The sequence below is a fragment of the Myxococcus qinghaiensis genome, assembly GCF_024198215.1.
Lineage (GTDB): Bacteria > Myxococcota > Myxococcia > Myxococcales > Myxococcaceae > Myxococcus > Myxococcus qinghaiensis.
Genome location: NZ_JAKCFA010000038.1, coordinates 1 through 57,671 on the forward strand (window position 1 = coordinate 1; position 57,671 = coordinate 57,671).

36 protein-coding genes, 1 tRNA gene and 1 pseudogene (1 of these 38 running past the window's edge) are annotated in these 57,671 nt (G+C 69.2%); 25 read left to right on the forward strand and 13 right to left on the reverse strand.

Going from position 1 to position 57,671, the window contains the following annotated elements:
* The first annotated feature begins 588 nt into the window (after positions 1 to 588).
* Entirely contained in the window at positions 589 to 939 is a 351-nt protein-coding gene (locus LZ199_RS42695; RefSeq protein WP_253999575.1) for a hypothetical protein, read from the forward strand.
* 988 nt (positions 940 to 1,927) lie between these two features.
* Here LZ199_RS42695 and LZ199_RS42700 read toward each other — a convergent pair.
* From LZ199_RS42700 to LZ199_RS42710, 3 genes are all read right to left on the reverse strand, one after another.
* Positions 1,928 to 2,001, reverse strand: a tRNA-Arg gene (locus LZ199_RS42700).
* A gap of 118 nt (positions 2,002 to 2,119) precedes the next feature.
* Entirely contained in the window at positions 2,120 to 7,258 is a 5,139-nt protein-coding gene (agmC, locus tag LZ199_RS42705) for an adventurous gliding motility protein AgmC (protein ID WP_253999576.1), read from the reverse strand.
* On the reverse strand, positions 7,255 to 9,150 hold the full coding sequence (locus LZ199_RS42710; RefSeq protein ID WP_253999577.1) for an OmpA family protein: 1,896 nt from the start codon (positions 9,148 to 9,150) through the stop codon (positions 7,255 to 7,257). The genes agmC and LZ199_RS42710 overlap by 4 nt, the downstream gene beginning before the upstream one ends.
* A gap of 258 nt (positions 9,151 to 9,408) precedes the next feature.
* On the opposite strand from LZ199_RS42710, the gene LZ199_RS42715 reads away from it, so the two are divergent.
* The 17 genes from LZ199_RS42715 to LZ199_RS42795 all read left to right on the forward strand — a co-directional run bounded on the left by LZ199_RS42715 (position 9,409) and on the right by LZ199_RS42795 (position 32,040).
* The gene (locus LZ199_RS42715) at positions 9,409 to 11,673 is read left to right on the forward strand and encodes a type VI secretion system Vgr family protein (RefSeq protein WP_253999578.1); all 2,265 of its coding nucleotides are present in this window, start codon (positions 9,409 to 9,411) and stop codon (positions 11,671 to 11,673) included.
* Positions 11,674 to 11,873: 200 nt separating this feature from the next.
* Positions 11,874 to 12,434: a type VI secretion system lipoprotein TssJ gene (gene tssJ / locus LZ199_RS42720; protein ID WP_255203841.1), complete on the forward strand. Its 561-nt coding sequence runs from the start codon at positions 11,874 to 11,876 to the stop codon at positions 12,432 to 12,434.
* Positions 12,431 to 13,798 carry a type VI secretion system baseplate subunit TssK gene (gene tssK, locus LZ199_RS42725; protein ID WP_253999579.1) on the forward strand — a complete coding sequence of 456 codons (1,368 nt, stop codon included), beginning with the start codon at positions 12,431 to 12,433 and terminating at the stop codon, positions 13,796 to 13,798. Before tssJ ends, tssK begins: the two co-directional genes overlap by 4 nt.
* 16 nt (positions 13,799 to 13,814) lie before the next feature.
* Complete coding sequence (locus LZ199_RS42730; protein WP_253999580.1) at positions 13,815 to 14,552, forward strand: DotU family type IV/VI secretion system protein; 738 nt, start codon at positions 13,815 to 13,817, stop codon at positions 14,550 to 14,552.
* Positions 14,549 to 18,262, forward strand: coding sequence for a type VI secretion system membrane subunit TssM (gene tssM / locus LZ199_RS42735; RefSeq protein WP_253999581.1), 3,714 nt, complete (start codon positions 14,549 to 14,551; stop codon positions 18,260 to 18,262). Before LZ199_RS42730 ends, tssM begins: the two co-directional genes overlap by 4 nt.
* Positions 18,262 to 19,197: a type VI secretion system-associated protein TagF gene (tagF, locus tag LZ199_RS42740; RefSeq protein WP_253999582.1), complete on the forward strand. Its 936-nt coding sequence runs from the start codon at positions 18,262 to 18,264 to the stop codon at positions 19,195 to 19,197. The genes tssM and tagF overlap by 1 nt, the downstream gene beginning before the upstream one ends.
* 21 nt (positions 19,198 to 19,218) lie before the next feature.
* On the forward strand, positions 19,219 to 21,084 hold the full coding sequence (tssA, locus tag LZ199_RS42745; RefSeq protein ID WP_253999583.1) for a type VI secretion system protein TssA: 1,866 nt from the start codon (positions 19,219 to 19,221) through the stop codon (positions 21,082 to 21,084).
* Between the two features lie 83 nt (positions 21,085 to 21,167).
* Positions 21,168 to 21,662 (forward strand): type VI secretion system contractile sheath small subunit, encoded by a 495-nt coding sequence (tssB, locus tag LZ199_RS42750; RefSeq protein WP_253999584.1) that lies wholly within the window; start codon positions 21,168 to 21,170, stop codon positions 21,660 to 21,662.
* Between the two features lie 25 nt (positions 21,663 to 21,687).
* A complete protein-coding gene (gene tssC / locus LZ199_RS42755; protein WP_253999585.1) occupies positions 21,688 to 23,172 on the forward strand; it encodes a type VI secretion system contractile sheath large subunit in 1,485 nt (494 codons plus the stop codon).
* A 114-nt stretch (positions 23,173 to 23,286) separates the two neighbouring features.
* Complete coding sequence (gene tssD / locus LZ199_RS42760; protein WP_253999586.1) at positions 23,287 to 23,778, forward strand: type VI secretion system tube protein TssD; 492 nt, start codon at positions 23,287 to 23,289, stop codon at positions 23,776 to 23,778.
* A gap of 80 nt (positions 23,779 to 23,858) precedes the next feature.
* A complete protein-coding gene (gene tssE, locus LZ199_RS42765; protein WP_253999587.1) occupies positions 23,859 to 24,254 on the forward strand; it encodes a type VI secretion system baseplate subunit TssE in 396 nt (131 codons plus the stop codon).
* Between the two features lie 28 nt (positions 24,255 to 24,282).
* Entirely contained in the window at positions 24,283 to 26,037 is a 1,755-nt protein-coding gene (tssF, locus tag LZ199_RS42770) for a type VI secretion system baseplate subunit TssF (protein ID WP_253999588.1), read from the forward strand.
* Complete coding sequence (tssG, locus tag LZ199_RS42775) at positions 26,001 to 27,044, forward strand: type VI secretion system baseplate subunit TssG (protein WP_253999589.1); 1,044 nt, start codon at positions 26,001 to 26,003, stop codon at positions 27,042 to 27,044. The genes tssF and tssG overlap by 37 nt, the downstream gene beginning before the upstream one ends.
* An 85-nt stretch (positions 27,045 to 27,129) precedes the next feature.
* Positions 27,130 to 29,787, forward strand: coding sequence for a type VI secretion system ATPase TssH (gene tssH / locus LZ199_RS42780; protein ID WP_253999590.1), 2,658 nt, complete (start codon positions 27,130 to 27,132; stop codon positions 29,785 to 29,787).
* A 6-nt stretch (positions 29,788 to 29,793) separates the two neighbouring features.
* Complete coding sequence (locus tag LZ199_RS42785; RefSeq protein ID WP_253999591.1) at positions 29,794 to 30,867, forward strand: hypothetical protein; 1,074 nt, start codon at positions 29,794 to 29,796, stop codon at positions 30,865 to 30,867.
* 121 nt (positions 30,868 to 30,988) lie between these two features.
* Positions 30,989 to 31,378 (forward strand): HPF/RaiA family ribosome-associated protein, encoded by a 390-nt coding sequence (locus tag LZ199_RS42790; protein ID WP_253999592.1) that lies wholly within the window; start codon positions 30,989 to 30,991, stop codon positions 31,376 to 31,378.
* A gap of 116 nt (positions 31,379 to 31,494) precedes the next feature.
* On the forward strand, positions 31,495 to 32,040 hold the full coding sequence (locus LZ199_RS42795; RefSeq protein WP_253999593.1) for a TlpA disulfide reductase family protein: 546 nt from the start codon (positions 31,495 to 31,497) through the stop codon (positions 32,038 to 32,040).
* 204 nt (positions 32,041 to 32,244) lie between these two features.
* Here LZ199_RS42795 and LZ199_RS42800 read toward each other — a convergent pair.
* Positions 32,245 to 32,472, reverse strand: a pseudogene (locus LZ199_RS42800) (RCC1 repeat-containing protein); the annotation flags it as partial.
* The gene (locus LZ199_RS47145; protein WP_253999594.1) at positions 32,360 to 33,109 is read right to left on the reverse strand and encodes an RCC1 domain-containing protein; all 750 of its coding nucleotides are present in this window, start codon (positions 33,107 to 33,109) and stop codon (positions 32,360 to 32,362) included. The gene LZ199_RS47145 and the pseudogene LZ199_RS42800, both read right to left, overlap by 113 nt.
* 225 nt (positions 33,110 to 33,334) lie before the next feature.
* On the opposite strand from LZ199_RS47145, the gene LZ199_RS42810 reads away from it, so the two are divergent.
* Together LZ199_RS42810 and LZ199_RS42815 are read left to right on the forward strand one after the other, a co-directional pair.
* On the forward strand, positions 33,335 to 33,865 hold the full coding sequence (locus LZ199_RS42810; protein WP_253999595.1) for a hypothetical protein: 531 nt from the start codon (positions 33,335 to 33,337) through the stop codon (positions 33,863 to 33,865).
* 27 nt (positions 33,866 to 33,892) lie between these two features.
* Positions 33,893 to 35,011 carry a hypothetical protein gene (locus LZ199_RS42815; RefSeq protein ID WP_253999596.1) on the forward strand — a complete coding sequence of 373 codons (1,119 nt, stop codon included), beginning with the start codon at positions 33,893 to 33,895 and terminating at the stop codon, positions 35,009 to 35,011.
* 55 nt (positions 35,012 to 35,066) lie between these two features.
* Here LZ199_RS42815 and LZ199_RS42820 read toward each other — a convergent pair whose 3' ends face one another.
* The 6 genes from LZ199_RS42820 to LZ199_RS42845 form a co-directional block, all read right to left on the reverse strand.
* Positions 35,067 to 36,413, reverse strand: a complete 1,347-nt coding sequence (locus LZ199_RS42820) for a glycoside hydrolase family 16 protein (protein ID WP_253999597.1) — start codon at positions 36,411 to 36,413, stop codon at positions 35,067 to 35,069.
* A gap of 85 nt (positions 36,414 to 36,498) precedes the next feature.
* The gene (locus LZ199_RS42825) at positions 36,499 to 37,563 is read right to left on the reverse strand and encodes a sulfate/molybdate ABC transporter ATP-binding protein (protein ID WP_253999598.1); all 1,065 of its coding nucleotides are present in this window, start codon (positions 37,561 to 37,563) and stop codon (positions 36,499 to 36,501) included.
* A complete protein-coding gene (cysW, locus tag LZ199_RS42830) occupies positions 37,560 to 38,411 on the reverse strand; it encodes a sulfate ABC transporter permease subunit CysW (RefSeq protein ID WP_253999599.1) in 852 nt (283 codons plus the stop codon). Before cysW ends, LZ199_RS42825 begins: the two co-directional genes overlap by 4 nt.
* Before the next feature lie 5 nt (positions 38,412 to 38,416).
* A complete protein-coding gene (cysT, locus tag LZ199_RS42835; protein ID WP_253999600.1) occupies positions 38,417 to 39,259 on the reverse strand; it encodes a sulfate ABC transporter permease subunit CysT in 843 nt (280 codons plus the stop codon).
* Between the two features lie 3 nt (positions 39,260 to 39,262).
* Positions 39,263 to 40,291 carry a sulfate ABC transporter substrate-binding protein gene (locus LZ199_RS42840; RefSeq protein WP_253999601.1) on the reverse strand — a complete coding sequence of 343 codons (1,029 nt, stop codon included), beginning with the start codon at positions 40,289 to 40,291 and terminating at the stop codon, positions 39,263 to 39,265.
* A gap of 11 nt (positions 40,292 to 40,302) precedes the next feature.
* Positions 40,303 to 41,613, reverse strand: a complete 1,311-nt coding sequence (locus LZ199_RS42845; protein WP_253999602.1) for an OprO/OprP family phosphate-selective porin — start codon at positions 41,611 to 41,613, stop codon at positions 40,303 to 40,305.
* A gap of 387 nt (positions 41,614 to 42,000) precedes the next feature.
* Between LZ199_RS42845 and LZ199_RS42850 the strand changes: the two genes are divergently transcribed.
* Entirely contained in the window at positions 42,001 to 44,592 is a 2,592-nt protein-coding gene (locus tag LZ199_RS42850; RefSeq protein WP_253999603.1) for a LamG domain-containing protein, read from the forward strand.
* 6 nt (positions 44,593 to 44,598) lie between these two features.
* Here the strand turns inward: LZ199_RS42850 and LZ199_RS42855 are convergent, their stop codons facing one another.
* Complete coding sequence (locus LZ199_RS42855; protein WP_253999604.1) at positions 44,599 to 46,350, reverse strand: aminotransferase class V-fold PLP-dependent enzyme; 1,752 nt, start codon at positions 46,348 to 46,350, stop codon at positions 44,599 to 44,601.
* A gap of 143 nt (positions 46,351 to 46,493) precedes the next feature.
* On the opposite strand from LZ199_RS42855, the gene LZ199_RS42860 reads away from it, so the two are divergent.
* From LZ199_RS42860 to LZ199_RS42870, 3 genes are read left to right on the forward strand one after another with little or no spacing between them, the layout of a single operon-like run.
* Positions 46,494 to 49,910: an AAA family ATPase gene (locus tag LZ199_RS42860; RefSeq protein WP_253999605.1), complete on the forward strand. Its 3,417-nt coding sequence runs from the start codon at positions 46,494 to 46,496 to the stop codon at positions 49,908 to 49,910.
* Positions 49,911 to 49,912: 2 nt separating this feature from the next.
* The gene (locus LZ199_RS42865; protein WP_253999606.1) at positions 49,913 to 53,296 is read left to right on the forward strand and encodes an AAA family ATPase; all 3,384 of its coding nucleotides are present in this window, start codon (positions 49,913 to 49,915) and stop codon (positions 53,294 to 53,296) included.
* A gap of 1 nt (position 53,297) precedes the next feature.
* The gene (locus LZ199_RS42870) at positions 53,298 to 55,601 is read left to right on the forward strand and encodes an AAA family ATPase (protein ID WP_253999607.1); all 2,304 of its coding nucleotides are present in this window, start codon (positions 53,298 to 53,300) and stop codon (positions 55,599 to 55,601) included.
* Between the two features lies 1 nt (position 55,602).
* Here LZ199_RS42870 and LZ199_RS42875 read toward each other — a convergent pair whose 3' ends face one another.
* Positions 55,603 to 56,553 (reverse strand): D-2-hydroxyacid dehydrogenase family protein, encoded by a 951-nt coding sequence (locus LZ199_RS42875; RefSeq protein ID WP_253999608.1) that lies wholly within the window; start codon positions 56,551 to 56,553, stop codon positions 55,603 to 55,605.
* Positions 56,554 to 56,838: 285 nt separating this feature from the next.
* Here LZ199_RS42875 and LZ199_RS42880 point away from each other — a divergent pair, with 285 nt between their 5' ends.
* Positions 56,839 to 57,671, forward strand: the 5' end (the start) of a protein-coding gene (locus LZ199_RS42880) for a tetratricopeptide repeat protein (RefSeq protein ID WP_253999609.1). 2,167 nt of this gene lie beyond the right edge of the window; 833 of the gene's 3,000 nt are visible here — the first part of the coding sequence; the start codon lies at positions 56,839 to 56,841; its stop codon lies off the right edge, out of view.

The following is a 57,671-nucleotide window of genomic DNA, read 5'->3' on the forward strand; positions in this document are numbered from 1 at the left end:
CTCCGAAGCCCCAGGCCCTTCCGAACGCCGTCTGGATAAACAACCCCGCGCAGCTCCCCAGCTCACAGACAGCTGCGCACTAATCTCTCAGTTTCACTGTCTCATTCACGTTGACAGGTTCCGCTGCGGCCTGAGAGGCTCTGTGCGCACGTCAACACTAGTACGGACAGGATTGACTGCCCTTCTCAACCTCATACATTCTGCCACTTCTCTCCAACGCGAGTCGAGGGGAACATGAGCATCGCGGGTGCTGGCAGAAGAGCTGGAGCAGGCTTCGCGGCGGGTGTACTCCCAAGGGCGACCCATGCGCCCGAGAGAACTGGCTCCCCCGCCAACGCGCGAGTGGCAAGGGAGGCGGCTGAACAACCTCAATCACCGAATAGAGCCGCTCGCTTCTTCCGAGACGTCTTCGAAGCTCCTCGCCCCCCCACATCAAGGCCCCGTCCGCAGGCCACTCACGGTACAGACAGCAACGGAGGCTTCGCACATGCGGCGCTTGTCACGGGCCGCGATGAAAAAACTGGCTTTGAGGCCGATCTCTTTAGCGCTGGCGGCCGTATCGGCTGGCAGAATGAGGTTCAGGGAGGGATGGCACGCACTGGCTTCGCCACTGCGGATGGCGTCAACGCGCTTCGAGGCGAGATATTCACTGCTCGTGCCAATCTCGGAATCCGAAACTCTGATGGCTCAGTCGGTATCAACGCCGGAGCCACCGCGACAATCGTTGGAGGCGAAGTCAATCTGGGCCACGGAGGAAACAGCCTGACTCTTGGCGCAGCGTTTGGGCTTGGCGCAGAAGGCTCGGCTGGCATTCGCGACGTCGATCATGACGGTCGCATTGAGCAGTGCGCACGCGGCAGCATCGGAGCATTCACGGTAGGAGGCTGTATCGAGCAGCCCTACAAGTCTTACAACCCTGACTCCTCCGGCGAGCCGTGAATTTAAGGAGTCCCGAATGCGAACGGCAATCATCACCTGGCTCCGCTCACGTGACCAGTGTCGAGTGGTGCATCGATGAGGCGATCTTTGCGTGCGCTTCAACCCCTGACGGCACTGGCAGGTATAGGTGGAACGGCCACCGCGGCACTGTCATGGGGGCTTCTGACTGATGATACCTTGCTCCAGGTCCTGTCCATACGGACCGTCACGGGGCACAGGATCTACCAGGGCCATCCCAGGCAAGGTCCAGACGATGCTGTTGCGCGCTCCATCCGGGGGGCGGTCCTCCGGGAGGAGCTTTCAATCCGAACCTGGGGGTAACCCAATGAAGAACAGCTTGGTCGTGATGGCGGCATGCGTGGGTTTTTCATTGATGGCCTGCGGGGGTCCTCCCCCTGAAAAAGAAGTCGCAGGCGAGCCCCTCACCGAAGGCACCTCCGAACTCGCCTCCTGTACCGCGATCTGCTCGAACGGCAGCCTGTCTTGTCCATCCGGCACCGCGACGTGCTCTTCGACGGACTACTCAGGAGTGACGTGCGATGGGACCTTCTACGCCTGCCCCAGTACCCCTACCTGCGCCTCGGGACTTCCTGCCTGCTCCAACTACGAATTCCGCTCCTGTGGGCCAGCGGGTGCCCGGGTGAATTGCTGCGACGCGGGCACTCCATCCTGGTGCCAGTGCTCATCCACCTCTCCCAATCGGTGGTTCTGCGTCTGAGTTGGAAGCTCCACTGTAGACGCCTGACATCGCGCCGAGGCCACGGTCGCACCCGTTCGGATTGGCAGCAACGTGGGGCCTTTGGCCTCCGGAGCCAACGGCCGGACGTTCACCGATGCCGACCCAACGCGGGAACACTCCTCAGAAGAGCGAGGGAGGCGTCGTCAGGGGATTGAAGAGGGGGAGCAGGTCCGAAGGGCAACCCGGGAGGAGCTGTTCACCGCCCTCCCGGGCACCACGTTCCGGAGTCGCATCAACCGCTTGCGACGACGCGCGATACAGGATTCGAACCTGTGGCCTTTGGCTCCGGAGGCCAACGCTCTATCCAGCTGAGCTAATCGCGCAGAACCGCTGCTACGAGGGGACAAGTAGCCGAACTCCCCGGCCGACGCAAGCCCGCATTCCACCCAGGGCTGACGGGAGAACACCCCACCCAGGGGCTCCCCCGCCCGCCCAGGAGCTTCAGCTCACCCGACGGCGCCTGCCCACCCACAGGGCCAGGCCCCCCAGGGCCAGGAGGACGAGCGACGTGCTCCCTCCCCCGCCCGCCGAGGCACAGCTCAAGCCTCCGCCTCGGGCGTCAATCTCCAGCGACGGGTCCAGCACGAAGTTGACGAGGGAGGACTGCACCGACGAGTTCCCCGCGGCATCCTTCGCGACCAGCGTCACCGTATGGCTGCCGTAGTCCAGCTCGTTGCGCGGAACGAAGCGCCAATCACCGCTCGCGTCCGCCTGCACGGTGCCGATCTCCGCCCCATCCACCTGGATGGAGACCGTAGACCCCTCCTCCGCGTCGCCCTGGAAGGTGGGCGTCCGCACCGACAGGATGTCGTTCGCCCTGGGAACCGACAGCACGGGCGCCACGGGGGCCTTCAGGTCCACCTTCCAGGTGAACTTCTCGGGCGTCGAGTCCTCGTTGCCCGCCTGATCCTTCGCCCGCACCTCCAGCGTGTACTCCTCGACCTCCCTGTCCGCGTTGCCCAACCCCGTCCTGCGGTAGCCCGTCGCATTGCAGCTCTCGAAGGGCGACCCGTTGAAGCTGCAGGAATAGGTCACGTTGCTCTCATTCGACCTGAACGTGAAGGCGGCTTCCGGGGAGTTCGTCAGACTGGCCACCTCGGTTTCGATGGTGGTGTTCGGCATCGTGGTGTCGACCTTCCACGCCCACGACAGCACCGTGGAGAAGTTGCCCGCGATGTCCTTCGCGCGAATCAACATCGTGTGATTCTCGTTGGTGCTGTCCACGGTCCCCGTGTGCGGCGACACGCACGGCACGTACTCCGGCAGGCCGTCGAGTGCGCACTCGAAGCGCTCCAGCGGCTCGGAGGCCTCGAAGGTGAAGGTGAAGCTGGCGGTGGTGAGCCACCCCTCGGGCCCCGTCAGGATGGTCGCCACGGGAGGCACTGCATCCACGGTGATGGTGTAGGGCGGCGAGGAGTCGCTGACGTTGCCTGCCCTGTCGGACACCGTGGCCCGGATGTCGTGCGAGCCGTTGCTCAGCTCCACCGTGGGCGTGAAGAGCCACGTCAGTCCTTCGATTTCCACCGTCCCCACCTGGATGTCGTTGATGAAGACGGTGACGAGTCCCGGCTCCAACGTCTCACCCTGGATGGTGGGCTTGCGCAGGCTGGTGGGTCGGTCCGCGCGAGGCCCGCTGACGACCGGCGGCTGCGGCGCCACGGTATCCACCGTCCACGAGCGGCTCTTCGGAGTGGTGTCCGGCTCCTCCGCGAAGACCGCGCGAACCGAGAGCGTGTGATTGCCTTCCGCCAGGTTCTCGTAACGAGCCGTGTCCGGTGGCTCCTCCAGGTTCTTGGGGCACGGAGTGAACACGGCGGCCGAGTCCAGCTTGCACTCGAACGGGACCAGGCCCTTGTTGGACCACAGCCGGAAGACCGCTGTCTTGGTGCTGATGGGCCCACCCACGCCATCCGGCCCGGAGAGAATGTCCGTATCCACGGGTCCGGTGCTGATGCTCCACGTGTGGGACGCTGGCGAGTCGTCCCGGTTGCCCGCCAGGTCCACGGCGCGAATCAACAGCGTCTGCGTGCCGTCACTCAGGTTGGACTTCTGGATGTAGCTCGCATCCACCCCTGGCCCCGGAGGAGGCAGCTCGCACGGGGTGAATTCCAGTTCGTCGTCCTCGGGCTGGCCCGGCTCCTCGTCTTCTGTCTCGAAGATGTGTCGGCACTCATAGGTCAGGGCTTCCGGACGCGCGAGCCGGAAGGGCACCGTGGTGGCACCATCACGAAGCGGCGGAGCCTCGATGATGGTCGTCTCCGGCTTCGTCACATCCACGATGAACGACACCGAAGCGGAATCCGTGACTCGCGCCGCCGCGTCCGTCGAGCGGACGAACACCGCGGTGTAGGGGCCCTCGTTCAGCGGCGTGGTGCGCAGGTAGGTCCATCGTCCATTCGGGCCCACGCTCACCGTGACGGGTTCCGGCGACGGTCCGAAAAAGACCTGCAGCGAGGTCCCCACCTCCGCGGTGCCACTCAGGGTCGGATAGCGCGTGGTGAGGTAGGCCCCCGGGTTGTCGATGGTGGGCACCGCTGGATCACTCAGGTCCACATGGAACGTGAGCGTGGCGGAGAACGCGCTGACGTTGTCCGCGGGGTCCGTCGTCATGGCCCGGACCCAGTGGAAACCATCCTGCAGGGGCGACGGGGTGAACGACACGCTCCACCCACCCTGGGCATCCACGGGGGTGGGCCCCAACACCACGGAGTCATCCACGTAGACAGTGACCTCGGTGCCGGGCGCGAGCCCCACCGTCGACTCCAGCGTGCCACTCAAGCTGATGGGCATCGACGTGAAGTACCTGCCCTGGATGCTGGGCGCGAGCACGGGCCGCGAAGGCGGCAGCGTGTCCACCGTGATGATGACGTCCGAGGACTGTCGCGTGTTCTCGGCCGCATCGGTGGCCACCGCGCGGAGCGTGTAGCTCCCGTCGGAGAGCACGGCGGGAACCACGCTCCAGGCACCAGAAGGTCCCGCCACGGCGTTCAAGGTCTGGGTCGGCCCTGGATCCGAGGGCGTCACGGTGACCGCCACGCGAGCTCCCGGTTCCGTCGTTCCGACAATCGTGGGGCGGGACGTGTTCACAAACCCCGCGCCGGGAGCGGTGATGACAATGGACGCGGGTGCATCGAGGTCCACGACCCACGTGTGGCTGACGGGCGAGGGGTCGATGTTCCCCGCCGGGTCCACGGCGCGGACGTGGAACTGCCGCGTTCCAGAGGTCAGCCCGCTGAAGGTGCGCGAGCCCGTCCCTGTTCCGTCACAAGGTATCGACGTGAAATCAATCCCGTTGAGGGAGCACTGGAAGGTCGCCGTGGCGTCCGGACTTCGGTACTCGATGGTCACCGTCGTCGCATTGTTCGGCGACTCGGGCGGGTTGAAGAACGACGTGTCGGGCGCCACGGTGTCGACGACCCACGTGCGTGTCGCGGGAGTTGGATCAGCGACTCCCGACTCGCTGTAGGCCGTCACGGTCAGCGTGTGTGTGCCCTCGGCCAGCCCCGTGTACGTCTGACTCGGACCGCAGGCCACGGCCGAGACTCCGTCCAGCGAGCACTGATACGTGGTGCCGCCCGAGAACGTGAAGTGAGCCACCTTCGAGTTCGTGGGAGCGTTGGGGGGACTCGCCACGGGCCCCGCCGTGATGACCGTGTTGGGCTGGGTGGTGTCCACCCTCCACGTGTAGCTCTTCGGGTACGGGTCCTGGTTGCCGGCGCGATCCACCGCGTAGGCCGTCACCCGGTAGTCACCCGTCGTGAGGCTGTTGAAGGTCTTCGAGGCAGTGCACAACTCGAACGCGCCATCGCCCGCGACCCCCAGATTGTCCAACGCGCACTGGAAGGTGCCGTTGGGCTCCGACGAGGTCATGTCGAACTTGGCGCTCGTGAAGCGAGACACCAGGGGAACATTGTCCGGAGCGAGCGTCGTCGACGGCGGGACGTTGTCGAAGTTGAACCTCAGCTCGGGAGTCAGTTCGCTATAGGCCCCCATGTATCCGGCTTGAGCCACCAGGCGAAACGGCGTGTTGTTGCTGCTCGCGGGGGCGTACGGATAGACAAACTCCTTCAGGCTGTCCGAAGCGGTCCGGTTGCTCAGGGGCGTATACGTGAAGGGCGCTGTCGCTCCGCTCACCGTATAGAAGAGGACCTCCGAGAAACCGTGCTGCGTCTTCCCCCTGAGCAACGGGTTGTTCGTCCAGGCGTCGAGGCCAGGAGGACTCACGAAGGTCGGCACGGCAATCGCGTCGACGAACCCCGAGTCCAGGACCGTGACGGTGCCCGCGTAATCCACCACGCTGGTGGAGGTAGGTTGGGCGCCGTTGTGGACGGTGGGCTGCAGTCCCCCGAGGGCGGCGGGTGCGACGGGAGAGCAGGTAGCAAGCCCCTGCGCCTGGAAGAACACGCGGCCACCCCCCCCCCCACCACCGGGCCCCGAGTTCGTGTCGCTGTCCGCCCCCTCACCTCCTGCCGCCCTCACCTTGTCCGCACCGCACGTGCCGCTTCCCTTGAAGCGCAGATGCAGGGTGCCTCCGGCGCCACCACCATGCCCCACCAGGGTCGCCGCGGTCGGCACCCCGTCCTCCCCGTTCGCCAGGATGGACCCGCTTCCCGTGAGGGACGCCGCACGAATGAAGACGATGCCTCCGCCTCGTCCGCCTGCGCCACCCGTGGCGGAGCCCCGCGTGTGTCCGCTGCCGCCTCCGCCACCGAACGTGAGCCAGCTCATGGAGGAACCGCTCAGCGCAACGCCCCCTTTACCCCCGGGGATGTCGTCGCCCCCCGACCTTCCACGACCACCCACGCCTCCCGGTCCACCGTTGCCTCCGCCTCCGCCTCCACCGGTGTTGCATGAGCCGCCGCCTCCGCCATTCGCGGAGTTGTCCACGGAGTTCGCCTGCGCGGGCACGACGTCCTCGCCACTGCGCCCCACACTGCCTGCCCCCGCGCCTCCACAATTCGGGCTCGAGTCGGCCGCATAGACGCCCCCGCGCAGCCCCAACCCCGAGGCCTGGATCGTCCCGTTGTTGGTCAGGCTTCCACTGGCCAGGAACGCCAGCACACCCCCCGAGTTCCCATCCCATGGGGCCGCGGTGACGGTGGCGCCAGCCTGGATGACGACATTCTGGTAGCGAGGCACCGTGAGCATCTGCGCGCCAGGCGACTTGTAGCTGTTCGCCAGCGGCCTCGTGAGCGTCACCGAGTTCGCGTCGAAGGACAGGATCTCCGCCAGCTCCCACTGCCCCACGGTCGGCGCCCCATTGCCAAACAGGTCAATGGGAGTCGTCGTCCCCCGCGCGGGCACTGGGCTCAGGCCCGTGGACTGGATGATCATCAGGAGGCCGTTGTTGGCGAGCCCCGTGAAGGTCCCCGTGAACCGCAGGACGGTCCCTCCCTTGTTCGCATCCTGGCTGAGCGCCTTGTGGTTGTTGGGCAGATACGCCGTCGCCGAGGTCGCGAAGGTCATGTCATTGGCCGCGCCGGTGGCTCCACCCAGCCCGAACCTGTCCGGCTCCGCGCTCGCCGCTCCACACACCAACAGCACGCCCCACAGCAGTGCTCTCGTCAGCAGCGCTCTCATGGCCGCACCTCCCCTGGCTTCACGGCTCCGTCCGCTGGAGCCGCCCCTCGCGACTCCAACGGGTCGACGAACTTGAACTCGATGCGGCGGTTCTCTTCGCGGTCCTGATACGTGTTCTCGGGGGTCACCTTCGGCTTGGTCTTCCCGAAGCCCACGGCCATCAGCCGGTCCGCCGGAGCGCCCTTGCTGATGAGGTACTGGCGCACCGCGTCCGCGCGGGCCTGCGACAAGCGCCGGCTGGCATCCAGCGGCGAGCGCAGGTCCGTGTGCGCGCCCACCACCACCATGGGCAGCTCCGGGTGCTCCTTGACGATGCGCGCCACCCAGTTGAGCTGCTCCAGCGAGCGGCTCTGGATGACCACGCCCGAGGCCTCGAAGTAGATCTTCTCGAACAGCTCCAGGTGGCCCGACTTGATCTCCACCAGCGGCGGCACATTCGCGGGGCAGCCCAGGTTGTTCGCCGCGCCCACGTCCTTCACGCAGCTGTCCAGCCGGTTGGGCACGCCGTCCTTGTCCGAGTCCATCTCCGGGCAGCCCTTGCGCTCCGGCGGCCCCGGCTCGTTGGGACACTCGTCGCTGTCGTTCTCGATGCCGTCCTTGTCGAAGTCACGCACGGGGCAGCCGCGGTTGTCCTCGGGTCCCGGGTCATCCGGGCAGCTGTCCTTGCTGTCCTCGACCTCGTCCTTGTCCCGGTCCTCGACAGGGCAGCCATTGCGCGCCGGAGGGCCGTTCCTGTCCGGGCACTCGTCGAGCATGTCCTCGATGCCGTCGCCATCCGAGTCCTTCGCGGAGCAGCCGCCGCGCGCCGCGTCTCCAGGCACCAGCGGACAGCGGTCCACGCTGTTGATGATGCCGTCCCCGTCCTCGTCGGAGTCGGGGCACTCCTGGATGGGGTCCTTCAGCGTCCGCACCAGGCCCGGCTCACACCGCACCGACGACTCACCGGGCCCGCGGGTCGGCACCACCTTGCCGAACGCGCCGCCCACCATCAGCCGGAACAACGGCGTCCCCGGGGCCGAGCCCACGCCCATGCCCGCCAGGGCGAAGAGCTCCAGCGACGGACTCGCCAGGTAGCGCGCGCCCGGCAACAACTCCACCGCGCCGGGCTGATTCGTCAGCGGCAGCATCGCGCGCACGTTCAGCTCCCAGCGCAGCCGCTTCCCCGTCGTGGACAGCGCCGCGCCCAGGCGCACCTCCTGCCCCACCTCGTCCTCCAGGTCGCCCGAGCGCTCGGTCAGCAGCATCTTGTCCCGCTGCACGTAGCCGACCTCCAGGCCCGCGCGGATGCGCCCGAAGTGCCGCCCCACCATCAGCTTCGGAGACAGTCTCACCGAGCCGTCATCCCGCGAGTAGCCCTCCGCGCTGCCCAGCGGTACGCCCACTCCCAGCTCCGCCGCGAGGTCCAGGATGCCCGAGGACTCCTGCGTCAGGAGCCCCACCCGACCGCTCAGCGACGGCGTGGAGAGCGTCTGCGCGCGCGGCTCCGGGATGCCCGCACCCGCCAACCCGGTGCTGTTGCCACCCTGAAACGCCACCAGCGGGACCTGAAGCCCCACCTGCAACCAGCTCAAGGGCGCATAGGCCGCGGCCAGGTGCGCCGTCGCGCGGCTGCCCACGACGGCGAGCTTCTTTCCTGTGTTCATGTAGACCAGCGGCTCGTGGGCGTACTGCATCGCCACCGTCGCTCGGAAATCCCCCATCGGGAGCAGCTCACCCAGGCCCACGAGCAGCGAGCCTTCCGCGCCAGGATTCAGCTCCAGCCGCTCCAGGTCGAAGCCTCGCAGGGGCGACGCATTGGGAGCGGGGGGCGCGTCGTCCTGGGCTCCAGCGCTCGCGGACGCCAGCACGAACGCGAACGCGAGGACGCCTCGCAGCAGCCTGCTTCGTCTCATGATTCTCCCGGATGAATGGGCGTGTGGGTATCCCGGAGCCGCCCCACGTTTCAAGCCGGCCCCCCGCGTTGACTCTACACCAGATGCGCCCCCGCTCTCGCCAGCCCGCACCCGACGGGTCCTCCGGCTCGCGAGCTCCGTGACAACGCTGCCACTGAAATCTCGGGCCAGGGATTCACGCCCGGTCAATTCGTGGCATGCTGGCGCATCACTCACCTCCCCGCGGCTCGCGCGGGGTCTGGCGCCGGGGGCACTCTGATGATCGCGAACGCCGCGTTGCTCGCGAACCAGGCCGAGTTCGAGTTCGAGGCAGGTTCCTTCACGGCCGCGGAGCTGGCGGTGCTCGGCTTCGAGGCCGAAGAGACGCTCTCCCAGCCCTACACCGTCGAGGTCGCCCTCGCCGTCCGGCCCGACCTGGAGGTGGAGGAGAAGCTGCTGCTCGGCAAGGACGCGCGCCTGACGGTGATGCTCGGTGACGGCACCGCCCGCCTCTTCCAGGGCGTCGTCTCGCGAATGACTCGCTGGGACGAAGGCAGTGGCCCCGAGCGCCGCCGCTACCGCGTCACCGTCGTCCCGCGCCTGTGGACGCTGCGCCACCGCCGCAAGAGCCGCATCTTCCAGGAGCTGACCGTTCCGCAGATCGTCCACAAGGTCCTGGACGAGGCCAAGGTGGAGCACCGCCTGGCCCTCACCGGCACCTATCCCGTGCGCGACTACTGCGTGCAGTACCGCGAGTCGGACCTGGACTTCGTCTCGCGGCTGCTCGAGGAGGAAGGCATCTTCTACTTCTTCGAGCACGCCGAGAGCTCACACATGATGGTGCTGGGCGACGGCGCGTCGGCCAATCCCTCCATGCAGGGTGAGCCCACGCTCGTCTTCCGCGAGCGCTCGCAGATGATCGCCGCGCGGGAGTACGTGCACGAACTGGTGGCGCGCACGGAGGTCCAGCCCGGCGTCGTCGCGCTGCGCGACTACAACTTCCTGCGACCGGCGCAGATGCTGGGCGCGGAGGCGGAGTCCGACGACGGCGAGACGGCGCTGGAGATCTACGACTACCCAGGCCGCTACGAAGACCCGGGCCCCGGCCGCAACCTGGCCCAGGTCCGCCTGGAGGAATTGCGCGCGCGCACCCAGACGGTGACGGGCGCCAGCTACTCCCGACGCATCTGCCCCGGCCATGTCTTCGAGCTGGCCGAGCACCCCGATGCGACGGTCAATCGCAAGTACCTGCCCATCTCCGTGCGACACACCGGCCACCAGTCGGAGGCGGTGAGCATCGACCAGTCCACGCTGCGCTCGCGCGAGGGCTACCGCAACGAGTTCCTCTGCCAGCCCGCGGACATCCCCTACCGGCCCGCGCGTGTGACGCCCCGCCCCGTCATCCCCGGCGCGCAGACGGCGCGCGTCGTCGGGCCCGCGGGCGAGGAGATCCACACCGACGAGCATGGCCGCATCAAGGTCCAGTTCCACTGGGACCGCGAGGGCAAGGCCAACGACAAGAGCTCCTGCTGGATTCGCGTCAGCCAGGCCTGGGCCGGCCCGGGCTGGGGCGCGCTGTATCTGCCGCGCATCGGCCATGAAGTGGTGGTGGAGTTTCTGGAGGGAGACCCGGACCGTCCCCTCGTCACCGGCAGCGTCTACAACGGGCAGAATCCGCCGCCCATCGACCTGCCCGGCAGCAAGACGCAGAGCACCCTGCGCTCCAGCTCCAGCCCCGGCGGCGACGGCTCCAACGAGCTGCGCTTCGAGGACGCGGCCGGCTCGGAGCTCGTGTATCTGCACGCGCAGAAGGACTTCAACGTCGTCGTGGAGAACGACAAGACGCAGGAGGTCCGAGGCAACGAGACGTTGCTGGTGAAGAAGGACCGCGCGCGCGTCATCGAGGGGAATCAGTCCCTCGAGGTGAAGAAGGACGACGACAGCACCATCAGCGGCAACCAGTCGCTGGCCGTCACCGGCAACCGCTCCACCACCGTGGCCGGCAACCACACCGAGTCCATCAAGGGTGACCAGTCCATCGGCGTCAGCGGCAGCCAGAGCCTGGCGGTCAGCATGGCGTCGGCGGAGACGGTGGGCCTGGGGAAGATGCTCACCGTGGGCGGAGCGCTCGCCATCAGCGTGGGCGCCGCCTTCAACGAGCTGGTCGGCGGCGTCAAATCCGAGCAGGTGGGCGGCGCCAAGGTGGAGGTCGTCGGCGCCAAGAAGTCCGAGTCCGTCAAGGGCGCCCGCTCCACGCAGGTGGGCGGAGACCTGTCGGAAGAGATTGGCAAGTCCCGCATGTTGAAGGTGGACAAGGACCTCATCGTCAGCGTCGGTGGCAAATCCAACCACGCCACCAAGGACGCCTACGTCCTGCAGGCCAAGGAGATCTCCCTGGTCGCCGAGGAGCAGTTCACCCTCAAGGTCGGCTCCGCCACGTTGCAGGTGAAGAAGAACGGGGACGTCGTCATCAAGGGCGCCAAGATTGAGGTCACCGGCAGCGGCGACGTCATCATCAAGGGCTCCAAAATCTCCGAAAACTAAATCGTTTCAGGCGGACCCGGGGGGGTGGCTTGAAACCGGTCCACTGTGTCTGGCACTTTACGCTTCGCACGGAACCGACGACGGGCCCGTGCACTCAAAAAGGAATGTGGAATTTGGCGCTAGGACACACTGGCGCCGGTGCGGCGGGGGTGGCCGGCCGGTGTCTTCGGTGGGGTGTGGTCGCCGCGCAGGCGCTGGCCTTGAGCGTGGGAGCGGGCTGCGCGAAACGCGTGCCCTTCGCCTGCGAGACACCGCCTCCATTCCAGGTGGTGGTGGACGCGGCCGAGCAGCTCAATCCGGATTCCAAGGGCCGCTCGTTGCCCACCGTGGTGCAGATTGTCCAGCTCAAGGACAGCGTGAAGCTGGAGCGCGCGGGCTTCCGTGACTTGTGGGGCAAGCCCGAGGCGCTGCTGAAGGAAGACTTGCTGCAGGTGGCCGAAGTCGTCGTGGCGCCCGGCAAGCAGGAGAAGCGCTGGATTCAGAGAGACCCGAAGGCGCGCTTCGTGCTCGCCATGGGCCTGTTCCGACAGCCCCTGGGTTACTCCTGGCGCGCGGTGGCGACCTTGCCCGTGGTGCCGGAGTCGCGCTGCGTGGAGCGTCCCGCGGGAGACCAGGGGCCGCCGAAGGAGGACGACGAGGTCTTCCGCTACCGGCTCCAGGGCTATCAAATCGACTTGATGTTCCGGCCCCTCAGCGTGGCGCCGGAGCAACACAACAACCCCGAATCCGGCGACCGAGAGTCGCCCCGGAGAGGCGCATGAAGTCCGCGCAGCGCGTCGTGTGGTCCGAGGGCATGTTCATGAGCCCCCACCACCTCCAGCAACAGGACCTCTACCACGAGCAGCTCCTGGAGAACCGGCTGGGGGCCCTGGAGCCCTATCCCTGGGGCGTGGTGGCCATGGAGCTGGACCTGGAGGGCCTGCGCGCCGGCCAGGTGCAGCTGTCGAACTTCGTCGGCGTGCTGCCGGACGGGCTGACGGTGTCCTTCGAGTCCGGAGACGCCGAGGCCCCCTCCGCGCGCCCCGCCGAGGGCTACTTCCCTCCCGCGCAGCGCACCCTGGACGTGTACCTGGGCGTGCCGCGCGAGCGCAGCGGCGTGGAGAGCTACGGCAGCGGGGAGCGCATTGGCGGCAGCCCGCGCTACACGCCCGTCACGCGGCCCATCAGCGACCTGACCGCGTCCACGTCCATCTCCCAGGTGGGCTTCGGCCAGCGCAACGTGCGCCTGTTGTTCGGCACCGAGCCGCGCGACGACTTCGAGGCCATCAAGCTGTTCGAGTTGACGCGCGACAAGTCCGGCAGCCTGGCCGTGGTGGACGCCTACGTCCCGCCCTGCCTGCGCATCGACGCGTCGCCGTTCATCATGGGCGAATTGCGCACGCTCTTGCGGCTGATGGTCTCCAAGCAGCGCCAGCTCGCCTCGCGCCGCCGCCACCGGGACGCGTCCGCGCTGGAGTTCACCGCGGGCGACGTGACGCTCTTCCTGGAGCTCAACGCCCTCAACGGCACCATCCCCTTCCTCCAGCACGCACTGGACGCGGGCAACCTGCGGCCCCGGGATTTGTATCTGACGCTGGTCCAGTGCGCGGGCCAGCTGTGCACCTTCTCCGCCAGCGCGGACCCCACCACGCTGCCGTCCTTCCAGTTCACCAACCTGCGAGCGACGTTCGAGGAGCTGTTCCGCCGCCTGTCGGAGCTGATGCGCTCGGTGGCGCTGGAGCAGTGCCTCACGGTGGACCTCTCCGCGGGCACCGACGGCATGTTCCGCGGCAAGCTGGAGGACGAGCGGCTGGAGCGCTGCGGCGCCTTCCTGCTGGCGGTGAGGAGCGATTTGCCCGAGCGCGTCGTCGCCGAGCAGTTCCCCAAGCTCACCAAGGTGGCCTGCTGGGACGACATCCCCGGCCTGGTCCGAGCCGCCGCGCCGGGCGTGCCGCTGGCCGTCACGTACCGCCCGCCGCCGGAAGTCCCGGTGCAGCCGGGCACCGTGTACTTCAGCCTCTCGATGACTGACGGCTATTGGAAGAACGTGATGCGCGACCACAACCTCGCGCTCTATCTGCCGCAGCCGTTCGACGCGGCCCGAACGACCGTGGAGCTGCTCGCGGTCCCCACCGCCAATCGCTGACGCGCAGGGATTTTCCATGGACCGAGTGACGGAAGCCACGAAGGACTGTTTCGACGCCGCCATCCACCTGCGCGGCTCGGAGGCGGCGGCCATTCCTCCGCCCGAGACGCTCTACCACCGCCTGCGCGGGGTGGTGGACGAGCTCCTGCGGCGCGCCGCGGTGCTCGGCTTCAGTCACCAGGACTCCCAGGACATGGCCTACGCCATGGTGGCGCTCATCGACGAGGTCGTCCTCAGCCGGCCGGAGGAGTACCGGCAGTTCTGGATGACCAACCCGCTGCAGCTGCACTACTTCAACGAGAACATCGCGGGCGACGGCTTCTTCGCCAGGCTGGACCTGGTGCGCAAGGACCCGCACCGCGCCGAGGTCCTCCAGGTCTACTACCTGTGCATGCTCTTCGGCTTCCAGGGGCGCTACCGCATCCGCGGCGGCGAGCTGGAGCTGATGACGCTCATCGACACGGTGAAGAAGGACCTGGAGCGCGCGCGGCCCTTCGACTTCGACGTGCTGTCGCCGCACGGTGAGCGCCCCACCGACTCGCTGCTCTCCAAGCGCAGGAAGACGCCCGTGTTGGCCCTGTCCGCGGGCTCGCTGGCGGTGGCGGTGCTCTTCTACGGCGTGCTGCAGTTCTTCCTGAAGGACAAGGTGGACGAGCTGTCGAGCCGCGTCGAGCTGCACGCCGCCAAGAACGTCGCCGGCACGCTGGCTCCGCCGCAGGTCGGCGAAGCCGCCAACCCGGGAGGCACGCAATGATGGCCTACCTGCTACCGCTGCTGGGCATCGGCGCGCCCATGTTCGCGCTGATGACCTACCTGGAGTTCACCCCGCCCCAGGCCGCCATCGTCGCCGCGCTCGCGGGCCTGTTGGCCATGGGTGTGGTGTGGATTGTCAAACGCATCCGCGCGCGCCGCGCCGCCAAGAAGCTGGAGGGCGCGCTCGCGGCCCAGGGTGAAGAGCAGGCCGCCACCGTGCGGCCGGACCTGCAGCCCGAAATCAAGGCGATGCAGGACGAGTTCACCAAGGCGGTGGGCGCGCTCAAGGCGTCCAAGCTGGCGCGCGGCGGCAAGGACGCGCTGGCGGTGCTGCCCTGGTACCTCATCGTCGGCCCTCCGGGCGCGGGCAAGAGCACCGCGCTGCGCAACTCCGGCCTGAAGTTCCCCTACCTCTCCGCGCGCGGCGGCGTGCGCGGCGTGGGTGGCACGCGCAACTGCGACTGGTGGCTCACCAACGAGGCCGTCATCCTCGACACGGCGGGCCGCTACACCAGCGCGGAGGAGGACCGTCCGGAGTGGATGGCCTTCCTGGACACGGTGGTGAAGCACCGCCCCAGCCGCCCCATCAACGGCCTCATCGTCGCCATCAGCGTCAGCGAGCTGATGACGGCGGACCCGCAGGCGGTGGGCGAGATGGGTCAGACCATCCGCGAGCGCCTGGACGAAATCACCGGCCGGCTGAAGATGCTGGTGCCCGTCTACGTGATGGTCACCAAGTGTGACTTGCTGCCGGGCTTCGTGGAGATGTTCTCCGACTTGACTCGCGTGGAGCGCGGACAGGTCTGGGGCTTCACCGTGCCGCTGGAGCATCAGAAGGACGCCAGCACGGACCTGTTCCGCGAGCGCTTCGACGAGATGCTCTCCGTGCTGGAGCAGCGCTCGCTCAGGCGGCTGGGCCAGGAGCGCCGGCTGGAGACGCGCGAGAACATCTACGGCTTCCCACAGCGCTTCGACGCGCTCCGGAAGAACCTGGCCGAGTTCCTCCAGCCGCTGTTCCTGGAGAACGTGTTCCAGGACACCCCCGTCTTCCGCGGCCTGTACTTCAACAGCGGCACGCAGGACGTGCGCGCGGTGGACAAGGTGTCCCCGTCCGCGGGCGAGCTGTTCGGCACCACCAACGGCCGGCCGCAGACGGACGGCGCGTCCACCGAGGGGCGCAGCTACTTCCTCTGGGACGTCTTCACGAAGGTGATGTTCCAGGACCAGCAGATGGCGGTGCGCAGCTCGCTGGAGGAAGCGCGCGTGCGCCGGCAGAGCATGGTGCTGGCGGGCGCGGCGCTGGCGGCCACGGCGCTGCTGCTGTCCATGCCCACCCTCTCCTATTTCCAGAACCGCTTCCTGGCGGAGGCGGTCACCAAGGCCATCACCGATGTGAACCTGGACCCGCGCGACGACGTGCGCCGCGTGGAGGACCTGCTGCCGCTCAGCAAGCGCCTGGAGGAGCTGACCCGGCACGAGGAGGAAGGCGCCCCGGTGTGGATGCGCTTCGGCCTCTACCAGGGCCACAAGCTGCTGCCGCAGGCGCGCCAGTTCTACAACACCGCCCTGCGCCGCGTGCTGCTGGGCAAGCAGTTCGAGCTCATCCAGCAGCGGCTGGAGAACTTCGCGCGCAACCCGGACATGCTCGCGCGCAGGGACCCCAAAGAGCATGCGCGGAGCTCCTCCGACTTCAAGCAGTACGTCGACGACCTGAAGATGTACCTGCTGGTGACGACGCCCAGGGACCCGAAGGAGCCGGAGCTGGACGAGACGCAGCGCCGGTGGCTCGTGCGTCAGATTGTCGAGCACTGGGCGGGCGTACGCGGCAGTGCCCTGGATGAGGGGACGGTGGCCACCCACGCCACCACCTTCATCAAGATGCTGGGCGCCGAGCAGTCCCTGCCCGACGAGCAGAAGCCCGCGCGCGCGGAGCGCATCGCCTTCCCCCGGGAGCACGCCATCATCGTGGGCGCGCGCCGTGCGCTCATCAAGGTGCCCCTGGAGAAGCTGGAGCTCGCGCGCATCGTGGAGACCACGCGCGTGCAGTACCAGGATGTCACGCTGGAGCAGCTGATGGGCGCGGTGCCGCAGTTCAGCTCCAACATGGCGGTGCGAGGCGCCTTCACCCGCGACGCCTACGAGAACGAGGTGAAGCAGCAGCTCGAGTCGGCCTTCTCGGACCAGGACGCGTGGGTGCTGGACAGGGACGTCACCACGGACGTGGATGCGTCGCGGCGGGCGCTGCGCACGCTCTACTTCTCCAGCTACATCCAGGAGTGGAAGGACTTCCTCAACGCCATCAAGGTGGCGGCGCCCATGGACAACATCCAGTTGGAGGACCTGCTCACCAACCTGACGCGCGGCACGCCCAAGCCCTACAGCCGGCTGTTCACCTCCATCGTCAACAACGTCCAGCTCGAGCGACGGGCTCCCAAAATCGAAGCCACGAACACGAACAAGCTGACGGAGTCCGTCAAGGGGCTCTTCGGCGCCGGCAACGCCCCCGTCCCCGAGAAGCCCCGGGAGAAGCTCAACCCCCGCGCGCCTTCCGGCGAAGAGGAGATTCTTGCCCGGGACGTGGCGCGCGAGTTCGCGTCCATCATCCGGTTCACCACGGAGCGCTACAAGACGGACGACGGCGAGGAGACGCTGACGGCGCTCGTTGAATACGAGGAGCAGCTCGTCACCGTGCACACGGCGATGCTCGCGTCGAAGGACAAGCCTGCGGAGGGCTCGGAGCTGACGAAGAAGACCTTCGCCGCGCGCAGCTATGTGGAGATGCTCATCCGCAAGCAGACGGACAACATCGCCATCTTCGAGCGCCTGCTGATGCCTCCCTTCAAGGACACCATCATCATCGTCGACCAGGGTCGGGCCCAGCAGAAGAGCAAGCTGTGGTGTGAGCAGGTGGCCGTCCCCTTCAACCGGGCCTTCAAGGACATGTACCCGTTCAGCCCCGGCTCGCAGAAGGATGCGCCGCTGCTCGAGGTCGCGGAGTTCCTGCGGCCCGACAACGGGGTGCTGCGCAAGTTCATCAAGGAGCAGCTCAGCGACCATCTCGTCGCCACGGGCCGCAAGTGGGACTTCACCTCCTCCGCCGGCGCGCACTACCGTCCCGAGCTGCTCTCCTTCCTGGAGAAGACCCAGGCGCTCGCCGCCACCCTGTTCCCGGGCGGCGAGTCGGCGGGCATGGTGGATCCACTGGTGCGCTTCCAGGTGCGCATCCGCCCCGGCGTCTCCCTCGACGGCGCCGCGTCGCGCATCTCCTCCATCGTCTTCACGCTCGACGGCACCGACGAGGTGTACCGCAACGGTCCCGACACGCTGTGGAAGCCGATGATCTGGCCCGGCCAGGCCGGCAAGCTCGGCGCGCGCCTCGTCGTGCAGAGCGTGGATGGCGCCACCGAGTCCGTGCAGGACGAGGAGGGTGACTGGGGTCTGTTCCGGCTGCTCGAGCGCGTGAAGAAGATCGAACCCAGCCCGGACGGGCGCTACTTCACGGCGACGTGGGACATCGATGAAATCGACGGCGCGCAGGTCTCCATCGACTTCCGGCCGGAGCGCACCACCAACCCGTTCTTCGGGCTGGCGGGCAACACGTCCAAGCTGATGGGCATCTTCCGGGACCCCGGCATGAAGGTCCCCATGGGCATCGCGACCAGCGGCAAGGGCTGTGAGCCGGAGGCCGTGGCCGCGGGCGGGGCCCCCTGATGGCGGTGCAGCAACCCCCTCGTATCGGCCTGTTGGGAAAGACGCCGCGCCAGGCGGAGTTCATCCGGTTCAACGCCTCCACGCCGCTGGCCCTCCACCTCTACGCGTGGATGGAGGCCGGCGTGGAGCGCGCGCGCAAGGCGCGGATGGACCTGCCCTCGGAGCCCGCGCACTTCGTCTTCACCGCCCCCGGCCAGAAGCAGGCGCTGGTGGGGCTGATGGCGCCCAGCGTGGACAGCGTGGGCCGCGCGTTTCCGCTGGCCGTCTTCACCGAGGTCCCTTCAGCCAGCACCGCGCCCCGCTTCGCGCTGACGCCCGAGGCCTATCAGCCCTTCCTTCGCGCGGCCGGAGCCCTGGCCCGAGCCGCGGCGGAGCTGGACGTGCCGCAGCTCACCGAGCGCACCACGGCGCTGCCCGTTCCCGGCCCGGGTGACTTCAGCGTGGCCGAGCGGCTGCGCGACAGCATCCTCGCCGAGCACCACCTCGCCGACCTCCTGGGTCCCCTGACGGAGGGCTCGCCCACCGGAGGTCAGTACTACGCGCTGCACACCTTCCTCACCGCATGCATCGGTGAGCGCGGACGAGAGCAGTCCGCCGCGGGCGTGGTGCTGGACTGTCCGTTGACGGCGCGCGTGGGCCCGGTGGCGTGGCTGGAGCTGTCCTCACGCCTCTTGCGCTGGCCGCACCAGCCGCCGTCCTTCTTCTGGTCCGAGGGAGACAAGCCCCGGCTGCTCTTGAGCCTGGGCTCCGCGTCGCCCTCCGTCTTCCTCGCGCTCGCCCAGCCCGGCCGCCCCGGCGCCCAGGTGTGGCCGCTGCGCACCGAACGTCCCGCCGCCATCGACAACGCGCGCAAGGGCCTGACGGCCTCCGCGCGCCAGGTCATCGACTCCCCCTCCACCACCCTCGACCAGCTCCTGCGCGCGCTGTCGCGCTGAAAGCACCCGAAGCCTCGCACCATGCCTCCCACCCTCGAAGAGCTCCGTGAGCGCGCCCGTCCCTGGCTGGAGCCCGTGCCCGGCACCGCGCCCGCCGGCACGCAGGCGAAGCATGAGCCGGCCTACGAGGCCATCACCGCGGAGGTGGCGAAGCTGGAGTCCCCCGCCAGCAACGCCGTGCGCTGGGACGAAGTCGTGCGCGGCGCGGACGAACTGCTCAAGGGCACCACCAAGGACCTCTGGCTCGCCTCGTATCTGGCCTACGGCCTCTATGTCACCCGAGGCATGGACGGCGCCGCTACGGGCGCGGCCCTGCTCGCGGAGGTGACGGAGCGCTTCTGGCCCGACCTCTTTCCGGAGCTGAAGCGACTGCGCGCGCGCGCGAACGCCGTGGGCTGGTTCGTGGAGCGGCTGGGCAGGCTGCTGCCTGGTCTGGACCAGGCCAGCGTGAGCGCCGAGTCGCTCGACGCGTTGGCCTTCGCCATCAAGCGCCTGTCCACCCTGTCGCGTGAGCGCTTCGCGGACCAGGCTCCCGCCTTCGGTCCGATTCAGGAGGCCATCGCACGACTGCGCGCCGGCCTGCCCGAGCCACTCCCCGAGGCACCCGCACCAGACGCCGCCCCCACCGGGCCCGTGGACGACACGCCGACCGCGACGGGCCAGGAGCCGGCCACGAGCCCCGCCTCCGCTCCCGCGAACACCGAAGCTCCGTCGCCGGTGAACACTCACACAGCCCCGAAGACCGAGGCGCCGTCGAGCACGCGGCCCGCATCCCCGAAGGCCGCGCAGCCGTCACGCCCCGCGTCCCCTCACAACGGTGCCCAGCCTTCGGCGGCCCCCCGTGGAGCGAGCCCGCAGGGCCCCGCTTCAAGCAACGTCGTCGTGCCTCCGCTGCCCGCCCTTCCCGCGCAGCCGGACCTCTCCAGCACCGAGGCCGTCACTGACTTCCTGCGCAACGTCGGCGCCGCGCTTCTGAGCGCCGCGAGCGCGCTGCGCCACGCGAGCCACGCCGACCCCGTCTCCTACCGGCTCTTGCGCACCGGGGTGTGGCTGCACCTGGCACGGCCTCCCGTCACGGGAACCAACGGCCGCACGACACTTCAGCCGCCACCGGACTCGCTGCGCACCAAGCTGGAGAAGCTGGAGGCCCACCAGCGCTGGAGCGAGCTGCTCGACGAGTCCGAGTCCGCCGTCGTCCAGCACCGCTTCTGCTTGAGCCCGCACCGCTTCAGCGCCGCCGCGCTCAAGGGACTGGGAGAAACCCACACCGCCGCCCGCGCCGCGCTGGTGCGAGAGCTGCGCGTGCAGCTTCGCCGCATGCCGGGCGTGGAGGACTTGCTCGCGGCTGACGGCTCGCCCCTCACCGACGAGGACACCCGCGTCTGGTTGCGCGCCGAGGTCCTTCAGGCGGCTCCCCGCTCCCCTCAGACCTCCCCGGCCCGCACCCAGGCGACAGGCATCCACCTGCCCCCGCTGTCACCCGACGCGGACTCCACCCAGGCCCAGCCTCTTGGCGAAGAGCAGACGCAAGCGCTGCTGGCGGAGGGCCGCGTTCAGGAGCTGGTCGCCGGACTCCAGGCGGACGTGGCCGCCGCGGGCACGGGCCGCGCGCGCTTCGTCGCCCGGCTCACCCTGGCGCGCTTGTGTGCGCAAGCCGGACAACTTGCGCTGGCGCGCGCTCTTTTCGACACGCTCGACGACGAGGTTTCCGCTCATGCGTTGGACGTGTGGGAGCCTTCGTTGGCGGCGGCTTGTCTCGAGGGTTGGCTCGCCACCCGCACCGTCGAGGAAAAGGAGGGGGGACGGTTGGCAGTGAAAGTTCGAAACCGCTATCGTCGTCTAGCGCGGTTGGATTCTTCCGCCGCGCTCCGCGTCGTCGGCCCCTGACGTCACCAGGTTGTTCCGCGGCGAAGCCTCCCCCCATGCGACGCCCGCGCATTTCTACGTAGGTCTCAAGGAGAGAGCCGCAGATGAGCAAAGAGAGTTCCGTCGCCCCTACCGAGCGCGTCAACATCGTCTACAAGCCCGCCACCGGCAATGCGCAGGAGCAGGTGGAGCTGCCCCTGAAGGTCCTGATGATGGGGGACTTCACGGGCCAGGCGGATGACCGGCCTCTGGAGCAGCGCGCGCCCATCAACGTGGACAAGAGCAACTTCAACGAGGTGATGGCCCAGCAGAACCTCAAGGTCACCCTCACCGCCGCGGACAAGCTGTCCCACGAAGCGGGCGCGACGATGAATGTCTCGCTCCAGTTCAAGAACCTGTCGGACTTCACGCCCGAGAGCGTCGTCAACCAGGTTCCCGAGCTCAAGAAGCTCCTGGAGTTGAGAAGCGCGCTCACCGCCCTCAAGGGGCCCCTGGGCAACCTTCCCGCGTTCCGCAAGAAGCTTCAGGCACTCCTGGCCGACGAAGAGGGCCGCAAGGCGCTCATCAAGGAACTGGGGCTCGAGGAAAAGTCCAAGTAACCGCTGACGGGGAACAGAAGACACCATGCCTACCGAGACCCTGACCCAGAAGTCGCCGGTTGCCGGCGCCGATGCCTCGCTGTCCCTGCTCGACGAAATCCTCTCCGAGGCGAAGCTCAAGCCCAAGGATGAGGGTTACGACGTCGCCAAGCGCGGCGTGCAGGCCTTCATCACGGAGATGCTCGCGCCCAACCGCTCCGAGGAGCGCGTGGACAAGGCGCTCGTCGACGCGATGATCGCCGAAATCGACAAGCGCCTGTCGTCGCAGGTGAATGAAATCCTCCACGCCACCGAGTTCCAGAAGCTGGAGTCGTCCTGGCGCTCGCTGCGGTTCCTGGTGGACCGCGTGGACTTCCGCGAGAACACCCGCGTGGAGATGCTCAACGTCTCCAAGGAAGACCTGCAGAAGGACTTCGAGGACGCGCCCGAAGTCGTGAAGAGCGGCCTGTACAAGCTGGTGTACTCCAACGAGTACGGTGTCTTCGGTGGCAAGCCCTACGGCATCATCTCCGCCAACTACGACTTCGGCGTGGGCCCGCAGGACATCGACCTGCTGCGCAAGTGCGCGTCGGTGGCCGCCATGGCGCACGCGCCGTTCATCGCCAACACCGCGCCGGAGACCTTCGGCGAGCCCAGCTTCGTGAAGCTGCCGGACCTCAAGGACCTCAAGTCCCTGTTCGAGGGGCCGCAGTACGCGCGCTGGCACTCGTTCCGCGAGAGCGAGGACGCGCGCTACGTGGGCCTGGCGCTGCCGCGCTTCCTGCTCCGGCTGCCCTATGGCGAGAAGACGGTGCCCGTGAAGGCCTTCAACTTCACCGAGGACGTCGTCGGCAGCCACGAGAAGTACCTGTGGGGCTATGCCTCCGTCGCGCTGACGTCGCGCGTGGCGGACTCCTTCGCCAAGTTCCGCTGGAGCCCGAACATCATCGGTCCCCAGTCCGGCGGCGCTGTGGAGAACCTGCCCCTGCACCAGTATGAGGCCATGGGGGAGATCCAGACCAAGATTCCCACCGAGGTCATGCTCACCGAGCGGCGCGAGTACGAGCTGTCCGAGGAAGGCTTCATCGGCCTCGTGTTCCGCAAGGACTCCGACAACGCGGCGTTCTTCAGCGCCAACTCCACCCAGAAGCCCAAGTTCTTCGGCAACACCCCGGAGGGCAAGGTCGCGGAGACGAACTACCGTCTGGGTACGCAGCTGCCGTACATGTTCATCATGACGCGCCTCGCGCACTACATCAAAGTGCTCCAGCGCGAACAGATTGGCAGCTGGAAGGAGAAGTCAGACCTGGAGCGTGAGCTGAATCAATGGCTCAGCCAGTACATCTCCGACATGGATGACCCCGCGCCCGCCGTGCGCTCGCGCCGTCCGCTGAAGGCCGCGCGCGTCGTCGTCGAGGACGTGGACGGTCAGCCGGGCTGGTACCGCTGCAGCCTGCAGGTGCGCCCGCACTTCAAGTACATGGGCGCGTCGTTCACCCTGTCCTTGGTTGGCAAGTTGGACAAGGAGTAGCAGGGACCTTCACCTGGTGTCATTCAGTTCAGCTATCCTGCAGGCCGCACCCCCGGGCTCACGGTGAGCCTGGGCTTCCCGCGCGCACGACGCGCATTGCAACGAGGTTGATGCATGGCCGAATCAGTCCACTTGTTCCTGAAGGCAAACGGGCAGGACATCAAGGGCAGTAGCACCCAGACGAGCATGCAGCGCGAAGGCAGCATCGAGTGCCTGACCTATCAGCAGTCGGTCATCACCGCGCGGGAGACGGGCTCTGGCATGGCGACGGGTCGTCGCCAGTACGAGCCGCTGGTCATCCGCAAGCGCATCGACAAGTCGACGCCGCTGCTGATGAAGGCCCTGACGGAGAACACGGTCGTCGAGGGAACCTTCAAGTTCTACCGCCCGGCGCCGGCCGGCGACGGCACCACCGAGCAGTTCTACACGGTGTCCATCAGCAAGGCGCGCATCAGCTCCATCAAGCAGATCAACCCGGATGTGTTTGATCCGGCGAAGGCGAACCAGCCGACCCTCGAGGAGGTCTCGTTCGTCTACCACACCATCAACTGGACCATCACCGACGGCGGCGCGACCCACGAAGACAGCTGGAACGACAACCGCTGATGCGCAGTCAGCCACCGTCCGTCCGGGCCGGCAACGGTCACGGGCGGTCGGGGTGGCTGGCCTGAAGAGACGACACCGCCATGGGCTCCAGAGGTCTGCTCTCCCGCATCGCCGAGGGTCGCGGCACGCTCGCCACGCCAGGCGACGTGGTGGAGTCCATCGCCGAGCACCTGCGCGCCCTGCTCAACACCCGCAAGGGTGAGTCCGTGGCGGCGCCGAACTTCGGCATCCTGGACCTGAACGACGTCATCCACACCTACCCGTCGGCGGTGCCACGGATGTCGCAGTCCATCCGCGGGGCCATCCAGGAGTTCGAGCCACGCCTGAAGAGCGTGGTGGTGCAGCACGCGCCGGACCCGGATGATCCGACGGCGCTGCGCTTCGACATCACCGCCCAGCTCGCGACGCGCTCGCGGCGGGGGACGGTGCGCTTCCATACGCAGGTGAACCCGGGCGGGCGCGTGGACCTGTGGTGAGCCGCGGGGTGTTGGGCGGAGGGCGAGGATGTTCAGCAAGTACTACCTGAGTGAGCTGACGTACCTGCGGGAGATGGGCCGGGCCTTCGGGCTGGCCAACCCGTCGCTCGCGGGCCTGCTGGTGGAGCGCGGCGCGGATCCCGACGTGGAGCGGCTGCTGGAGGGCTTCGCCTTCCTGACGGCCCGCATCCGCGAGCGCGTGGACGACGACGTGCCGGAGTTGGTGCACGGGCTGACGGAGCTGTTGCTGCCGCACTACCTGCGCCCCCTGCCCGCCGCGTCCATCGTCGAGTTCTCCCCGCACCTGCGCTCGCTGCGCGGCCGCTCGAAGCTGGCGGCCGGGGCGGAGGTCGCCTCGCAGCCCATCGACGGCACCCGCTGCGTCTTCCGCACGACGACGGACGTGGACCTGCTGCCGGTGCAGATCACCGACGCGGTGCTGGACCGCTCGTCCATTGCCTCCCCCGTGCTGCGGCTGTCCTTCCAGACGACGGAGCAGGGCCGCGCGGAGGTGTTCCGCCAGCAGGGACTGCGTCTGTTCATCCACGGAGAGTTGTCCGCCTCCGCCGTGGTGCTGCTGAGCCTCTTGCGCTACTGCGGCCAGGTGCGCGTGCGCGGCGCGTCCTCGCAGGGCGACGGAATCAAGCTGCCCGCGGGCGCCATCCAGGCGGTGGGCTTCCAGGGAGACTTCCGGATGCTGCCGTGGCCGCGCGCGAGCGAGGGCTACCGGCTGTTGCAGGAGTACCTGACGCTGCCGGAGAAGTTCCTGTTCTTCGACGTGAAGAACCTGGACGCGGCGGCGGCGCACGTCCGCGAGGACCGGTTCGAGATTGCCTTCCACCTGGAGCGGCCGCCGCCCCTGGACTCGCGCATCCACCGGGAGATGTTCCGGCTGCACTGCACGCCGGTGGTCAACCTCTTCAGCGCCTCGGCCGACCCCGTCCTGCACCACGCGTTGGACCGCGAGCACCTGCTGCGCGCCGCGGACCTGCCGGCGAATCACGCCGAGGTGTACTCGGTGGACTCGGTGACGGGCCTGAAGGCCGGTCGCAACGAGCGGCGCGGCTACCGGCCCTTCTTCGAGTTCAGCCACACGGTGGGCGGCGACGCGGAGCAGTCCTTCTACCGGCTGCGGCGCACGCACTCGCCGCTGGATGAAGCCATCGACATGTACATCACGCTGGAGACTCCGCGGGACGTGGCCCCGGAGCTCGGCGCCGAGGAGGCGCTCTCCATCGACCTGACGTGCACCAACCGCATGTTGCCGTCGCGGCTCCAGGTGGGTGACTTGACGGAGTCCACGTCCGCCAGCCCCACGCAGGCGAAGTTCAAGAACATCTCCCCGGTGAGCCGGCCGGCGCGCGCGCCGCTGGGCGCGGAGCTGCACTGGCGGCTTTTGTCTCACCTGGCCATCAACCAGCACTCGCTGGCGGACGCGGCGGCGCTGCGGCGGCTGATGGACCTGTACAACTTCCACTCGCTCACGGACAACCTGGCCGCGCGCGCCAGCCGCCTGCGCATCAACGCCATCCGCGCGGTGGAGACCAAGCCCGTCACGCGCTTCCTGGAGGGCGCGCCGCTGCGAGGCCACCGCACCCGGGTGGACCTGGACGAGGAGAACTTCATGGGCGTGGGGGACTCGTTCCTCTTCGGCTGCGTGCTGGAGGAATTGCTCGCGTCCCACGTCACCATCAACTCCTTCAACGAGCTGAGCATCCGCCTCCACCCCTCGCAGACGGAGTACATGTGGCTTCCGAGGAACGGCTCCCAGACGCTCTTGTAGAAGCGGCCCGGAAGCTGGCCGAGGCGGCGCCCCGGGTGGGCTTCTTCCCGCTGGTGGCCTTCCTGGAGCGGCTCACCAAGGACGCGGTGCGCGTGGGCGGGCCCGGCCCCGTCAACGAGGAGATGATCCGCTTCCGGCATGACCCGTCGCTGGGTTTTCCCTCCGGCGACGTCAGCGAGGTGACGCTGCGGCAGGTGCCGGTGCGGCCGGAGGACCCATACGCGACCCGTCCGTTGTTCGAGGTGGTGACGCGCTTCCTGGGCCTGACGGGTGCGGTGAGTCCCCTGCCCCACTACATCGCCGAGGAGGTCGCCCAGGAGGACCCGGACGCGCCCGTGCGGCGCGAGTTCCTGGACCTGTTCCACCACCGGCTCCTGTCGCTGCTGTATCGAATCGAGTCGAAGTACCGCATCACCAGCGAGACGGACACGACCTTCACGGACCAGTGGTCCCGCCGGTTGCTCGCCCTGGGCGGCTTCGACACGTACGAGCAGCCCCGCAAGGGCGGCCTGCCGACCTGGCGCCTCTTGCGCATCGCCCCGCTGCTCGCCAGCCGTGCCCGCACGGCGGAGCAGCTGGAGGTGGCGCTCCAGGACGTGTTGAACGAGGACCTGGAGGGCGCGCGGGTGTCGGTGCGGCAGTTCGTCGGCCGCTGGGTGGACATCGACGCCCGGGTGCAGCTCGGGCGGGCCAACCACGTGCTCGGCCGCAACATGCTCCTGGGGGGCAAGGCGTTCGACCGGACGGGGAAGATTCAACTGCACATCAGCCCGCTGCCGCCGCGCGCGTACAAGCGGCTGATGCCGGATGGAGACCTGCTCCCCCTCGTTCGGGAGGTGGTGTCGCTCTTCGTCAGGGATCCGCTGGAATACGATTTGGAGCTGGGGCTCACCGAGGGCGTGCGCCAGCAGTTCCGGCTTTCGCGCAAGGAGCCGAGCCAGCTCGGCCGCGACACCTGGCTGGGCTCCAGCCAGCAGACACACCTGAGTGTTCCCGTCGGGAGATGAGACACTCCGATATGGGCGGCCCCGGGTGCGGGGATTTACGGCGTGAGAGCCGCCCGGTATACCCTTCGACCACCGTTGTCACAGCTTGGGGGCTCCCATTCGCGTCGATCCGAAAGCGCTTGTCCGTCGCCTGACGCCCACCTCCACCCGCCTGTTGGAAGCGGCGGTGGCGCGCGCGAGTGCGGGACGCTTCTACGAAATCGTCCCCGAGCACCTGCTGGCGCAGATGCTGGAGCCGGAGGACTCGGACGCGGCGCGCCTGCTCCACCACTTCGGCGTGGACAAGCGGCACCTGGCCACCAGCATGGAGCGCGCGCTGCAGGGCCTGCGCGCCGGCAACGCCGGGCGGCCCGTCTTCTCCGAGACGCTCTTCCAGTGGTTCGAGGAGGCGTGGCTTCTGGCCTCCGTGGAGCACGGCGCGACGCGGCTGCGCTCGGGCCACCTGTTCGTCCAGTTCATCACCCGCCGCTCGCGCTACACCGCTGAAATCTTCCCGGAGCTGGACGCCATCTCCCGCGACGAGCTGCTCGGCTCGCTGGACGTGTTGCTGCAGCCCTCGCCGGAGAACGTGGAGGTCGTCACCTCCGACGGCGCGGCGAGCGGCACCGGTGGCGGCTCGGCGAGCGCTTCTGGAAGCCGTGGTGACGAGGCGCTCAAGCGCTTCGCCACGTCCTTCACCGGCCGCGTGCGCGAGGGGAAGATCGACCCCATCTTCGGCCGTCACCGCGAAATCCGGCAGATGGTCGACATCCTCTCCCGGCGCCGGAAGAACAACCCCATCCTCGTGGGCGAGCCGGGCGTGGGCAAGACGGCGCTCGTGGAGGGCTTGGCCTGGGCGATTGTGCGGGGCGAGGTGCCGGAGGCGCTGCGCAACGTGGACCTGCTCGGCCTGGACCTGGGCCTGCTGCAAGCGGGCGCGGGCGTGCGCGGCGAGTTCGAGAACCGGCTCAAGGCCGTCATCGCCGAGGTGAAGGCGTCCCCCACGCCCATCATCCTGTTCATCGACGAGGCGCACACCATCATCGGCGCGGGCGGATCACAGGGCGGCAGCGACGCGGCCAACCTGCTCAAGCCCGCGCTGGCGCGGGGCGAGCTGCGCACCATCGCCGCGACGACGTGGGCCGAGTACAAGAAGTACTTCGAGAAGGACGCGGCGCTGGAGCGGCGCTTCCAGCCGGTGAAGGTGGAGGAGCCCAGCGAGGCGGACGCGGAGCTGATGCTGCGCGGCCTGCGCCCCACGTACGAGGCGTCCCACGGCGTCACCATCCGCGACGAGGCCGTCACCGCGGCGGTGCGGCTGTCCAGCCGGTACATCTCCGGCCGGCAGCTCCCGGACAAGGCGGTGGACCTGCTCGACACGTCGGCGGCGCGCGTGAAGATTGAGCTGTCCACGCGGCCCGAGGAGCTGGTGGCGCTGGAGCAGGAGATCTCCGGCCTGGAGCGCGAGCGCGACGCGCTCAAGCGGGATTTGGACGACGGTGAAGGCGGCGAGGACGAGCAGGAGGCCCTGGCCGAAGCGGAGGCGAAGCTGCGCGCCACGCAGGACTCGCGGGCCTCGCTGCACGCAAGATGGGAGACGGAGCGCGCGGCCGTCGTCGCGCTGATGGACGCTCGCAAGGCGCTGCGAGAGCCGGCCCCGGGCGCGGAGCCCGCGGCGCTCAAGGCAGCGGTGGACACGGCGGCGAAGACGCTCGCGGAGTCGCGCGGCGAGGTGCCGCTGGTGCACTCGGACGTGGACGCGGACATCGTCGCGCGCGTCGTAGCGGGTTGGACGGGCGTGCCGGTGGGCAAGATGCGCGGCGACATGCTGGAGGCCGTGCTGAACCTGGAGGACCGGCTGCGCACCCGCGTGCGCGGACAGGAGGCGGCGCTCAAGAAGGTGGGCGAAATCATCCGCATCTCCCAGGCGGGCATCCGCAACCCGGACGCACCCATTGGCGTGATGCTCTTCGTGGGGCCCAGCGGCGTGGGCAAGACGGAGACCGCCCTGGCGCTGGCCGAGTCGCTCTACGGCGGCGAGCGCTTCATGACGACGCTCAACATGAGCGAGTTCCAGGAGAAGCACACGGTGAGCCGGCTCATCGGCTCGCCGCCGGGCTACGTGGGCTACGGCGAGGGCGGCCTGCTCACGGAGGCGGTGCGGCAGCGGCCCTACTCCGTCGTGCTGCTGGACGAGTGCGAGAAGGCAGACCTGGAGGTGATGAACCTCTTCTACCAGGTGTTCGACAAGGGGATGCTGACGGACGGCGAGGGCCGCGCGGTGGACTTCAAGAACACCGTCATCATCCTCACCAGCAACCTGGGCTCGGACCGGGTGATGAAGATGTTCGAGGACGGTCTGGAGCCCTCGTCGGAGCAGGTGCTGACGGCCATCCGCCCCACGCTCAGCCAGCACTTCAAGCCCGCGCTGCTGGCGCGCATGACGGTGGTGCCCTTCGGCCCCGTGCAGCGCGACGTCATGCGGCAAATCGCGGAGATGAAGCTGAACAAGCTGGTGGGCCGGCTGCGCGAGGCCCATGACGTGGAGACGACGCTGGCGCCGGAGCTGCTGGACGAGCTGGCGCGCCGGTGCACGGAGTCGGAGATGGGCGCGCGCAACATGGAGCAGATCCTCCAGGGCTCGCTGATGCCAGTGCTCTCCCGCGAGCTGTTGCAGCACCTGGTGGGCGGCGCGGTGCCCCCCAAGCTCCACGTGGCCCTCACCCCGGAAGGCGACTGGGACCTCCGGTTCGCCGAGGCCTGAGAACCCATGAAACGAACGCTTCAGGTCTGCGGTGTCGCCCTGTCCCTGCTGGCCGGTTGCGCCAGCGCGCCCAAGCCGGCGATGTGCTTCGCCGAGGCGGGCCCCAACGCGCGCTCCTTCCCCACGCCAGACATCTGGTTCGCCCTGCTGCTGCACGGCTATGACAAGGACACCAGCGCGGCGCCCCAGCCCGCGGTGGACTGCGCGGGCGCGCCCGTGTGGTGGCAGGACCCCACCGCCGACGACTGCGTGGAGGCCGGCCCGGACGCCCTGCCCCTGCCTCCGGCGGCGAAGCTCACCGAAGAGGACCTGGTGCTGGAGACGCTGAAGGCCGGCCAGCGCCTGGCGTGGGTGATTACGCGGCGCTTCACCAACGGCGAGGCCCTGGGTCCGGTGGCCCTGGTGGAGACGACGGAGCAGGGCTTCCGCGTGGAGGCGCTGGGCTCGCTGCGCTCCATGCCGAAGAACGCGAAGCTGCGCCTGGAGCGCGTGGGCGGCGCGGACATCCTCGTCGCGGAGGGCGACGCGTGCACCACGGACGGCACCGACGTGTGCCGTCGGTACGCGCGCATCATGCCGCTGCGGCGCAACCGCTTCTTCACGGAGTCGGTGTCCAGCCCGGAGCGCGCGTGCCTGGGCGCCGCGTGGTTCCCGCTGGCGCGCGAGGCGACCTTCAAGCTGCCCAATCAGCTCATCCGCAAGTTCGAGCTCACGTCCACGCTGTCCTTCACCGAGGCGGGCATCGGCGTGCAGGAGCAGGTGCAGGTGAGCGACTCGGACCCGGCGCAGCCGGACGTGGGGCCGCGCATCTACCGCCGGGCCCAGGACACCCGCACGCTGGTGCTGGAGTCCAACGCGGTGGTCAGCACCAAGGCCTCGCTGTGGTCCCGCATGGTGGAGCAGCAGGTGCGAATCGGCGCGAAGATGGACCCGGAGAAGCCGCTGGTGCCCATGCCGCCGAAGAACAAGCCTGGGACGGCCGTGGCCACGCCCGCGACGCCCGAGGCCGGAGAGGCGAGCAAGCCGGTGGCTCCGCCCGCGAAGACGCCTCCGGCCGCGGCGAAGAGCGGCGGCCCGTAAAGGCCGAACAGCGTCTGGCGCCTCCTCATTCCGCCCTGGAACCCTTCGTTTTTTCGAAGAGGTTCCGGGGCTTTTCCTATTGGCGCCGAAACTCCCGCGCCTGCAGATAGGAGATAGGCCCATGGTGGGCCAGAAGGAGCCGAGGATGCGAATCGAAATCCGAGCCCGACACTTCACCCTCACCGACACCCTGCGTCACCACGTGGAGCGCCGCGCGCGCTTCGCGATGGGGAGATTGTCCGACAGGGTTCGCGAGGTCACAGTGCGCTTGGAGGACATCAACGGCCCACGCGGCGGCGTGGACAAGGTGGCCAAGGTGACTGTCCAGCTCGAGCAGGGCGGCCAGCTCGCGGCGGAGGCCGTGGACGCGAGCTTCGCCGGGGCGGTGGACAGGGCCCTGGAGCGCGCGGGCCGCGCGGTGGGCAAGGCCCTGGGACCCTCGCACCGCAGCGCCGGGGAGAGCGTCAGGACCACGCCCTGGGAGCCCGAGGAGCAGCACAGCCCCTCCTGACGTGAGGTGAGCCGCGTCAGGGCCCCTCCACCCCCGGAAGGGCCCTGACGGTGGCAGGATGATTTTACGTGCCGCGAGGGCCCTGGCGCCCGCGCGGCACGGTGTGGAGGTCATGGATGCAAGGCGGAGCGCTGGGAAACATGCGGGCCGCCTGGGCGCGAGCGCGCCAGCGCTGGTGGGTGCGGTGGGGCGTGGACCTGGTCCTGCTCGCGCTCGTCTTCACGGCGGTGGCGACGTGGCAGACGCGCAACCTTCCAGGCTCGGGTGCTCCCGCGCCGGACTTCACGCTGCGCACCCTGGACGGAGAGACGGTGTCGCTCGCGTCGCTGCGCGGCAAGCCCGTGGTGCTCGCCTTCTGGGCGCCCTGGTGCGGCGTGTGCGGCGCGGAGTCCTCCAACCTCTCCCAGTTGCGGCGGCTGGCGGGAGACTCCGCGCATGTCGTCTCCGTCGCGCTGGCCTACGAGGACGAAGACGCCGTGCGGCGCTTCACGCAGGAGCACGCGGTGGACTATCCGGTGCTGATGGGTGACGACTCTCTTCAGCAGGCGTGGCGGGTGAACATGTTCCCCACGGTGTTCTTCCTGTCGCCCGAGGGGCGAATCGAACGCTCCGTGGTGGGCTACACCACCCTCGCCGGACTGTCGTGGCGGTGGATGCTGTAGCCGACCTCGGTGCGCAGCGAGGCAGGAGCGCGTCACCAGATGTTCACCGGCTGGGTCCGGTAGGGAAGAACGCCATTGCCCAACTGGCCGTAGGCATTGAGTCCCCAGCCCAGAGCACACGGTCATCGCGAATGGCCGGCGAGTGTCACCCGCCGACACGCCCACGACGTCGCGCAACGCCGGAACTCGCGCGGGGACGCTTCGCGCGGTGGTCGTCCCATCCCCAAGCTGATCACTGGCGTTTTCGCCCCACGTCCAGACGGTGCCGTCTGTCTTCAAGGCGAGGGAGAAGCCGCGCCCCGCCGCGAGCGCCAGGACGTCACCGGCAAGCCCCACCACCTGCACCAGAGCGGCCCGGAGTGTCGTCGTGCCCTCGCCCAGCTGGCCGCGCGCATTGCCGCCCCAACCCCACACCGAGCCGTCCGACTTCAACACCAGGGAGTGCTGTCCCCCCCGCCACCGCCGTCACGTTCGACATCCCCAGGACCTGCACGGCAGAGGGGTGCCTCGTCGTCGTCCCATCGCCAAGCTGGCCGAAGGCGTTCTGCCCCCACGCCCACACCGTTCCATCGACCTTCAGCGCCATGGAATGAGCGCCGCCACCCACGACGGCAACCACCGTCGTCAGGCCCGGCACCAGCCCGGAACGGCGCGCTGCGCGGTGCCACCATCCCCCAGTTGCCCGTCCGCATTGGCACCCCAGGTACGCCGTGCCGTCCGCCCTCAACGCCAGCGAGTGCAGGTCTCCCGCCGAGACGATGCTCACCGAGGACAAGCCCCAGACCCGCACGGGCAACGCACGCGTCCGCGCGGTGCCATCTCCCAGTTGCCCGAACGTATTCGAGCCCCAGCTCCACGCCGTTCCATCCGGGCGCAACACCAGCGAGTGAAGACGGCCCGCCGAGACGGTTTGATTCCGGGGCAGCCCCTCCGCGGCCTTCACCGTCCCCACTTCCGGCGCTGAGAACTCCTGGGAAACAGCCTCCGTGCAACCCAAGCCCCCAAGCCCGAGAAGCAGCACGAAGAACCAGGCCAGCCGACCGCGCGACAGCGTCTCCTCACGTCTCATGTTTCCCCTCCCCAAACAGGATGCGAGTACTTCCAGCGCTCCCACCCACCCACTGAAAGTCAATCAATTCAGATTAAACACGATTTACGATGAAAGGAAACTCGCCGCTGGAACCCGAGGCGGGGTTCGTCGCGCGACATTCAGACGCACCCTCCGTCTTCCCCATGCGTGAGGCCTCGCGAGAGCGGGACGACGTGCCTCGCACCACATCGGGCGGACCTGGAAATGTTCCTTCGCAGAGACTTCAGCTACTCCGAAACAATTGAAACCGCGCTGCCACTTCGGTCAGGAGGCGTCGCCAACCTGACCTCTTCGCCCTGTTCGTGGCTGAAGCGGATGGCGTCCGCGGGCGCTGCGCTGTCCGTGCTGTGGGGCGGTGCGGCGCTGGCGGCTCCCAAGCCGTGGTGCGCGCCCAACCGCAGCCCCATCACCGCGACGATGTCCATTGAGTCCGACGTGAAGGACTCGCAGGGCAGCTACCTGGCTCCCGTCGTCGTCAGCTCCATTGCCCATGCGCAGTGCCTGGATGCCTCCGATGCGAAGTACAAGCCGGAGGCCGCACAGCACCGCGCCGCGTTCGTCGCCGCCTCCGGCCTGACGGAGGCCGAGGTGGAGGAGCTGTTCGGCTTCGAGGCGGACTCGAACGGCAAGGACAAGCTCCCCCGGAAGTTCTGCAACGAGATTGAGGTTGATCCCCAGAAGCAGTCGGCCAAGGTGTACGGGGCCCGCTCCGCGCTCCAGACGCTGCTGTGCTAGCGGGGCTCGGGCAGCGGCTACGACTGGATGGACACCACCGCCGTGGAGGACGTGCTCTCGGCGAAGAGCTGCGCCACCAACCTGCTGCGCGACTGGTCCGACAAGTCCCGCACCCCGTACACGCTGCTCGACTTCACGCATTGCGCGGCGGTGGGACAGCGGTTGAACGAGGTGCGGTACTTCAAGGAGCTGGCCGCCGAGAAGGAGCTGCCGCGCTACCTGGCGCTCTGGGCGAAGATTCATTGGAACGACGCGCTGGCGAAGCGCGCGGAGCTGCGCAAGCGCCTGGAGAAGCTCACGGCCGATGACGCGGCGCTCAAGGCCGTGGTGTTCGACGAGCCGGCGAAGGCCCTCTCCGAGTTCAAGGCCCAGCACGCGAAGAACAGCGCCCTGCTCGACAAGGCGTCGGAGCTGCTGCTCAACCTGAACAACAAGAGGCTCCAGGCCAAGGCGAAGGGCTGCTCGGAGGGCTTCCGCGCGGAGCTGGCGAAGTACTTCGCGGAGCGCAAGCCGGCCACGGAGAACGACGCGAAGGATTTGCTCAACGAGACGACGCCCTTCCTGATGGCCAACAGCCTGGCCGTGTGTGAGTCCATCGACGAGAAGGACCCCAACGCCTTCGTCATCGCCAGACAGGTCCAGGGCGCCGTGGCGGCCACCGGCCCGCTGGAGGCGGCGCGCTGGGCGGCCCTGCGCTACATCGTCGAGCATCCGACGGAGATTGATGGCGCCGAGGACCTGCGCATGCCCCGGCCCCGACTGAATTTCGACTTCCGCTCCGGCCCCGCGGAAGAGGAGAAGGGCACCATCGCCTCCGTGAAGAAGGAGGCGGGCGGCATGGTGAAGGTGACCTTCAAGAAGGAGAAGCTGAAGGAGCCCATCTGGGACTGCAAGGAGACGAATAAAATCGACCGCATCGACGACCAGGGCAAGCTGGTCTACCGCCAGGACTGCAAGTTCAAGGCGTGGCAGACGGTGGTCATCGAAGTGGACCCGGTGACGGTGGAGGAGCGCTTCGCTTCCGCGCTGAAGCAGGGCCGCTACGCGGAGATCCTCTCCTTCCGTGACCGCACCGCGATGCCGCTGCGCGTCTTCGACACCCCCAAGCGCGCCAAGCTGTTCGGCGTCTCCGGCTTCGGCTGGTAGCAACTCCCCCCGGTGGTGGAGCCAGTCCGCGCTCCACCACCAGGGGCCCGTGCGGCTACAGGCGCACCAGCTCCACGTCATCCATGTGGATGAAGTTGGCGCCGTTGCCCGTGGTCGCCCGAGTGTGGAAGCCCAGCTCCAGGTAGCCGCCCGTGACGTTGATGGCGGGCGTCTCCACCAGCGTCCACGCGCCATACGTGCCCAGGTCCGTGAAGACCGGCCCGCAGGAGGCGCACGTCTTCGCCTGGATGCGCGCCAGGTCGAAACCACCGGCCTTCCTCACCCACGCGCGGACCTTGTAGTTGCCCGACGCGAGCCCCGACACGGACTGGTACGTCCACACCTCGAAGGGCGTCGCGTTCGTCCAGTGCGTCAGGTGATAGCTGCCCGTGCGGCCACCGTTGTGCGTCTCGCTGAAGTCCGCGGCCTCCGTGCCGTTGGGGCTCCAGGTCGACCAGCCGCTCATGTTCGCCTCGAAGCTGGGGTTGGCCAGCGAGGGGCCCGTGGAGCCGCCCGCCTGGTACCAGCGCACCCACTCCACCTCCATCGTCTTGCGCTGCCCGGAGGGCAGGTCGATGGAGGCCGGCGACGCATTGCCGTACCAGTTCCCACCCAGCGCCAGGTTCAGCAGGACGTAGTGGTTCTGCTGGAACGCCGGGTCGTTGTGGACGAAGTCCGCGTTCGCACGAATCTGGTTGTCCAGGCGGAAGATCATCCGGTCCGCCGTCCACTCCACCTCGTAGACGTGGAACGCATCCGCGACGCTGTAGCCCCGGTTCGCCCCCGAGCCCCAGTGCTGCACTCCGTTGGACGAGTGCGTCGCGACCTTCATCCACGACGGCTCGTTGGAGTGCCACTCCAGGATGTCGATTTCACCGCTCGCCGGCCAGCCGACGTTGGAGATGTTCGCGCCCAGCGTCCAGAACGCCGGCCACATGCCGTACCCGGACGGCACCTTGATGCTGGCGACGAGCTTGCCGTAGCGTCGCTCCACCTTGCCCTTGGTGTGGATGCGCCCCGAGTAGAACGAGCGCGGCCCGTAACCCGCGCAGCGCGAGTCATACGGCCCATCCGACGTCCGCTCCGCGGTGAGGATGAGCTTGCCCCCGCTCACCGTGACGTTCTGCGCGCGCGGGAACTCCAGCTCTCCCGTACCGAAGTTGCAGTTGTTCGTGACGGGGTCGTGGTTGCTCGTCAGCACGTTCCAGTTCGCCGCGTTCAGGCTCGTGCCGCCAAAGTCGTCCTGCCACGCCAGGCTCCAACCTGCCCCCGGGTCGTACGCCAGCTCCTTCTGCGCCTGACTCTCCAGCGGTACCGCCTCGGGCTCCACCGCCACCTCACTGCCACAGCCCGCCAGCACCAGTCCGGCAACCACCCACCACGCCTCGGTCCGTCCTGCCATGCATTCCTCCTGGAAAAGGTCGTGACAACTCTTTCTAGGAATACCAGCATTTCCAATTTCCTTGCAGAGGCTCGTGTAGCCCGCGTCAGATGGCGTAGTCGCCCACGAACACAGAGGCGGTGAGCACATCGGCGCGCACCGCGTCCCCCTCCCCGACGCCGAGCGCGTCGAACTCCGAGCGAGGCACCTGCACGGTGACCTCGTCTCCGGAGGGCATGCGCAGGAGCACCTTCACGAAGCCGCCCACGGGCTTGAAGCGCTGCACCCTGCCCGTGAAGGGCGTGACGCCCTCCGTGGAGCCAGAGCGGGCCAGCTTGATGTCGTGGGGCCGGACGTAGGCGTGCACCGCCTCTCCTTCCCGGGCGGCGGCGGGCACGGACAGCGCCAGCGAGCCCAGCGACGCCCTGCCCTCCAGGACGTGGCCGCGAAGGACGCTCGCCCCGCCGATGAACGACGCGACGAAGGGCGACGCGGGCCGGTCATAGATGTCCTCCGGCGAGCCCGCCTGCGCCACACGTCCATCGCTCATCACCACCACGTGCTGCGAAATCTCCAGGGCCTCCTGCTGGTCATGCGTCACCAGCAGCGTCGTAAGTCCGGTGCGCGTATGGAGGGCATGGAGCCACTCGCGCAGCTCCTCGCGCACCCGTGTGTCGAGCGCGCCGAAGGGCTCATCCAGCAGCAACACCCGGGGACGAATGGCCAGCGCGCGCGCGAAGGCCACCCGCTGGCGCTGTCCTCCGGAGAGCTGGCCCGGATGGCGCTCGCCGAGCGCCTCGAGCTGCACCAGGCGCAGCATCTCGTCCACGCGCGCCTCCACCTCCGCGCGAGGAAGCTTCCGCACGTTGAGTCCGAAGGCGATGTTCTCGCGCACCGTCATGTGCCGGAACAGGGCATAGCTCTGGAAGACGACGCCCACGTTGCGCTGCTGCACGGGCAGCGACGTACAGTCCACCCCGTCGATGAGGACTCTGCCGACGTCCGGGACTTCCAGCCCACAGATGAGGCGCAGGAGCGTGGACTTGCCCGCGCCGGACGGCCCCAGCAGGGACGTTATCGCGCCCGCGGGCGCGTGGAACGAGACGTCCGAGACGGCAGGACTGCCGCCCGGGGAGAACCGCCGGGTGAGCTGCTCGACGATGATGCTCATGACGCCTCACTCCTCAACTCCACGTACTTCTTCAGCACCAGCGTCACGAGCGCGAGCAGCGTGAGCAGCGACGCCACGGCGAACGCTCCCGCGAAGTCGTATTCGTTGTAGAGAATCTCCGCGTGCAGCGGCAGCGTCGTGGTGACGCCGCGCACGTGCCCGGACACCACCGAGACGGCTCCGAACTCCCCCATCGCCCGCGCGTTGCAGAGGATGACGCCGTAGAGCACGCCCCACTTCACCTTCGGCAGCGTGACGCGAAGGAAGGTGCGCCAGCCGCTCGCCCCCAGCGTCAGCGCCGCCTCCTCCTCGTCGCTGCCCTGCGCCTGCATCACCGGCAGCACCTCCCGCACGACGAAGGGCAAGGTGATGAACACCGTGGCCAGGACGATGCCAGGCACCGCGAAGATGACGTGCACGTCATGCTCGGACAGGAACGGCCCCAGCCAGCCCTGCCGTCCGAAGAGCAGCACGAAGATGAGTCCGGCGATGACGGGTGACACGCTGAACGGCAGGTCGATGAGCGTCAGCAGCAACGCGCGCCCCCGGAAGCGGAACCGCGCCAGGAGCCACGCCGCGGCCAGGCCGAAGACGAGGTTGAGCGGCACCGCGATGGCCGCCGCCGTCAACGTCAGGACGATGGCGGAGCGCGCCTCCGGCTCGGTGATGGCAGCCAGGTACGCCTCCCAGCCCTTCTGGAACGCGAACGAGAAGACGGCGAGCAGCGGGACGAACAGGAAGACCGCCAGGAATCCCAACGCCAGCGTGATGAGCGTCCACCGGACCCAGGGAGAGCCCTCCAGCGTCCGCGTCCTGCGTCGAGGGAGATGTATCGTCGGAGCGAACATGCCCGTCACGCTCCAGGCCGGGCGTCCAGCCGGCGATGGCTCCAGCGCTGGAGCAGGTTGACGACGAGCAGCAGGAGGAACGACGCCAGCAGCATGACGACGGCGATGGCCGTGGCCCCCGCGTAGTCGTACTGCTCCAGCTTGGTGACGATGAGCAGCGGAACAATCTCCGTGCGCAGCGGCATGTTGCCGGAGATGAACACGACGGAGCCGTACTCCCCCAGCGCCCGCGCGAAGGCCAGCGTGAAGCCACTGAGCAGCGCGGGGAAGATGGCCGGGAACAACACCCGCGCGAAGGTCTGCCACGGCGTCGCCCCCAGCGTGGCCGCCGCCTCCTCCACGTCCACGTCGATGTCCTCCAGCACGGGCTGCACCGTGCGCACCACGAAGGGCAGGCCGATGAAGGTCAGCGCCACGGCCACACCCACGGAGGTGTAGGCCACCTTGAAGCCCCACGCCTCCAGGTACTGGCCATACCAACCCTTCGCGGAGAACAGCGTGGTGAGCGTCAAGCCCGCCACCGCCGTGGGCAGCGCGAAGGGCAGGTCCACCAGCGACTCCACCAGCGAGCGGCCCGGGAAGCGGTAGCGCACGAGCACCCAGGCCACCAGGAGCCCGAAGACGACGTTCGCCAGCGCCGCCGACAGCGACGCGCCAAAGCTGAGCCGGTACGCGGCGAGCGCACGGGGCGCCGTCACCGTCTCCCAGAACTGGGGCCACGTCAGGGAGAATGTCTTGAGGAACAGGCTCGACAGCGGAATGAGGATGAGCAGCCCGACATAGGTCCAGGTGAAGCCCAGCGACAGCTTGAAGCCGGGCAGGACCTGGCGGCGAGTGAGCGAGGCCATGGCTCAGCGCGCCTGGGGGACGTAGATGCGGTCGAACACGCCCCCATCATCGAAGTGGGCCGCCTGCGCCTTGCGCCAGCCACCAAAGACTTCGTCGATGGTGAAGAGCGTCACCTTGGGGAACCGGGCTCCCTGCTTCGACGCCACCTCCTCCGAGCGGGGACGGTAGTGATGCTTCGCCGCCAGCCGCTGTCCCTCCTCCGAATAGAGGAACTGGAGGTACGCCTCCGCTACCGCGCGGGTGCCGCGCTTGTCCACGTTGCGGTCCACCACCGCCACGGGAGGCTCGGCGAGGATGCTCGTCGACGGGACGATGATTTCGAAGCGCTCCTTGCCCACCTCGTCCGTCAGCAGGAAGGCCTCGTTCTCCCAGGCGATGAGCACATCGCCCAGCCCACGCTCCGCGAAGGTCGTGGTGGCGCCCCGGGCTCCCGAGTCGAGCACGGGCACGTTGCGGAACAGGGCTGCCACGAAGGCCCGCGCGGACTCCTCGGTGCCGCCGGGCTTGCGCAGGGCATGGCCCCACGCGGCCAGGTAGTTCCAGCGCGCGCCACCGGACGTCTTCGGATTGGGGGTGATGACGGCGACGCCCTCGCGGACCAGGTCGTCCCAGTCCTTGATGCCCTTGGGGTTTCCCTTGCGCACCACGAAGACGATGGTGGACGTGTACGGCGCGCTGTTGTTCGCCAGCCGCGTCTGCCAGCCCTCCGGGATGAGCGACGCCTTGTCGTGGAGCATGTCCACGTCGTAGGCCAGCGCCAGCGTGACGACGTCCGCGTCCAGCCCATCGATGACGGCCCGCGCCTGCTTGCCGGAGCCGCCATGGGATTGCTTGATGGAGACCTTCTGTCCGTGAGCCGTCTCCCAGTGCTTCGCGAAGGCGGCGTTGACGTCCGCGTACAGCTCCCGCGTGGGGTCATACGAGACGTTGAGCAGCGTGACGGTGCTCGGGGCCGCGGACTCGCTCCCGGCCTTCGAACATCCACCCAGGGCCAGCAGGACAAGCAGGGACAGCCGGAGAGGGATACGCATGACGGGGCCTTTCACCAGCTCACCTGGAAGCGGGACATGACGACGTCCTCGGGGATGCGGTCACCTTCGACGGCGCCTCCGTCGAAGCTCGTGTGGTCGAAGGACGTGGCCACGCGGACGTTGCCGTTGAGGTACCAGTTGGCGACCGCGCCCCACCCTCGCGCGTTGCGCGCCGAGCGCGTGGGGTCCGCGTAGATGGGGAAGGCGTCCGGGTCCACGTGAAGCGCGGAGTAGCGCGCCCCCAGCTCCACCGCGCCCCAGCCGCCCGTCTCCGCGCCCAGCGGGTCCGTGGGCTTGACGCCGTCATAGGCCGCCTTGCCTCCGAAGAGGACGTACGACGCGCTGGCCTGCCATGACTCGAAGCGCAGGCGCGCGTGCTGCGTTCCCAGATTCACCTCCTGCGTGGACGACACGTACTCGGCCATCGCACCGACGGGGCCCACGTAGAGGTACCCCTGCGGCGACAGCCGCACGTGCTCGCCATGCGCAATCACCGTCTCCCCTGCTCCCGTGCCCGTCCGGAAGATGAAGAACGTCTGCTGCCCCATGGTGCGCAGCGGAGCCTCGCCCGTGGTGGACGCCGAGCCGAACTGCTGCCCGCGCGACGCGGCGATGCCCAGCCCCAGGCCGGAGAGCTGCTTGAGCTTCGTGGCCCGGAATGGATGCGTGAACAGGCGCGCGGCCACGTCGAAGCTGTCGTCCAGGTTGGTGTCCGCGCTGGCACCGTCCGCCGTGCCGTTGAAGGCGCCCAGCGCGTAGTTCAGCGTGCCGTCATACAAGTCTCCATGAACCATCACCCCCACGTCCCGGTTGGGCACCAGGTCCGTGGGCAACGCGCGCTCGACGAAGAGCGTGTTGATGCCGGACTGGTTGCGCTCCAGCCCCACCGGAGGACGGAACTTGCCCACCCGCACGCGCACGGCCTTGCTGGGGCGGTACTCCAGATACGCATCCCAGAGCGGCGGCGCGTTGGCCGCGAAGTCCGTCAGCAGCCGGAAGTCGAACAGGTTGAAGAGCGTCCCCTCCAACAATGGACGCGCGCGCCGGATGAGCAGCGTGGTGGAGCCCGGCCGGTCCGCCTTGCTCTCGAAGAAGCGGCCATCCAACTGGATGTAGCCGCGCAGCTTCAGCAGGACCGCCTTGTCGGCGGATGAGACGGAGATGCCCTCGGGGGTGGCCTTGACGGCGACGCCCCCCGGAGACGGTGACGGCGCGGTGGGCGCCGCTTCGGGGGCCTGCGTCTGCGCCACCGCGTGAGGCGCGAGCAGCCAGGCCAGGCCGGCGACGAGGATGGAGAGTCGGTGAGGTGTGGGACCTGCCATGCGTGACCTCGACTGCGAGAGGAACGCGATGGACGGTGGGCTCGGGAGCCAGAAAGTCGAAAGCCCACCTCCTCGCGGATGGTGGGCTCTTCGAACCAGCTCAACCCAGGCGCATCAGGTCAAGGGTCGACAGGCGCCCACCGCAGGTGCGTGACAGCAGCAACAAGCGTGGGTGAGCAGCCGGGCCATGAAGTGTCACCACGATGCCCGGCACCCCCGGGCTTGTCAACGCACCCCCTGCGTGACGCCTCCGCGGACTCCCTCCTGTTCCAACCATGTCAGCCACGTCCTCCGTCCACGGAATGCCGCGCGCGAAGGCCCCAGGTGCAATGAGTATCGCACCCAGCAATTCAAGCATAATCAGAACTCCTCGCCCAGGAGTTCCGCATGTCCATTCGACGCAATTCGATGTGGGTTCCACGACTCGCGCCGCTGCTCGCCGCGCTGCTGGCTGCCCCGGAGGCATTGGCCGCGGAGCGCCCCTCCCTGGTGAACACGCGCATCTCCACGCCCTTCGGTGCGAACGGGCATTCGTCCACCATCGACGGGCGCATCTTCGTGGGCAACATCCGGGAGGACCACGCCACGACGACGACGACGTGGCTGGCGCGCGTGTTCCGGCCGGAGGCGGTGACGTACGACGCTCAAGGCAAGCCGAGCTTCTCCACGGCCTTCTCTCCTGGACGCAGCACCCAGGTGACGAACGGAGAGAACGCGCTGGCGTTCTGCTTCACCAACCCGGCCCAGCCCTATGTCCTGTCGGGCGGGCTCGCGGTGTACCAGCCCTTCCTCTTCGACTCGCAGATGTTCAACGGGCCCAACCGCTTCCGCCGCCGTCCGGTGGACATCCGGGTGTCGCAGCCCTTCACGCCGCAGGCGGACATCTCCTCGTTCACCACCGGCAACCTGGAGTATCTGACCACTGTCACCGGCGCGAGCATCCGAGGCATCGAGCCGACGATGACCTCCGACGGCCGGCTGCTCATCTATCAGGGCGGCCCTGCCAACGACGGCGGCATCGACCACCTGATGTACTCGTACAACGCCACGCCCTGCGCGGCCACGGGATGGAGCAATCCGCGCCCCCTCTCCATGATGTACAGCGACACCACCGCGGGCGTGAAGCGCTACCCGCTCGCGTGGCAGAAGCTGAAGGCCTCCACCGGCGAGCTCTTCGGTGAGACGACGTCCGGGCCGCTCATCCGGGCCGCCTACGCCTGGGTGGACCACGAGGGGCGCAACGTCACGTACACCGGCGTCGTCTACACGGACGGCGCGCGCCGCGAGGCCGTCAGTCTCATCGGCGCGGAGACGGGCTGGACGGCGTACCACATCGATGGCGCCATCAACACGGACCGCAGCGACATCGCTCACCTCTTCTATTCCGGCCCCATGTGGAACCTGGAGCAGGAGCGCGCACCGGAGCAGAACTTCCCGCCGGGCTCCAGCAACGAGAACCACTACCTGCCCGTCACCAAGACGCATGACGTGCTCGCGCTCTTCGGCAGCAACACGGGGGACTACAACGAGGTGGACATCGGCGAGCTGGTGGACCCCTTCCACGTGCTCTCCCTGCCGATGAACGAGCTGGTGACGCGCGCGGGCGCGTATGACCTGACGCGCACCCCGGACCTGTCCGGGAACTTCTACACGGGCACGCTGGTGGGCACCGCCTCCATCTCCGCCGGCAACGCGGTGACGCAGCCGACGTCCGGCTCGCTGTGGGAGCCGCACGGCAAGGGCAAGGCGCTCGTCGTCCCTGGCGGCGGGGCGCTCACGGTGAACCTGACGGACGCCGCTGGAACCAAGCCCGGCGTGGGCGGCTTCGCGCGGGGCTTCACCGTCCAGCTCGCGGTCCGCCCGGACACGGGCATCCACACCGGCTGCACCACGGGGAACCCCTACCGGTACCTGCTCCAGAAGGGCAACGCGCTGGACCTCATCTACGAGTCCGACAACACGGTGCAGATGTCCTTCGTCATCAACGGCACGCGCGTGCGCCTGGGCCGGAGTCCCGCGCTGCCCCTGGGCGCGTGGACCCACCTGGCCTACACCTGGGACGGCGTCACCGGCGCCTTCGGTGAGTACGTCAACGGCGTGCCTACCGGGCGCGCGCTGCCCGTCGCCACGGGCACCTTCCGCCTGGCCACCGGCGCGCTCTCCATTGGCGCGGGCAACACGCTGAACACGCAGGCGTGCCCCACCAATGGGGAGGGCTCCTTCCGGGGCGCCATCGACGAGGTGCGCTTCTTCTCGCATGCGCGCTCCGCCCGCTCCATCTGCATGTCCTCGCACGGCGCGGACTGCCGCGACGAGGCCATCCAGGAGACGCCCTCCGCGGGCCAGTTCGGGATGAGCCAGCAGCAGCCGACCTGCAACACCTACGCGGCCCTGGGCACGCTGGCGTGCGCGTCCGCCATGCACCGCGTCTGCGCGCAGCGCGGCGCCCACGACGCGCTGGCCTCCACCACCAACACCTACGAGACGATTCAGCAGCTCATCGGAAACCGTCCGCCCATCTCCCTGCTGGGCGCGCTGGCCGGCGCCACGACGACGGACGTGACGGTGGCGTGCGCCCCCATCCAGCATGAGAGCCTGGGCGTCACCTTCGAGGAGCTGGCGCGCAAGCACGCCGGCTGTGTGGACGAGCGCGTCGCGCAGAGCTTCGACTGCTCCGCCGCCGTGCACCGCTGGTGCAACAGCCTGGGGTGGAGCACGGGACAGATTTTCGAGGTGACGTCGCGCCCCTGGGTGGGTTGCTTCAACTCCGGGCTCGTCCAGGACGTGGCCAAGGACCTGCTCGGCCCCGCGTCGAGCGCTGGCAACTTCAGCTCCACCGACTCCAAGCTGGAGGTCAGCCGGTGGTGCCAGACGCAAGGGTATGGCGCGGGCGTGGTGCAGGAGCTGGGCGCGGGCATCTACGCGAACGTGCACTGCTTCCAGCCCGCCGTGACGGTGCCCTGGAAGCTCAATCCGTGACGTGACTCATGAGGCCCCCTGGAGTCGGAAGGGGGCCTCGGACGGCGTGCCGGTCCGCACGCGCTGAAGCACCTCCAGCACCTCGGCGGGCAACGGGAACCAGCGCAGGCGCTCCGCCTCGGGTGTGAGCGGAGCGTCCTCCACCGTCTTGCCACCCACGTCCTGGAGCGCCTGCTCGACGACGCGATGGGCCCGCGCGACGTAGTCCTCCAGCTCCTGCTCCGGCGCGGAAGGGCCCGGGGCCGGGAAGGCACACTCGCCGCTCGCATAGGAGACATCGCTCAGCCGCCCCAGTCGCCGCGCGTGCTCACGGTGACGCCACTGTCCGGTGGAGGGCTCGAGCACGTAGTGCGGCAGGAGCTTCCAGCCCTCGTGGGCGACGAAGTCCACGGCATCCAGCAGAAAGCCGAAGGTCGTCTCGGAGAGGAAGTAGTTGAAGCCCAGCCTCACCCACCCAGGCTTCACGCCGTCGGTGCCTTGCAGGATGACGCCCTGGAAGCGGTGGCTGGTGACGGGGTCGATGCCCAGCAGCCGGTGGCCATACGGCCCCGCGCAGGAGCACCCTCCGCGCGCCTGGATGCCGAACAAGTCGTTGAGCAGGGCCACCACGAAGTTGTGGTGGAGGTAGGCCTCTCCATGGCGCACCAGGAAGCTGATGATGGGCAGGCGCCGGAGCGCCGGGTTGCCGAGGATGCGCAAGCTGGGATTCGCGCCCCAGCGCGCGAGGGCCCTCCGCGCGAAGTCCTGCTCACGCGCGTCGATGGCCTCCACGCCCACCGCCTCGCGGAGCTGGAAGACCAGGCCCGCGCGAATCGAGTCGACGATGGCGGGCGTGCCCCCCTCCTCTCGATGCACGGGGTCCCGCTGATAGACGTGCGCGCGGCCACTCACGTACGACACGGTGCCGCCGCCGGGCACGGTGGGGATGCGATTGCCCAGCAGCCAGCGCTTGACGACGAGCACGCCCGTCGTGCCCGGCCCGCCGATGAACTTGTGCGGAGACAGGAACGCGGCGTCCTTCGGCACACGGGGCCCGTCCTCTCGTCCGTTCATGCTGACCCGGACATACGGCCCCGCCGCGGCGAAGTCCCAGAAGCACAGCGCCCCATGCTGGCGCAGGAGCGCGCCGATTCCCTCCTGGTCGCTGAGGATGCCCGTCACATTGCTCGCCGCCGAGAAGCTGCCGATGCGCAGCGGCCGGTCTTGGAAGCGCGCCAGCTCGCGCTCCAGGTGGGCCACGTCGATGCGCCCGTCGGCGTCCTCGTCGATGGTGATGACCTCCGCGATGGACTCGCGCCACGGCAGGTCGTTGCTGTGGTGCTCGTAGGGCCCCACGAAGACGACGGGGCGCTGGTCGGGCGGGATGCGCGAGCCCAGGTCGAATCGCTCATCGAGGTCCGCGGGGATGCGCAGGTTGAGGATGTCGATGAGCTTGCAGATGGCGGCCGTCGCGCCCGAGCCGCAGAAGAGGACGACGTCATCGGGGCCGCCTCCCACCGCGCGGTGGATGAGCTCCCTCGCGTCCTCGCGATAGCGCGTCGTCTGCGCGCCCGTGCCCGACGTCTCCGTGTGAGTGTTGGCGTAGAGCGGGAGGACGTGCTCGCGGATGAAGTCCTCGATGAAGCCCAGCGAGCGCCCGGAGGCGGCATGGTCCGCGTAGGTGAGCCGGCGAGGACCATAGGGCCCTTCGAGCAGTCGCCCCTCCCCGAGGATGGCGCTTCGGATGGACTCGACCAACCTCGAACAGGCGTCTTCCATCTCGCACCTCTCGATGGAGGGAGGATCCCGCCGAACCTCCTCGACTGTCCAGCGCGTGGAGAACAATGCACGCGACGGGGCGCGTCAGCCCCGCGTGGCGCTCGTCGTCCCTGCGCCGCCCCATGTTAGCCTGAGCACACTCCATGAACTTTCGCTTCCAGTGCTGGGTGCAGCGTCACGCCAGCGGTCGAGTGACGCTCACCCCCCTGTCCCTGCCTCATCTCGCGGTGCACGCGGACACCTTGGAGAAGGCCACCGAGGAGCTGACGCTCGCGCTGGATGACCAGCTCACCCGCATCCATCCGCGTCGCGTGCCGGAGTTCATCGCCGCGACGGGCGGCACGCTGCACACGCTGGAGCTGGACGCGATTCCCGTCTGGGGCAACGAGGAGAACACCCTCGCGCCCCTCACCTTCGCCTCGGCCGTCGCGCCCACGCACCAGTCCTATCTCGGGCTGCACGCGCCCCGGCTGGAGACGCACCTGTGGTTCCAGGGCAAGAAGGTGCCCGAGGACGCCGCCGAGCGGCTGCGCGAGCAGTTGGAGGGACTCCCCGACGCGCGGCTCCTCGCCCTGCGCGCGGATGGTGGCGAGGCCCTGATTGATTTGGAGGTGGAGGCCACGCCGACGCGACTGTCGGCCCTCACGCCCCGCCAGCTCCACCTGGATATCCGCCCGCCGCCCCGCCCACCGGACGCGGCGCCCGAGGAGCCGCCACCCGCGTCGGGCCTCTCGGTGAGCCTGGATGGGGACGACGAGGACGCGCTCGACGAGGACACGTGGGAGCCCCGGAAGCGCTCCCGCCGTCGCGAGCCGGGGGCGCAGCCGGAGAAGCCGCCACCCATGCCCACGCTGGACCGCATCGCGGTGCCCTGGCATCGGCTGGCGACGGAGGGACAGCTCGACCCGGCCTATGAGCAGGACGCCCTGGTGACGCTGCTGCGGGCCCGGCTGGCGGCGAAGGACGCGGAGGCCGTGGTGCTGGTGGGCCCCTCGGGCGTGGGCAAGTCCGCCGTCCTCCATGCGCTCGCGGAGGCGCTGCAGGGCTCCACCGCCACTCCGGCCGAGAAGGCCCGCCCCTTCTTCTTCGTGGACGGCAGCCGCCTCATCGCCGGCGAGGGCATGTGGGGCGACTGGCAGCAGCAGGTGCTGAAGTCCTTCCGCGAGGCGAACGAGTCCCGCGCCATCCTCTCGCTGGGCCACGCCATCGACCTGCTCGACGCGGGCAAGAGCGCGCACAGCGACCAGAACGTGGCCCAGCTCCTTCTGCCGCTGCTCGTCACCCGCGAAGTGTCCGTGGTGGCCGAGGCCACCCCCGAGGCCTGGGCCCAGGTGGAGCGCCGCAACGCCAGCTTCGCCCGCCTGTTCTCCGTCGTCCGCGTGGAGGAGCCCACGCCGGAGGCGCTCGCGAGCATCCTGACCCGCGTGGCCCAGGACCCTCCAAGCACCACGCCCCTGGAGGTGCTGCCCGAGGCGCTGGAGGAGTGCCGCTTCCTGTGCCGGCGCTTCCTGCCGTATGGCGCGCAGGTGGGCAACGCGGTGGCCTTCCTCCGCAGGCTGATTGCCACGTGTGCCCACGCGGTCCAGCCACGCGTCATCCGACTGGACGCCGTGCGCCAGTTCGCGTCCGAGTCCGGCATCCCCGAGTCGCTGCTGCGCGACGACGTGCCGCTGGAGCCGGCCCAGGTCCGTGCGTTCCTCACCACGCGCGTGCTGGGACAGCAGACCGCGGTGGAGCGCGTCTCCTCCGTGGTGTCCGTCCTCAAGGCGGGGCTCGCCGACACGCGCAGGCCGCTGGGCGTGCTGCTCTTCGTGGGCCCCACCGGCGTGGGCAAGACGGAGCTGTCCAAGGCCCTCGCTGAGCTGCTCTTCGGCTCGCGCGAGCGCATGGTGCGCCTGGACATGGGCGAGTACGCGGGGCCGGACGCGCTGCTGCGCCTGCTGGGCGACGGCGCGACGCCGGGCTACCTCTCCGCCGCCGTGCGCCGCCAGCCCTTCTGCGTGGTGCTGCTGGACGAAGTCGAGAAGGCCCACCCCGCCGTGCACGACGCGCTCCTGGGCGTGCTGGGCGAGGGGCGCCTCACCGACGCGTCCGGCCGCTTCACCGACTTCCGCAACGCCGTCCTCGTGCTCACCAGCAACCTGGGCGCGGACACCTGGCGCGCGCGCGTGGGCTTCGACTCGCTGGGCGGTGTGCCCGACGTCGCCGCGCTGCGCACGCACTACCTGGTGGAGGTGCAGCGCTTCTTCCGCCCGGAGCTGTTCAACCGCCTGGACGACACCGTCGTCTTCTCGCCGCTGTCCGAGGAGCTGCTGCGCAAGCTGGTGGTGCGCGAGGTGGACGCCATCCGGAAGCGCTCCGGGCTGTCTCGCCATGACGCCAGCCTCGTCGTCTCCGAGTCCGCGCTGGACTGGCTGTCGGCGCGCGGCTTCGACCCGCGCTACGGCGCCCGGCCCCTGAAGCGCGCGCTGGAGCGGGAGCTGGTGGTGCCGGTGGCCGCCTGGCTCGCGGCGCATCCGAAGACGGGGCCCGTGGTGCTGCACGCGGAGGCCGGCGACGGCGGGCTCACGCTGCGCGCGGAGGCCGTGGGTGGCGCGGCGGAGGGCGTGGGACGGCAGGCCATCGAGCAGGTGCTGGAGGACGCCGCCACGCTGCGCGCGGAGGTGCAGCGTTGGAGCCGCTCGCCCCCCATGCTCACGCTGCGGCGGGAGCTGGCGGTCTTCGACAAGGTGTCCCGACAGGCCTCGTACTGGGAGGAGCGCTCGCTGGCGAAGGAGGCCGCGAGGAAGGCCACGGATGCCCGCGAGCTGGACAAGGCCTTTCGGGAGTGCTCGCAGCAGACGGAGGCCATCGAGGACCTGCTCTTCGAAGCCCACCTGTCACGCGCGGTGGGCCAGGCGGAGTCGCTCGCGCGCGACGTGGCCACGCTGCGCTCGACGTTCCAGCCCCTGCGGGAGCGGCTGTATGCCAGCCTCTACCACTACTCGCGAGGCGCCACCCTGATACTGGTGCCTGGCCGTGGCGCGTGGCCGCAGCTCTGCTTCCTGGCGAAGTCCTATGAGCGCTGGTGCAACCGCTACTCCCTGGCCTTCCAGCGCGCCCTGCTCTGGACGCCCAAGCCCGAGGACGGAGCGAAGGCACCGCGCATTCCCCCTCCGCCGGATTGGGTCTACCCCAGGGTGGATGAGCTGCTGGACCTCCAGCCCACACCCCTCGCGTATGCCCTCCAGATTTCCGGTGAAACGCGTCCGTTGCTGCTCTCCGCCGAGCACGGCGTGCACCGCTTCGTGGAGGGCAGTCAGGCGGCGCTGGTGCGCGCGCTCTTCACCGCCAACCCTCGCAGCCGGGACGTGCTGCCGGAGTGGGAGAAGCTGGAGGCGCAGTTGCCGAAGACGGAGGTCCGGCGAATCCGTCCGGGCTCGACGGACACCTCGGGCGGCTCGGTGGAGGACATGCGCACCGGAACCCGCGTGCGCTACGGCGGCGGAGGCCTGGAGTTGGATTCCTTGTTGGAGCCCTGGATGAACTGGCGCGTGTTTGGCGAGACGGAGGAGGACTGACCATGGAACTCAAGCTCCCCCTGGTCGTCGCGCCCCTGGGCGGCCGTCTCGTCGAGGCGTGGGTCCCCGCCTTCTGGCCCAGGATCCACCGCGTGGGCCCCAGCCTGTCCTCGCTGAGGGACGACCTGGCGCTCGCCGTCATGGAGCGCTTCGAGAAGGAGCACCCGTCGCGGGTGGCCAGCTACCAGCTGCCGCCCCACCTGGCGCTCAAGCACGTGAAGGTCGACACCGAAGCGAGGGACCGCGAGAAGGGCCTGCGCGTCGTGCTCAAGGGCCGCATGGCGGTGCTGCTGGAGAAGTGGCCCCGCGATGACTTCTGGGTAGTGACGCCCACGCGGCTCGCGGAGGCCCGCTTCGCGATTCCCGACGTGGAGTCCCTGCCCCTCGCGCTCGGGCGCAGGCTGGGCGCGTGGTGCCTGGAGCACGGGCTGACGAACCTGGAGGGCTTCTGGGCCCAGGGCCGTGAGCGCCTGGAGCTGCTGGAGGTGGATGCCTATCCGCCCTCCATCCTCCCCCGGACGCCGCCCAAGCCGCCCAAGCCCCCCAGGCGCCGCCGCGCCACGGGGAAGGAGACGAAGAGCCCTCCGCCCGAGACGCCGGAGCAGCGCGAGGCCCGCCGCAACCGCCGACGCCTCACGCTCACCGAGCTGCGCGAGGTGGCGCGCAACCTGAGCCACGCCGCGCGAGATGACGGACTGGAGCACTGCTACGGCCGCGAGGCGCTGGTGCGTGAGGTGGTGGACGCGCTGGAAGGACGCGAGGGCGCGGCCATCGTCCTGGTGGGCCCGCCGGGCTCCGGCAAGACGGCGCTGGTGCACGAGGTGGTGCGCCGCCTCACCGCGCGCCAGGACGCCGCGGGACAGCGTCGGGACGTGTGGCGCGTGGACGGCAACCAGTTCATCGCGGGGATGATGTACGTGGGCCAGTGGGAGGCCCGCGCGCGGGGCGTGGTGAAGGAGCTGGTGGAGGTGGGTGACCTGCTCTACGTGGACGACCTGGCCTCGCTCGTCTACGCGGGCCGCACCTCGAGCGAGCGCACCAACGTCGCGCAGTTCCTGGAGCCCCACATGGCGCGCGGCGAGCTGACCGTGCTGGCCGAGTCCACGCCCGAGCGCTTCGAGCGGGTGCGCGAGGAGGCGCCCACGCTCGCCTCGCTGTTCCGCGTGGTGCACGTGCCCGCGCTGGAGCCGCGCACGACGCTGCCGGCCCTGCTGGGGACGCTGCGGGAGCTGGAGGGCTCGGGCGACGGCGGGCCCGCGGTGCGCCTGTCCCCGCTGGCGCTGGAGACCCTGCTGGACCTGCAGGAGCGCTTCGTCGCGCACGAGTCCTTCCCGGGCAAGGCGGTGCGCCTCTTGCGCCGGGTGCTCGCGAGGCCGGGCACGGTGGACCAGAACGTGCGCCGCTTCACGGAGGAGGACGTCACCGCCGCGATGCGCGCGCAGACGGGCCTGCCGGACTTCGTGCTGGGCAGCGCGCCGCCGAAGTCCCGGGAGGTGCTGGAGCGCGAGCTGACCGCGCAGGTGGCCGGACAGCCGGAGGCCGTCGCCGCCGTGGTGGACGCCATCCTCACGCTCCAGCGCTCGCTGCAGCCGCCGGACAAGCCGCTGGCCACCTACCTCTTCGTGGGCCCCACCGGCGTGGGCAAGACGGAGACAGCCAAGGCGCTGGCGCGCACCCTCTTCGGCAGCGAGGAGCGGATGGTCCGCTTCGACATGTCGGAGTTCGTCTCCGCCTCCAGCATCACCCGGCTCCTGGGCCTGCCCGGCGCACCGGACGGCGAGCTGACGACGGCGCTGCGCACCCAGCCGTTCTGCGTGGTGCTGTTCGACGAGGTGGAGAAGGCGCACCCGCGCATCTTCGACGCGCTCCTTCAGTTCCTCGGCGAGGGACGACTGACGGACGGCGCGGGGCGCACCGTGGACGCTCGGCAGGCGGTGGTGGTGCTCACGTCCAACCTGGGCGTGCGCGAGGCCGCCGCCCGCACGGGCTTCCACCGCGCTCCCGAAGGCGCGGAGGCGCACTACCTCTCTTCCGTGCGGGCCTTCTTCCGTCCGGAGTTCTTCAACCGGTTGGATCGCGTGGTGCCGTTCCGCTCGCTCACCCCCACCGCGCTGCGCGTCGTCGTGGAGCACGCCCTGGAGTCGCTCTTGTCGCGGCGGGGCATCCGCAAGGGCAACGTGCTGGTGGAGGTGGAGTCCGCGTTGCTCGACCTGCTGGTGGAGCAGGCGTACGACCCGCGCTACGGCGCACGTCCCCTGAAGCGCGCGCTGGAGCGACGCCTCACGGTGCCCCTGGCCCACCACCTGGTGCGGCGCGGCGGCGAGGACCTGGCCCGCGTGGAGCTGTTCCGCCGGGGCGAGGACATGGGGCTGTCGGTGGAGCTGCTCATGCGAGAGCCCTCGTGGACTCGCGAGCAGGACCCCACCTCGTGGACACTCCCTGGAGTGGCTCGGGTGCTGGAGGAAGTGACGGCGCGGCTGGAGACCTTGTCGGCGGCGGAGCCTCGGCCGTCCGAAGGCGAGGCTCCGCGCGGTGGCCCCGAGGCGGTGGAGCTGCGCGAGCGACTGGAGCGCCTGTCGGCGGAGGCCCTGGACATCCGCGAGAACGAGCTGGCGGACCGCGACTTCCTGGAGACGGCGGAGCCCGCTGGCAAGGAGGAGCGCGTCGGGTACCAGGCCAGTTGGAGGCGCAGCCGGGGACGTGGCGGACTGCGCCCTCGGACCACCTATGGCTCGGCGCCGTTGCCGGTGTCTCCCGAGGAGCGGCTTCGCCGCTGTCGTCCCAAGGTGGTGAGCCTGCGCGATGAAGTGGAGTGGCTCGCGCACCAGCTGGCCACCCGGGAGCGCGGAATGGAGGTGCGCGCGCTGCTGGTGGAAGGGCTCGCGGACTCGCCCGTCGCCGCCTTGGAGGCCGTGGTGAAGGCGATTCCCCAGGGGCTGGGACGCGTGGCCATCCACGAGGAGCGCGTGGAGCCGGACGGCAGCGTCGCCTGGGCCGCGCCGGGCACGACGCGCCCGGCGGGAGTGCGGGTGCGGCGACAGGTGGTGAGCCTTTCGGCGTTCGGCTTGTCGGAGGTGCTCGCGCCGCTGGAGGGCTATGTGCTGGTGCACCTGGACTCGCGGCCCGCGTTGGTCCGCGTGGAGCTGCTCAACGAGGCACCGGACTTGATGAAGGACGTGTCCCGCACGGTGGCGACGCGCGACGCGGTGAAGCTGGCGGAGCGGGAGGCGCGTCGCGCGGGTCAGGCGCCCGAGTCGCCCCAGGGCCACGTCGTCGCGGAGGGCGCGCCCGACAACGTCCTTCATCTGGGAAGCGGGAGACCTCCTTCCGAGTCCGTGGCCTGGGCGGCGCGGGTGCTGCGCGAGCCCGCGCGAGGAGGGCGCTGACATGGACAAGAACTTCCATCTGTTCGTGCGGAACTACCCCGGCGTGGGAGTGGCCGCGCACGTATTGACGCACCCGCATCTGGCCTCGTTCGCGCCGGACCTGGCGACCGCGCGACTGGACGTGGCGGAGGTCCTGGGACGGCTGCTCAAGCGCGGAGAGCTGAAGGATGCCCAGACGCACTGGCCGGACCTGCGCACGAAGAAGATGAACCTCACCGTGCGCGCGGTGCAGCACGGACGGCTGTTGCCCGTGCCCCTCAAGCTCACGGTGGTGACGCGCGGGGGACGCGGGAAGACGGAGCGCACCAGCAAGAAGGGCGCGGCGAAGGGGCCCGTGCACGTGTGGATTCCTCGCGTGGACGTGGAGGGCTCGCTACAGGACCTCTCGGACCTGGAGGCCTATGTGGAGGAGCTGGTCCGTCACGAGCTCTACATGGCGCCCCTGGAGCGCCTGCACTCGCTGGCCTACCTGGGCGAGGAGACCGTCGAGACCCTCTCCGTGACGGTGAAGTCCCGAGAGGCGGCTCGCGCGCGGATCATCGAAGAGCCCCGAGGGCCGGTGCGCCGCCCTCCCCCGCCTCCGGGTCTCGCCGAGGCGAGCCGCTGCCTCAACGAAGAGGCCCGCGCGGGACTGCTGGAGCGTGCGTGGGAGCGGGACGCGGAGGTCGGCCTGCTGGCGGAGGCCGTCACGGCGCGGGCGCGCGCGAGCGTGCTGCTCGTGGGGCCGCCCTCCGTGGGCAAGACGTCGCTGGTGCACGAGCTGGTGCACCGGGCGGAGTCCTCGGCGTCGGGGAGCTCGCTCCAAGGACTGGAGGTCTTCAGCACCTCGGGCGGTCGCATCATGGCCGGCATGCGCTACCTGGGGCAGTGGCAGAAGCGCGTGCAGCTCATGGTGAACGAGCTGCGGGTGCGGCGCGCGGTGCTCCACCTGGACAGCCTCTCCGAGCTGCTCTCCCTGGGGGGCGGCGACACGGGCCTGGACGTCGCGCGGCATCTGCTGCCGGCATTGGAAGGGGGCGAGGTCTCACTGGTGCTGGAGGCCACGCCGGAGGACGTCGCGCGCGCGGAGCGGACCCATGGCGCCTTCCTCCAGGCGCTGCGGCATGTCGTCGTGGAGCCGCTGGTGCCCGAGAAGGCACGGGCCGCGGTGCAGCAGGCCTCCCAGCGCGTCGCGAAGGCGCGCAAGGTGCGCTTCACGCCCGCCTCATTGGAGCGCGCGGCGGAGCTGACGGAGCGCTTCGGTGAAGGTCCACCTCCGGGTGGCGCGGTGTCACTGCTTCGCGCCGCGACGGCGCAGGCCGAGACGGGGACGGAAGTGGATGCGGGCGCGGTGACCTCCGCGTTCTGCACGCGCACCGGCTACCCGAGGGAGCTGGTGGACTCGTCGATTCGCCTGGACCCGGACGCGCTGCTGCGCCGCTTCCGCGAGCGCATCGTCGGCCAGGACGAGGCCACGCTGCTCTTGCGCAACCTCGTCGTCACGCTGAAGACGGGACTCGCGGACCCTTCACGGCCATTGGGGGCGTTCCTGCTCCTGGGGCCCACGGGCGTGGGCAAGACGGAGTCGGCGCTCGCGCTGGCGGAGTACCTCTTCGGCGACATCGCCCGGCTGGCCCGCTTCGACATGGCGGAGTACGCCGCGCCCGGCAGCGCGGGACGGCTGGTGGGCGAAGTGGGAGGCCAGCAGGGAGGGCTCGCGCGACGCGTGAGGGAGCAGCCCTTCGGCGTGGTGCTGCTGGACGAGGTGGAGAAGGCGGACGCGGGGGTGCATGACCTGCTGCTCCAGGTCCTCGGCGAGGGACGGCTGACGGACGGCACCGGCCGCACCGTCAGCTTCCGGAACACGGTGGTGCTGCTCACCAGCAACCTGGGCGCGGAGTCAGCGTCACGCTCGCTGGGCTTTGGCGGGGACACGCCTCGGGACATGGAGGCGCACTACCTGGGCGCGGCCACGGCCTTCTTCCGACCGGAGCTGCTCAACCGGCTGGACCAGGTGGTCCCCTACCGCGCCCTCGCGCCGGACGTCATCAGGACGCTCGCGCGACGCACCCTGGAAGCGGCGCTGGGCCGCGAGGGCCTCTCACGGCGCGGGGTGAAGGTGAGCTTCGGCGAGGACGTGGTGGACTTCCTCGCGAAGGCCGGCTTCGACGCGCGCTACGGTGCGCGCCCGCTGAAGCGCGCGGTGGAGCAGCACGCCATCGTCCCGCTGGCACAGTGGCTCGCGATGCATGCGGGCACTCCGCACCGACAGGTGACGCTGCGCGTGGGCACGCAGGGACAGCTGGAGCTGGAGGCCCGGACGTGACTCACGCGCCGAGCAGTCTCACGGGACGGCCCTGGCTCCACGCCAGGATGTCCTCCACCGCGTCGCGGTAGTAGACGGCGTGGTTCTCTCGCGTGACGTAGCCGAGATGCGGCGTGAGCACCGTGTTGGGGAGGAACCTCAACGGGTGCTCACGCGGCAGCGGCTCGACGGAGAAGACATCCAGCCCCGCCCCGGCGATGCGTCGCTCGCGGAGGGCTGAGAGCAGGGCCTCCTCGTCCAGGAGCCCGGCGCGTGAGGTGTTGACGAGGTAGGCCGAGCGCTTCATCGCCCCCAGCTCCGCCGCGCCCACCACGCCCTGTGTCCGCTCTCCCAGCACGAGGTGCAGCGTGACGACATCCGACGTGGCGAAGAGCGCGGCCTTGTCGACGAGCCGCGCTCCGGCGGCCTCGGCGCGCTCGGCTGTCAGGCGGGGACTCCAGGCCACCACGTCCATCCCGAAGGCGAGCCCCACCTTCGCCACCTGCGTCCCCAGCTTGCCGAGCCCCACGACGCCCAGGCGCTTGCCGGACACCGTCTCCGTGAGCCCCGTCTGCCATCCCCCGGAGCGCAGCGACTGGTCCTCGGCGGGGATGCGCTTGAGCAGCGCCAGAATCAACGCCCACGTCAGCTCGGCGGCGGGGGCACCCACCGCACCCGTGCCACACACGGTGATGCCCTGACGTTGGCAGGCGTCCAGGTCGATGGCCGCGTTGCGCATGCCCGTCGTCACCAGCAGGCGCAGTCGGGGCAGGCGCGCGAGGAGCGACGCGGGAAACGCCGTGCGCTCGCGCATCGCGACGATGACCTCGAACGCCTGGAGCGCCTGCGCCACGGCATCCTCTCCCGCGAGCGGCTCCCGGAAGAAGCGCGGCTCGAAGCCAGCGGGAAGGAGCGACCAGTCCGCCGAGGTCCTCGCGACGTCCAGGTAGTCATCCAGGATGGCCACTCGCATGGGCACTCCTCCTGCCGATGACGCTGCCATGACGGCGCAGCGAGCGCACGTGTCGTCTCCCGGCTTTGTCGATGGGAGGACCAGGTCCCTCCCTCGGATGCAGTGCCTGCGCTCACGCCGCGGAGCCGTGCCCGCCTGCCCGTTTGCCCTCTGTCATGGGCCTCGCCCGGCTGTCACCGCGAGGTGACAAGGCTCCGGCGTGACACCCACTCCCTGTCGCCCGGGGACACTCTGCTATCGTCGCCGACGCCCACTCCCCACCTGGTGCAGGAACCCTCCCCCTTCATGCGCTGCGTCGACGAGACCGTCTTCATGAAGTTGTTGTTGGGCGAGCTGTCGCCCGAGGAGACCGCCGAGGTCGATGCCCACCTCGACACGTGCGCCGCCTGTCGAACGCTCGTCGCCGAGGGACTGCGCGCGCAGTCGCCCGACGTCACCACCACCGCGACGCCCACGGAGCCCCAGCCCCCTTCCACCCTGCGTCGCGATGACTCGGCGCTGGAGAAGGGCACGGCGGTGGGGCGCTACCTCGTCCTGGAGCTGCTGGGCGCGGGAGCGATGGGCGTCGTGTACGGCGCCTATGACCCGGAGCTGGACCGCCGCGTCGCCCTCAAGCTGCTGCGCACCGGTGCCCTGGGCCTGGACGTGGAGAAGGAGCGCGCCCACCTGCTGCGCGAGGCGCAGGCCATGGCCCGTGTCTCCCACCCCAACGTGGTGGCCGTCTACGACGTGGGCACCTTCGGCCAGCACGTGTTCCTCGCCATGGAGCGGGTGGAGGCCCAGACGCTGGGCGAGTGGCTCAAGGCCGCGCCCCGTCCGTGGCGCGAGGTGTTGGACCTCTTCCTGGACGCGGGCCGGGGCCTCGCGGCCGCACATGCCGCGGGCGTGGTGCACGGCGACTTCAAGCCGGCCAACCTCCTCGTCGGCGGCGACGACAACGTCCACGTCACCGACTTCGGCCTCGCGCGCCTGGGCGCCTCCACCACGCGCGAGAGCTCGCTGCCCGCGCGCGCCGACCCCCAGGTGGTAGAGCGCTCGCTGACGGGCGGCACGCCGGCCTACATGGCCCCGGAGCAGCTGCTCGGTGAGACGCGCGCCGGCGCCTCCGGAGACCAGTT

Bases quoted from the DNA above. Each gene is read 5' to 3' on its own strand.
- tssM (WP_253999581.1), top strand. From the start codon at position 14,549: ATGATGGCCTACCTGCTACCGCTGCTGGGCATCGGCGCGCCCATGTTC.
- LZ199_RS42855 (WP_253999604.1), bottom strand. From the start codon at position 46,350: ATGGAAGACGCCTGTTCGAGGTTGGTCGAGTCCATCCGAAGCGCCATC.
- tssK (WP_253999579.1), top strand. From the start codon at position 12,431: ATGAAGTCCGCGCAGCGCGTCGTGTGGTCCGAGGGCATGTTCATGAGC.
- tagF (WP_253999582.1), top strand. From the start codon at position 18,262: ATGGCGGTGCAGCAACCCCCTCGTATCGGCCTGTTGGGAAAGACGCCG.
- LZ199_RS42695 (WP_253999575.1), top strand. From the start codon at position 589: ATGGCACGCACTGGCTTCGCCACTGCGGATGGCGTCAACGCGCTTCGA.
- LZ199_RS42795 (WP_253999593.1), top strand. From the start codon at position 31,495: ATGCAAGGCGGAGCGCTGGGAAACATGCGGGCCGCCTGGGCGCGAGCG.
- LZ199_RS42870 (WP_253999607.1), top strand. From the start codon at position 53,298: ATGGACAAGAACTTCCATCTGTTCGTGCGGAACTACCCCGGCGTGGGA.
- tssD (WP_253999586.1), top strand. From the start codon at position 23,287: ATGGCCGAATCAGTCCACTTGTTCCTGAAGGCAAACGGGCAGGACATC.
- tssF (WP_253999588.1), top strand. From the start codon at position 24,283: ATGTTCAGCAAGTACTACCTGAGTGAGCTGACGTACCTGCGGGAGATG.
- agmC (WP_253999576.1), bottom strand. From the start codon at position 7,258: ATGAGAGCGCTGCTGACGAGAGCACTGCTGTGGGGCGTGCTGTTGGTG.
- LZ199_RS42730 (WP_253999580.1), top strand. From the start codon at position 13,815: ATGGACCGAGTGACGGAAGCCACGAAGGACTGTTTCGACGCCGCCATC.
- LZ199_RS42875 (WP_253999608.1), bottom strand. From the start codon at position 56,553: ATGCGAGTGGCCATCCTGGATGACTACCTGGACGTCGCGAGGACCTCG.
- LZ199_RS42790 (WP_253999592.1), top strand. From the start codon at position 30,989: ATGGTGGGCCAGAAGGAGCCGAGGATGCGAATCGAAATCCGAGCCCGA.
- LZ199_RS42865 (WP_253999606.1), top strand. From the start codon at position 49,913: ATGGAACTCAAGCTCCCCCTGGTCGTCGCGCCCCTGGGCGGCCGTCTC.
- tssE (WP_253999587.1), top strand. From the start codon at position 23,859: ATGGGCTCCAGAGGTCTGCTCTCCCGCATCGCCGAGGGTCGCGGCACG.
- cysW (WP_253999599.1), bottom strand. From the start codon at position 38,411: ATGTTCGCTCCGACGATACATCTCCCTCGACGCAGGACGCGGACGCTG.
- LZ199_RS42710 (WP_253999577.1), bottom strand. From the start codon at position 9,150: ATGAGACGAAGCAGGCTGCTGCGAGGCGTCCTCGCGTTCGCGTTCGTG.
- LZ199_RS47145 (WP_253999594.1), bottom strand. From the start codon at position 33,109: ATGAGACGTGAGGAGACGCTGTCGCGCGGTCGGCTGGCCTGGTTCTTC.
- LZ199_RS42810 (WP_253999595.1), top strand. From the start codon at position 33,335: ATGTTCCTTCGCAGAGACTTCAGCTACTCCGAAACAATTGAAACCGCG.
- LZ199_RS42850 (WP_253999603.1), top strand. From the start codon at position 42,001: ATGTCCATTCGACGCAATTCGATGTGGGTTCCACGACTCGCGCCGCTG.
- tssA (WP_253999583.1), top strand. From the start codon at position 19,219: ATGCCTCCCACCCTCGAAGAGCTCCGTGAGCGCGCCCGTCCCTGGCTG.
- cysT (WP_253999600.1), bottom strand. From the start codon at position 39,259: ATGGCCTCGCTCACTCGCCGCCAGGTCCTGCCCGGCTTCAAGCTGTCG.
- LZ199_RS42860 (WP_253999605.1), top strand. From the start codon at position 46,494: ATGAACTTTCGCTTCCAGTGCTGGGTGCAGCGTCACGCCAGCGGTCGA.
- tssC (WP_253999585.1), top strand. From the start codon at position 21,688: ATGCCTACCGAGACCCTGACCCAGAAGTCGCCGGTTGCCGGCGCCGAT.
- LZ199_RS42815 (WP_253999596.1), top strand. From the start codon at position 33,893: ATGGACACCACCGCCGTGGAGGACGTGCTCTCGGCGAAGAGCTGCGCC.
- LZ199_RS42845 (WP_253999602.1), bottom strand. From the start codon at position 41,613: ATGGCAGGTCCCACACCTCACCGACTCTCCATCCTCGTCGCCGGCCTG.
- tssB (WP_253999584.1), top strand. From the start codon at position 21,168: ATGAGCAAAGAGAGTTCCGTCGCCCCTACCGAGCGCGTCAACATCGTC.
- LZ199_RS42715 (WP_253999578.1), top strand. From the start codon at position 9,409: ATGATCGCGAACGCCGCGTTGCTCGCGAACCAGGCCGAGTTCGAGTTC.
- LZ199_RS42840 (WP_253999601.1), bottom strand. From the start codon at position 40,291: ATGCGTATCCCTCTCCGGCTGTCCCTGCTTGTCCTGCTGGCCCTGGGT.
- LZ199_RS42785 (WP_253999591.1), top strand. From the start codon at position 29,794: ATGAAACGAACGCTTCAGGTCTGCGGTGTCGCCCTGTCCCTGCTGGCC.
- LZ199_RS42820 (WP_253999597.1), bottom strand. From the start codon at position 36,413: ATGGCAGGACGGACCGAGGCGTGGTGGGTGGTTGCCGGACTGGTGCTG.
- LZ199_RS42825 (WP_253999598.1), bottom strand. From the start codon at position 37,563: ATGAGCATCATCGTCGAGCAGCTCACCCGGCGGTTCTCCCCGGGCGGC.